The following is a 56,295-nucleotide window of genomic DNA, read 5'->3' as shown; positions in this document are numbered from 1 at the left end:
CCAATCTCGGCCAGTTGCAGGTTGATGGTCTCGGCGGTGGCGTGCAGATGCTCCTTGGCATAACCGATGGTGCCATCGCGATAGAGGGGATAGGTGGATTCGGGGCCGATGTAGGAGTAGGCCACGGTTTGCGCACCGGGGGCGAGACAACCGGCCTGCTGCAACGCCTGCATCCAGAGCTGCCAATCCTCGCCCCCCATCACGGTGACGGTGTCGCGGATCTCCTCCGGCGTGGCAGGTGCCAGCGACTGCTGCACCAAGGTATCGCGCTCCAGATCCAGCCCCCAACCGCTGAATGGCTGGCCGGTGGTCTTGAGCACCGAGCGCACTTGCGTGCCATCGGGCAGCACCCGGATGCCGCTTGCGAGCGAATAGATCACCAGATCCACCTGCCCCAGCTGCTGGCGGATGGTGTCGATGGCCTGCTGGCGCATGCCGTCGGAGAAGGCATCGCCAATCAGGTTGATGGCGATACGCCCCTCCTGCTCCGCCTCCTTGCGAAACCAGATGTTGTTGTACCAACCGGCGCTGCCGAGCCCTTTGTCGGAAGGGCCGCGCTCGAAGGAGATACCGATGGTGTCGGCACCGGCCCCAAAGGCGAGTGCAATGCGCGACGCCAGTCCAAACCCGGAGGAGGCACCCAGCACCAGCACCCGCTTGGGGCCGTTGAACGGGCCAGCGGCCTTGATACGTTCGATCTGCTGCTGCACGGCGGCGCGACAGCCGATGGGATGACAGTTGCGGGGAACACAACCTTGAATCTGGGGATGAATGATCATGGGAAGGCCTCCAAAGAAACTGGCTACAGCATAACCAAATCGAAGGAGATTAACTTGATGCCGGATCGCTATCAGTCAGAAAAGCCGCGAGAATTGAGGCAGAAAAACAAAAGGGAGCACGTGGCTCCCCAAAGCGGTATTCAGATGCTTTTTGTTGTTTTGTGTTCATTGCGAAGCACGGGCCCATCCTATGCCTCTCCCCCCTGATCGGCAAGCCGGGGGGTGTGACCGGCGTCAAACTATTGTTTAATTTATAGGCAAATAGTGGTTAATAACTGAGTGGCTGACCCTGTGTCACACGTCATTAAACTCATTTAAATCCCAAAACTGTGCCTGAGGCACCATTTTAGTTTCAGCAGAGATTGGTATAGTGGGCTGAAAGATCGGTAAGGAGAACCCCCATGAGTGGAACAACCTATTACAAGCATATTCTGGCTGCGATCGACCTCTCTGAAGACAACCGCAAGGTGATCGACAAGGCGGTGGACAGAGCCCGCTCCAACGGCGCCAAGCTGTCGGTTATCCATGTCGATGTGGACCTCAAGGATCTCTACACCGAGATGATCGATATCGACATCGACAACGTGCAGGATCAGGTGATCGCCGAAGCGAAAGAGAAGCTGGAGGCATTTCTGGCCTCGGTGGACTATCCCATCGAGAAGAAGCTGGTGATCTGCGGCGATCTGAGCGAACGGGTCAATCAGGCGGTCAAGGAGTACGAGATCGACCTGCTGGTGTGCGGCCATCGCCAGAGCTTCTGGAGCCTGCTCACCTCGAGTGCCCGTCAGCTGATGAATACGGTACCCTGCGATCTGCTGGTCGTCCCCTTGCAGAAGTAATGAAACCGGCGTAGTTTGATTTGCTATGAACATGACCGCATTCAATCACAACTACTGGTGGTGCTGCTCCTAAACAGGCGGCACCGCGTTTCTATTCAAGATTTCCCAAAGAAAACACCGTGACCGCCGAGAGGCGGTCAACTGTTTTTATCCCTTTGTCGCCTCCCGGCTCACCCAACTGGAGAGAGTGACATGCACAACCCCGTAATCCTGACTGGCGATCGTCCCACCGGCAAACTGCACATCGGCCACTATGTCGGCTCCCTGCGCCAGCGTGTCGAAGCCCAGCACCACTATCGTCAATTCGTGATGATCGCCGACCTGCAGGCGCTGACCGACAACGGCCACAATCCGGCCAAGGTGACCGACAACGTGCTGGAGGTGATGGCTGACTATCTGGCGGTCGGTCTCGACCCGGCCAAGACCACCTTCTGCCTGCAGAGCGCCCTGCCCGCCCTCGCCGAGCTCACCTGCTACTACCTCAATCTGGTCAGCGTCGCCCGGCTGGAGCGCAATCCCACCGTCAAGGCAGAGATCCAGCAGAAAGGGTTCGAACGCACGCTGCCGGCCGGTTTTCTGGTCTATCCGGTCAGTCAGGCCGCCGACATCACCGCCTTTCGCGCCAGCCATGTGCCGGTCGGGGAAGATCAGCTGCCGATGCTGGAGCAGACCAACGAGATCGTCCGCCGCTTCAACTCTCTGGTAGGCAAAGAGGTGCTGACCGAATGCCAGCCGATCCTGAGCGACACCGGCCGCCTACCCGGCATCGATGGCAAGGCCAAGATGTCCAAATCCCTCGGCAACACCATAGAACTCGGCATGTCGGCGGAAGAGGTCAAACAGGCGGTGTTCGCCATGTATACCGACCCCAACCACCTCAAGGTGAGCGATCCGGGTCAGGTGGAGGGAAATACGGTGTTCGCCTATCTCGATGCCTTCCATCCGGACAAGGAGCTGGTTGCCGAGATGAAGGCCCACTACCGGCGCGGCGGGCTGGGGGACATGCGCTGCAAACAGGTGCTCAATGACTGCCTGCAGACCCTGCTCGCCCCGATGCGGGAGCGCCGTGCCGCGGCCATTGCCGACAAGAAGATGCTGCTGGAACTGCTCTATCAGGGCACCGAGCAGGCCCGCATCATCACCGATGAGGTATTGGCGGAGGTGAAAAGCGCCATGGGGCTGGATTACTTCGCCAGCATCCGCTGAGCGGGGGTCCCGAGCGCATCGTCGCCATAGAGGTCGAACACCAGCTGGTGCAGCAGGCTCTTGAACCAGCCTATCGCCTCGTCATGGGCGGTGAGCGGGTGCCCCGCCATCAGGTAGACGATGGGGATGGCGGGATCGAGTTGATGCATCCGCAGCGGGTAGTAGCGGCAGAAGTGGCGCCCGATCATCTCGGGCACCACCACCAGATAGCGGCCAGTCGCCATCAGCGGCGGCACAGCCATAAAGCTCGGTAACCTGACCCCCAGCTCCCGCTCCACCCCGAAGCGGGCCAGCCAGAGCTCCACCATCGCCTGACTGTGACCCCAACTGGAGGTGTGGATGTGGGGACGGCTCACCAGCTCGACCGGAGTCAGCACATCGGGCAATTCGCTGCCGAGCGGCGACAGGCAGACCAGCGGGTTGTTGAACCACTCCTCCCGCCACAAGCGGGGTGAGAGGTGATTCGCCCCGGCGAAACCGATCACCAGATCCAGCTCCCCCTTCTCCAGCTCCCGCTCGTAGTCGCTGTCCGCCAGCTCGCACACCTCAAGCCGACAGTGAGGGGCCTGCCGATGGAGCCTATCCACCAGCACCGGCACCAACCCGTGCTCCACCGAGCCCGGGGTGGCGATGCGGAAAATCCGCCGCGCGCTGGCGGGATCAAACCCCTTGGCCTGCCGTAATCCCTGCTCCAGCATCGCCAGCGCCTGGCGCACCGGCCCGGCCAGCGCCTTGGCCCGCTCGGTCGGCATCATCTCGCGCCGACTCATCACAAACAGCGGGTCATCCAGCGCCACCCGCAGCCGCCCCAAGGCGTGACTGACGGTGGATTGGGAGAGATGCAGCCGTTCGGCGGCACGGGTGACATTGCGCTCCTGCATCAGCATGTCGAATACAGCGAGCAGGTTGAGGTCGAGACGGGCGAGCGAGCTATCCATCGATATTAGCCATAGTTAAATGCCAACAATTCATTTTTACCATAGTAACAGATTGCCTAGAATGCGCTGGCTTAATACATCGGAGATTCAAATGCGTAGCTATCTGTTATTGCTGGCCATTGGCCTGCTGTGGGGTTCCCAGTTCATTTTCATGCACCAGGCCGTTGCCGAGTTGCCCCCCATTCTGGTGGCTGCCGGTCGTGCTCTGTGCGGCAGCCTGACCCTGGGTCTGCTCTGCCTGTTCATGCGGCTCAAGAGTGAGCACACCCCGTGGCGCACCTATATGCTGATCGCCCTGCTGGATGCCACCATCCCCTTCATCATGGTCGCCTGGGGCCAACAGTATGTGGATAGCGCCATCGCCGCCGTGGTCATGGGTTGTATCCCGTTTGTGACCATTCTGGCTGCACCGCTGTTTATTTCTGGTGAAAGAATCACCAAAACCGGTCTGCTTTCCGTGATCATCGGCTTTGCCGGTGTGCTCACCCTGTTCTGGCCGAAACTCTCCCAGGGCATGAACGCCGGCCTGCTCGGTGCCATGGCCATCCTGCTGGGTGCCAGCTGCTTCGCCATCGGCCTGCTGATGATCAAGCGCTTCGCCAAGGATCATCCGGTCGTGGTCGCCCGCAATATCCTGATCTCCTCGGCAATCCAGTTGCTGCTGGTCGCCCCCTTCATGGTTGACCTCAGCAGCCTGACCCTGCCGAGCACCCAGGCCCTGAGCGCGATTACCGTGCTGGGTACCCTCTGTACCGGTCTGGTCTACTTCCTCTACATGGCGCTGATCCAGAAGGCCGGCCCGACGTTCGCCTCCTTCAGCAACTATCTGGTGCCGCTGTTCGGCGTGATGCTGGGTGCCCTGTTCCTCGGCGAGCAGATCCACCCCACCACCGGCGTGGCCCTGGCCCTGATCCTCGGCTCGGTCGCCATGAACCAGTGGGCGCAACAGCGTCGCATGCAGCGCGAGGTCTCCCTATGTCAGGCATCCTGACCACCCTGTGCGGTGGTCTGGTACTGATTGCCGGCTGGCAATATCGCCAGCGGCTGGCAGGGATCCTGGGCCTGCTGATGGTACTGCTGCCCTGGTTCTTCGATAGCAGGCTGCAAGCCATGCTGAGCTATGCCCTGAATGCCTGAAGTCCATCTCTGAATGTGTGACGAGAGTCTATCTCTCCTGTTTTTGGGACTGTTTTAAAAAACCTCCGATTTGTCCCCCGCTACCGGCGCTCTGCGCCGGTTTTTTTATGCCAGCCAGCCGGCGTCAGACCAGATAGCGATAGCTGAGTCGCTCGTTCTTGCGCGGCCCGGTGATCTGCCAGCTCAGCAGAAAACCGCCGTCTATCTCGGTCAACTCGGCGCTGTAGTGATCCGCCCCGCACAGATGGGGTTCGGCGGTCAGCCAGCGGCCATCCCCCTGCGGCAGCAGCTCAAACAGCTCGACCGGCACTTCATAACGCAGGTGAGAAAGGCGGATCCCCCGCTCGCTGCGCTGCCACCAGAAACGGTTGTGCATGGCGAGCTCCCTGCCATGAGGCGTGATGTAACGGCCCTGCTCGTTAAACAGCCAACCCCCCTGATGATCGGTCACCTGCACACGCCCCTCGCCCCGACCATTCCAGTCGGTCGCCGACCCCTCGCCATTGCTGGCGGTAAAGGAAAATGCTCCGACCTGTGGCAATCGCGCCCATAAACGCTGGATTGCCGCTTCAATCTCGGCCATCATAGCCCCCTTAAAATTGACAACTGATGATAAATCAAACACATGAACTACTTGATAGGGGTCACCCTGCTCTGGTCATTCTCCTTCAGCCTGATCGGGGTCTACCTCGCTGGCCAGGTCGATGCCTACTTCTCGGTGCTGACCCGCATCGCCCTCGCCAGTCTGGTGTTTCTCCCCTTCCTGCGCCGCCGCTGGCTGCGCCCCGATCTGGCGGCCAAGCTGATGGCGCTGGGCGCCATCCAGCTCGGCATCATGTATCTCTTCTACTACCACTCCTTTCTGCTGCTGACGGTGCCGGAAGTGCTGGTCTTTACCATCTTCACCCCCATCTACGTCACCCTGCTCCACGACCTGCTGGAAGGGCGCTTCAAGCCCACCTATCTGTGGGGCGCCCTGCTGGCGGTGCTCGGGGCTGCCGTCATCCGCTTCGACGGCCTGACCGAAAGCTATGTGCTGGGATTTATGGTGGTGCAGGGGGCCAACCTCTGTTTCGCCCTGGGTCAAGTGGGCTACAAGGTACTGCTGGCACGGGAGGCGGAGCAACCGCCGCAACTGGCGGTGTTCGGCTGCTTCTATCTGGGAGCGCTGGTGATCGCACTGCCCGCCTGGTGGCTGCTGGGCAAGCCGCAATATCCGACGTCAGGGTTGCAGTGGGGCATTCTGCTCTGGCTGGGGGTGGGTGCCTCCGGCCTCGGCTACTTCCTCTGGAACAAGGGGGCGACGCGGGTCACCAGCGGAGTGCTGGCCATTATGAACAATGCGCTCATTCCGGCCGGCTTGCTGGTCAATCTGCTGCTCTGGGGCAAGGATACCGACCTGACCCGACTGACCATCGGCGGCCTGCTGATGCTGGCCTCGCTCTGGGTCTGCCAGCGTGACAAAAGCGGCCAGCCCTGACCTCACTCAGCCGACGACGGTGTTGTGCTGCCGTCTGGCCTGACTGTGACAGCTGGCCAGCCGGGCCAGCAGATGATCGAGCTGCTCGCCAGCCTGACTCTGCACCAGCCCGATGCTGACGGTGACCGGCCGCTGTGACAGCAGGCTGGCATCGGCAATCTCGAGGCGCAGCCGCTCGGCGATCTCCAGCGCACTCATCCGCTCGGTCTGGGAGAGCATCAGGATAAAACCGTCCTCATCCCAGCGGGCGAAGGGATCTTCCCGCCGCAGTTCGTGACGTACGATACGCGCCAGCTTGGCCAGCATGGCGTCGCAAGCCGCTTCACCAAACAACTGCTGGATTTTGGCCAGGTGATCGACCGAAAACTGCAGCAGACTGAAAGTGCCGCTCTCGGTCGCCAGCCGCTCTTCAAGCAGTTGCTCGAAACGGCCACGGCTCTCCAGTCCGGTCAGCGGATCGGTGCCATGTCGCTCCTCCACCAGCACGGCAGCGGGATCGAGGTGACGGACAACCCCCAGCAGATAGCCCCGCTCATCGCGACGCATCCGCTCTTCCAGCCGGATGTAGTGACCGTGATGATGCAGAATGCGGTATTCGAGGCGCAGACCGCTGCTGCGGCCGCTCTGGCAGGCGAGCAGGGCATCTTCCAGCCGGGCAACATCGTCGGGATGAACCCGATCCAGCCAGCCGAGATCATCCGGCCAGCACTCTCCCAATCCCAACAGGCGCAGGCAGGAGGGATCACGCTGCAGTCCATGTTGGGCTGACCAGCTCCAGATCCCCGCCTCCAGCAGCGCCATGGCATCAGACAGCAGACCCGGATCAAGCCGGGCAGTCACATCGACCAAAGGTGTCTTGAGCATTTCCATGGGGCGCCTCGAAACAGGATCTGAATACCTGCTCAATAAGTAACATTGGCGTTCACGCCGAGCAACAGGGTCAGAGCGCTTTTCCCTGATACCCGTTCATCAAGGTCTGCCAGTTCTCCGGTACGAAGTGGAAACTGGTATGCAGTTGAGACTCTTTATTGAATGAACGGAGCAAGCGTTCCAGATTGGCCTTCTGCCATTCGCCGGGGGAGCGGATCGCCCCCTTGTCAAAATCGATCACCCACACCTTGCCCTCTTTATCGAGCAGCAGGTTGTGGCTGTTGAGATCGGCGTGGTAGACGCCGGCATCGTGCAGCTGGCGCACCGTCTGGCCAATCTTGTGCCACACCTCGCTGGCAACCGGCCCCTGCTTGAGCAGGGCGACCATGTCCTTGGCACCGCGAATACGCTCGATCAGGATGTCGGCGCGATAAAATGGGCCCTGTTTGGCCATCCGCGCACCGAACGGACGCGGCACCGGTAACCCCAGTTCGCACAACTTGGCCAGCAGGGTGTATTCCGCCATGGCGCGGCTCGATTCGACCCCTTCGAACCAGAAGCGATCCCGCACCACCTTGCCCACCATGCCGCCACGATAGTAGTGGCGCAGCACCAGATGGCGGGACTCATCCTTGACGAACCAGGTCACGCCGCGACCGATGGAGGTTCCCACCACCTGACGGTTGTTCTGCCACCAGGCCGGTTCGAATAACTGGGAAGTGGGGTCGCGAAAGGCCCCTTCGGCGAACCAGCAAACCTGGTTGTGTTCGGTCTGTATCAGCATCATGAAGATCCCGCTCGGTGGGTCGTTGATCGCCCCTATGTATGGGCGATGAGGCTGCGACTGTGGCATGCCCGCAACATGTGCCAGCCATGGCGGCTATTCGGGTGGCAAAGCCCGGCTGACGATTGCGCGCAATTTTACAATCCACAGGGGAGTTTGCATAATGCCATCCACCCTTTTTGCCAGCCGTGCGCCACATCATGCCGCTATTTCAAACGCCTCCCTCCTCCATCTGCATTCTGCGGCTCTCCGCCATCGGGGATTGCTGCCACGCACTGGCGCTGGTGCGCGTCATCCAGCGGGAGTGGCCACAGACCCGTATCACCTGGATCACCGGCAAAATCGAGGCAACCCTGTTTGCCGATCTGCCCGGCGTCGAGGTGATCCCCTTCGACAAGAGCAAGGGGTGGCGCGGCTATCGCGACCTGTGGCAGACCCTCAGGGGACGTCAGTTTGATGCCCTGCTGCATCTGCAGGCAGCCATGCGCGCCAGCATCGCCACCCTCGGCATCAGCGCCAAGGTCAAACTCGGGTTTGATCGGGAACGGGCCAACGACGGCCAGTGGCTGTTCACCAACCACAAAGTGCCTTCGCCTGCCTCCCCCCACGTGCTGGACGGTTTCCTCGCTTTCGCCAAAGAGCTCGGCATCAAGGATCTGACCCCGGACTGGCAACTGCCCATCAGCTCCGAACATCAGGCGTGGGCAAAAGAGAAGATTGGCGGCAAACCGACCCTGCTGATCTGCGCCGCCGCCAGCAAGGCCTTCAAGAACTGGACGGCCGCAGGCTATGCCGCGCTGGCAGATCACGCCGCCAACAAGGGCTTTCAGGTCTATCTCTGTGGCGGGCCGGCCAAGCTGGAGCGGGATCTGGCTGCCGATATCCGGCAACTCAGCCAAAGCAAACCAGTCGATCTGGTTGGCCAGACCAACCTCAAGCAGCTGCTGGCGCTGATTGGTGAGGCGAGTCTGGTGCTGGCCCCCGACACAGGCCCCACCCATATGGCCACCATTGTCGGCACGCCGGTGATCGGCCTCTATGCCCACCACAATCCGGCGCGTACCGGCCCATATCTCTGCCGCGACTACGTGGTCAGCGTCTATCGGGAGCTGGTCGAGCAGGAGACCGGCAAGCCGCTGGCCGAATTGAGCTGGCGCACCCGTCTCAAAGACCCGGAGGCCATGCGAAAAATCACCAGCGAGCAGGTGATCGCCGTGTTCGAGCGGCTCTGTGCAGATCGCCAGCTGCCGCAGTGACAGGGCACCTCGGGAATTCCGAGCCATCAGGCAGGGATAACCTGATAGCCTCTGCCCTCAGCCAAAGGCACAATGCAGGCTGATGTGGGTTACGCTCCCGCAGCAAGCTACGAATACTTTGATCGGCTGGAATATGATTCCGGCCGTTTTTTTATTCGCCACCTTCTGTTAAAATTCGCCGCCTTTACATCCCCCTGATCCAAGAATTTATCCGCATCATGCGTTTGGCTGTCTCCCTTTCGGGCACAAGACGGCGGCCTCTGCTACAACCAAAATGCGGGTTCCGATTAAAGGTAATAACATGGCGCAACAAGGCACTCTCTATATCATCTCCTCCCCGAGCGGCGCAGGTAAATCCAGTCTGCTCAACGCCTTGCTGACCAACCACAATCAAGCTGGCAAGATGCAGCTGTCGGTCTCCCACACCACGCGCGCCACCCGTCCCGGCGAAGAACACGGCGTCCACTACCACTTCGTCAAGGTGGAAGAGTTCAAGGAGCTGATCGAGCGCGGCGATTTTCTGGAGTGGGCCGAGGTATTCGGCAACTACTACGGTACCTCCCGCGCAGCCATCGAAGCCTGTCTGGCGCAGGGTATCGACGTATTCCTCGACATCGACTGGCAGGGTGCCCGCCAGATCCGCGAGCAGATGCCGACCAAATCCATTTTCATCCTGCCCCCTAGCCGCGAAGAGCTGGAGCGCCGCCTGATTGGGCGCGGTCAGGACAGCGCCGAAGTGATTGCCGGCCGGATGGCGAAAGCCATTGCCGAAATGGTGCACTACGACGAGTATGACTATGTCATTATCAATGAAGACTTCGAGCAGGCGCTGTTCCAGCTCAGGTCCATTATTGAGTGCCAACGGCTGGAGATGCGTCATCAGCAACAGGCACAACAAAACTTGCTGCAACAGTTACTGGCAGAATAAGCCAAAAACGAGTAAACTTTTGCGTCATTTTTAAACACCGCTTTTCTAAACACAGAAAGCCCACATAACTGGAGTCCTGCATGGCACGCGTTACTGTAGAAGATGCTGTAAAACAGGTTGGTAACCGTTTTGACCTGGTGCTGGTCGCCGCACGCCGCGCCCGTCAAATCGCGGTTCAAGGCAAAGATCCGCTGGTTGAAGAAGAGAACGACAAGCCGACCGTGATCGCCCTGCGTGAGATCGAACTGGGTCTGGTCAACAACCAGGTAATGGACACCCAGGACCGCTACGAGCAGCAAGAGCAGGAAGCCGCCGAGCTGGCTGCCGTTGCTGCCATCGCCGAAGGCCGCGGTTAAGTTATTCCTCCGGTTGGCACCCGCCCGGGTGCCGACTGTTCATCCCCATTTCAACCGCTCGAAAACCTCGCAAACTCAGGGCTATACCCTCAATTCCACGAATTGCCGTTTCACCGCTGCGGGGACTGTCTTGTATTTATTTGAAAACCTTAAAGAAATAGCCAGTTCCTACCTGCCGCCAGAGCAGGTTGAGAAGCTCAAGCAAGCCTATGTGGTGGCCCGTGATGCCCACCAGGGCCAGATGCGTTCCAGTGGCGAACCCTATATCACCCACCCCGTTGCCGTTGCCCGAATCCTGGGTGATATGCGCCTCGATCATGAAACCCTGATGGCCGCCGTGCTGCACGACGTCATCGAAGACACCTCTGTCACCAAGGCCGATCTGGCCGAACAGTTTGGCAATGCGGTTGCAGAACTGGTGGCCGGGGTCTCCAAGCTCGACAAGCTGAAATTTCGCGATCGCAAAGAGGCGCAGGCCGAGAACTTCCGCAAGATGGTGATGGCAATGACCCAGGATATCCGGGTCATTCTGATCAAGCTGGCCGACCGCACTCACAACATGCGCACGCTAGGCTCGCTGCGCCCTGACAAGCGCCGCCGCATCGCCCGGGAAACCCTCGAAATCTTCGCCCCCATCGCCAACCGCCTCGGTATTCACACCATGAAGAACGAGCTGGAAGAGCTGGGTTTCGAGGCGCTCTATCCCATGCGATCCCGCGTGTTGCGCGAATCGGTGCGCCGCGCCCGTGGCAATCGCCGCGAGATCATCGACTCCATCCAGAGCGAAATCAGCGGTCGTCTGAAAGAGGCGGGGATTGAGCATCAGGTCAGTGGCCGCGAGAAGAACCTGTTCTCCATCTACAACAAGATGGAGAAAAAAGAGCTGCAATTTCATGAGGTAATGGATATCTACGCCTTTCGGGTCAAGGTGAAGGACATAGATACCTGTTACCGGGTGCTGGGGCAGATGCACAGCCTCTACAAGCCGCGCCCCGGCCGCTTCAAGGATTACATCGCCATCCCCAAGACCAACGGCTACCAGTCGCTGCACACCTCGCTGGTGGGGCCGCACGGAGTGCCGGTCGAGGTACAGATCCGCACCGAGTTCATGGATCAGATGGCCGACAAAGGGGTTGCCGCCCACTGGGCCTACAAGCAGGATGGCGACAGCTCGGGCACCACTGCCCAGATCCGCGCCCAGCGCTGGATGCAGAGCCTGCTGGAATTGCAGCAGAGCGCCGGCAGCTCGTTTGAATTTATCGAAGGGGTCAAAACCGACCTCTTCCCCGACGAGATCTACGTGTTCACGCCGGAAGGACGCATCATGGAGCTGCCCGCTGGCGCCACGCCGGTGGACTTCGCCTACACGGTGCACACCGACATCGGCCACGCCTGCGTCGGTTCGCGGGTCGACCGCCACCCCTACCCGCTCAGCAGCCCGCTGCACTCGGGTCAGACGGTGGAGATCATCACGGCGCCGGGCGCTCGCCCCAACGCGGCCTGGCTCAACTTCGTGGTGACCACCAAGGCCCGTTCCAAGATCCGCCAGTTCCTCAAGAACCTGCGCACCGAAGAGTCGGTGGTGCTGGGTCGCCGCCTGCTCAACCATGCGCTGGGCGCCAAGAATATCGAAGACATTCCCGAGCCGCGCATCAAACAGGTGCTGGCCGACACCAAGCATGAGAACCTGCAGGGCCTGCTGGCCGATGTGGGTCTTGGCAACGCCATGAGTGTTATGGTGGCGCGCCGCATGCTAGGGGATGAACTGCCGCCGGAAGAACAGCCCAAAACCAGCAGCAAGAAGATGCCGATCAAGGGTGCCGACGGCATGCTGGTCACCTTCGCCAACTGCTGCCGTCCGATCCCCGGGGATGCCATTATCGCCCATATCAGCCCGGGCAAGGGTCTGGTGATCCACCAGGAAGCCTGCCGCAACATCAAGGGCTACAGCAAGGAGCCGGACAAGTACCTGCCAGTGCAGTGGGAAGTGGACAAGGAGCAGGAACAGGAGTTCCGCACCGGCATCAGCATCGAGATCGTCAACCATCAGGGTGCGCTGGCCGAGCTGGCCAACGTGATTGCCGCCACCGGTGCCAACATTCACGCCATCAGCACCGAAGAGAAGGATGGCCGGGTCTATCAGGTCAGCCTGCTCATCACCACCAAGAGCCGCATCCACCTGGCCAACATCATGCGCAAGATCCGCGTGATGCCCAACGTGCTCAAGGTGAGCCGACAGAAGAACTGAACACAGGCGGCGTAAGCCGCCTGCTGCTTTTATAGAGACAAGCCATGACCCCCGAACGCTTCAAGCGCATCACCGATATGCTGGCCCAGCGTCAGCTCGATTTGACCGTCTGTATGGAAGAGGTCCACAAACCTCACAATCTGGCCGCTATCGTGCGTACCGCCGATGCCATCGGCATCCACCGGGTACACGCCGTCTGGCCCAAAACCTGGATCCACAAGCGCAAGGGCACCGCCCGCGGCAGCCAGAACTGGGTGGATGTAAAACTGCACCCGGATATCGGCACAGCCGTTGCCGAGCTGAAAGCCTCCGGCATGCAGATCCTGGCGACTCACCTCTCCGACAGCTCGGTCGATTTTCGCGCCATTGACTACACCAAGCCGACCGCCATTCTGGTGGGTCAGGAGAAGCATGGCATCGGTGAAGAGGCGCTGGCGCTGGCCGACCACCATATTGTCATTCCCATGGTCGGCATGGTGCAGTCCCTCAACGTTTCGGTGGCTGCCGCCGCCATCCTCTACGAGGCACAACGCCAGCGCGAGCTGGCCGGCTGCTATCAACGCGGCTGCCCGCTCACGCTGGAGGAGCAGAACAGCATCCTGTTCGAGGGGGGTTATCCTATCTATGCCCAGCTCTGCAAAGAGAAAGAGATGCCCTACCCCCAGCTCGGCCCGGCCGGTGAAATTCTGGCGGACGAAGAGTGGTGGCAACGGATGCAGCTGACCCGCAAAGGGTGGGCGCAGCAGAGCGAACAGGACGATCCGCAGGAGGAGTGATGGAGAACCCTTTTGGCAGCTGGCTGGAATCGCAAATCATCCGGGATCACCTGACCAACCCGAACATAGAGGCCGGTGACTACAGCTACTACTCCGGCTATTACCACGGCAAGCCGTTCGAGGATCACTGCGTCCGCTACCTGCTCGGCGATGGCTCGACCCGCGACACCTGGGAGAGCGGCCTCTGGGGCGAGGTGGATCGGCTGATCATCGGCAAGTTCTGCTCCATCGGCTCGGGCGCCACCTTCATGTTGGCGGGCAATCAGGGCCACCGGCTGGATTGGGTCTCAACCTTCCCGTTCAACCCCGACACCTTTGGCGAAGGGGCCCGCAGCGGCTTCCAGCGCAAGGGGGACACCCGGATTGGCAACGATGTCTGGATCGGCTCGGAAGCGATGATCATGCCCGGCATCACCATAGGTGATGGCGCCGTCATCGCCACCCGCGCCGTGGTGACCAAGGATGTGGCCCCTTACACCATAGTCGGCGGCAACCCGGCCCAGCCGATCCGCCGTCGCTTCAGTGATGAGCAGATCCTCATGCTGCAAGAGATGCAGTGGTGGGACTGGCCCTTGCCCCGCTTGCAAGCCAGCATGGCGCTACTCTGCTCGTGGGATATCGCCGCCCTTTATCACCATTGGCAACAGGAGTGTGCCTGATGAAACCCCTCTCTCTTTCCCTGTTGGCCCTGACCCTGTTTTCTGCCGGAGCCCTTGCCGTGACCAATACCTATCAGCTCACCAGCGAAGCCGATGTACCCAGCCTCTACCAGCAAACCCTGCCCGACTTCTGGCGCCAGCATGCGGTGGAAGGAGAGTTTAAGGGCAAGGATGGGGTGACCATCCGCTATGCTGCGCTACGGCAAGCCAAGGTCGATCGCGCCATCCTGATCGTCAATGGCAGGGTCGAGAGCTACCTCAAGTATCAGGAGCTGGCGTGGGATCTCTGGCGTCAGGGCTACAGCCTCTACCTTATCGACCATCGCGGTCAGGGGATGTCCGACCGGATGCTGAATGACCCGCAGAAGGGATATGTCGAGCAGTTCGACGATTATGTGGTCGATCTCAAGCAGTTTCACGACCAGATCATCATGGCGGACCAGCCTGCCAAGCTGTTCCTGCTGGCCCACTCCATGGGCGGCGCCATCTCGGCCCGCTATCTGGAACGCTGGCCCGATGATATCAAGGCAGCCGTGCTCTCCTCCCCCATGCTGGGCATCAATCTCGGCGGTCTGCCCAAGTGGCTGGCCAAGGGATTGGCGAGCACCATAGGCACGGTCGGCGGTTGGATTGGTGAGCCTCCCTACGGCCCCGGTCAGGGCGCCTATCAGGATCACGGCTTTGCCGACAACGAGCTGACTCACAGCCAGCCCCGCTATCAGGCGTTCCGCCAGCTCTACGAACAGTACCCACAGATCAAGCTGGGTGGCGCCACCGCCCACTGGATTTATCAGGGGATCACAGGTGCCGATGCTGCCATCGCCGATGCGGGCGCCATCAAAACCCCGCTGCTGGTGCTGCAAGCTGGCAACGACAGCGTGGTGGACAATGCCGCGCAGGATCGCTTCTGCACCATTGCCAAGTGTGAAGGGGGCAAACCGCTGCGCATCGAGGGAGCCTGGCACGAACTGTTTATCGAATCCGATGACAAACGCCAGCCCGCCCTGACCGCGATGGTCGACTTTTTCGCCCGCTTCTGAGCTGGCTATTTTTTGTAACCCTAAATAAATGGGGTGATAGTGCGGGCTAAGGTAAACTGCCCCTGTTTTCAATCGATGCCGAGGTAATGATGTTCAAGGTAGTTGTATCCGATCTCGATGGCACTCTGCTCAACAAGCAGCACCAGATCTCTCCCCGTACCCGGGATACCCTGCACCGCCTGGTAGAACAAGGTGTGAAATTCGTGGTCGCCACCGGCCGTCATCACGTTGACGTACGCAGCTTCCGCGATGCGCTGGGGATGGACATCTACCTCATTACTTCCAATGGCGCCGTGGTCCATGACAAACAGGATCAGCTGATTTTCAACCAGCCGCTGCCGACCGAGATCGCCGCCGAACTGATTGCCCTGGAGCGCGACCCCTCTATCCACCTCAATGTCTATCAGGGTGATGACTGGGTGGTGGAAGAGGAGCTGCCCTGGCTGCTGCAGTTCCACGACGAGTCCGGGTTCACCTACCGTCTGGTCGATGACCTGAAGCAGGAACCGAAAGAGCAGATCAACAAGGTGTTCTACATCGGCGACCACGAGAAACTGCTGAAGATCGAGGCGCACCTCAACCAGCGCTACGGCGACCAGCTCAACGTCACCTTCTCCCTGCCGGACTGCCTCGAAGTGATGCACGCCGGGGTGCATAAGGGCAATGCGGTGCGTGCCGTGCTGGAGCAGAACGGGTTCGATATGTCGGAGGCGATCGCCTTCGGCGATGGCATGAACGACTTCGAGATGCTGACCATGGTGGGACGCGGCATCGTGATGGGCAACGCCCATGACCGTCTGAAAATGGCGCTGCCGGAGTATGAGCAGACCCTCACCTCCGATGAAGATGGCGTCGCCGTCTATCTGGAGAAGCTGTTCGAGCTGGAGAGCATCAGCGCAGCCTGATCCTCTTCAGCCCGCCATCCGATTCAGCAAAGCCTCACCATGTGAGGCTTTGTTTTTTCAGAGTCTCCAGCCAGGGATTGGGCCGCTGCCAGCTGAAGCTCTGGTTCGCTCCGCCGTAGCATTCAGCCAGTCGCAGCGGCGTGCCGGGGGTATGGCGTCGCCCGGCCACATCGAGGCAGCGAGAGACCTTGCTGTTGAAAAGCCTGTCTTTCTGCCACTCCCACTGCGCCTGACCGTCACAGGGTGCCAGCATCACTTCGCTGTCGTTTTTTGCTTGCAAACAGAGATCCTGCAGGCGCAACTCACCCAGATCCCACTCGAACAGTTGATCGTCTTTTCCGCTGCAAGGTTGTGCCAACACCTTCTGTTGGGACACCGCAACACAAAAATCACCGCTGGTCAGCAAGGGGGAGAGAGAACGTTCCTCCTGCGGTTGTGATGCAATAGAGCCCATCATCACATCGGTGGATGGCGGCTTGATGGTACAGCCACCCAGCAGCAAGGCAGCCAGCAGGGCGGGAGAGCAAGCAAAGGAAATTTTGTCATTCATGGAAAAATGCCTGAAATGGGCCGATGACATCCGGTTGTCAGTGACTCGAGGCTGAAGCATAACCGAAAGGCGGGGCGCGCTGCCCAAATAGAGTGTAAACAGACGTAACAGGGAGAGAGTACTGGCCCAGCGGAGGCCAGAAAGCAAAAAACCCCGCCGAAGCGAGGTTTTTCTAAATGTGGTCGGTGATAAAGGATTCGAACCTTTGACCCTCTGGTCCCAAACCAGATGCGCTACCGGACTGCGCTAATCACCGAGGCTATTTCTTTCAAAATAGTTTACTTCAAAAAAACAAAGACGACCTGATGGTCATCCTCGTCATACAGCAAGTATGGTGCGAAGAGAGGGACTCGAACCCTCACACCCGGGGGGCACTAACACCTGAAGCTAGCGCGTCTACCAATTCCGCCACCTTCGCGTACCTGACAAGCTGTAAAATGGGGTGGCTGATGGGGCTCGAACCCACGACAACCGGAATCACAATCCGGGACTCTACCAACTGAGCTACAGCCACCACAGCTGTTTTCGTTCCACAACAACGCCCGTTTAACCGACGCACTTTTGATGGTGCGCCCGACAGGATTCGAACCTGTGACCTCTGCCTCCGGAGGGCAGCGCTCTATCCAGCTGAGCTACGGGCGCTACGCTGTCGAACGGGGCGCATTATTAATGATGGTTGCTGGTTTGTCTACACTTTTCTGTCACCGAAACACTGTTCGTTGTTTTTTCAAGCACATTGCGCACTTTTCTTCCACTATTCCCCAGCTGACAGCCGAAAAGGGGCAGATCGCAGTCGCAAATCGTCTTGCTGCCTTGACTTGATTTGATGCCCATCTAGAATGAATGAACGTTCATTCAATCGAAAGTCACACTGATGATTCTGGATAAAAAAGAGAGCATCTTCAACGCGGCCCATGAGGTGCTGGGTGAACGGGGTTTTCATGGTCTGTCGATTGCAGAAGTCGCCAAGAAGGCCAATGTTGCCACCGGCACCATCTATCGCTACTTCGGCGACAAGGATGATCTGATCCGGCAACTGCACCAGCACACTATCTTGCAGTGTGTGCCCATGGTCATGGCCGATGTAGCAATCGATAAAGTTTCATTTCAACAATTTCGCCAATTATGGCTCAATATTCATGCCATTTTTGTTAACGAACCCAACGCTATCCGGTGCAAATTGCAGTACGAGAGCTCTCCGCTAGGGGCAGAATTGGAGACCAATCCTGTCATTCTGGCCGCTTGGGAGCCTCTGGACCGATTTTTTGAACAGGGCGTTGAACAAGGATTGTTTATTGATTTACCGATACGGGCACTCCAGGTGTTGAGTCTGGACAGTGTCATGCATCTGGCCCTGCAGTGCAGGGTGCACAACATCACGCTGACCGAATCGCAGTTGGAAACCGCGATCCGGGCCAGCTGGAATGCCATTTTATCCCCCAATCTTTCCACCTCAGGAGCCTGTTCATGAAAAAGTGGATGGCCATTATGTTGCTGATAGCGATCGCCTTGTTTGGCAGCGTCATCGGCTTCAATTTGTTCAAACAGAAGATGATTGCCCAATATATGGCCAACCGGCCGGAACCCGAGTTCCCCGTCACCGCCATGGTGACCAAGGCGCAGGATTGGGTACCGACCATCGAAGCCATCGGCTTCATCGAACCGAATCAGGGGGTGACCCTCTCCACCGAACTGGCTGGCACCATTGATGCTATCACCTTCGAGTCGGGCAAACCGGTCAAGGCAGACCAGCTGCTGCTGAGCCTGGACTCCACCGTGGAGCGGGCCAATCTGCGCGCCTCCCAGGCCAAGCTGCCGGCGGCAAAAGCCAAGTTCGATCGTTTCCAGAACCTCTACAAGACCAGCTCCATCTCCAAAGAGCAGCTGGATGAGGCGGAAGCGGCCTATCGCTCGCTGGAAGCGGATATCGAGAGTCTGAAGGCGACCATTGCCCGTCGTGAAGTCCGTGCGCCCTTTAGCGGCGTGGTCGGCCTGCGCAATGTGTTCCTCGGTCAGTATCTGCAGCCGGGCACAGATATCGTGCGCCTGGAAGATACCAGCGTGATGCGCCTGCGCTTTACCGTGCCCCAGACCGATATCTCCAAAATTAAGCTGGGCCAGACCATCAAGATCAATGTGGATGCTTATCCGCAAACCCAGTTTGACGGCCATATCACCGCCATCGAACCTGCGGTCAACTTCCAGAGCGGCCTGATCCAGGTACAAGCAGACATTCCGAACAACGACGGTCAGCTTCGTTCCGGTATGTTCGCCCGCGCCAGCATCATTCTGCCGACGGTGAAAGATCAGATCGTGATCCCGCAGACCGCTATCTCCTTCACCCTTTACGGTCAGAATGTCTACGTGCTCAAAGGGCGAAGAGACCGACAAAGAGGGTAACAAGGTGAAAGTGCTGCGAGCCAAGCAGGTTGTGGTCAAGGCGGGTGAGCGCCGTGGCAACGATGTGCATGTGCTCTCCGGCATCCAGGCCGGTGACCAGATCGTACTGTCGGGTCAGGTTCGCCTGAGCAACGACACCAAGGTGCATGTGGTCGAGAACGATGCCCTGGCCGTTCCGGCACAAACCCCGATGCTGTAAGCGCGGAGATCTGCGATGCGATTTACTGACATATTTATAAAACGGCCTGTGCTGGCGATCTCGCTCAGCTTCCTGATCGCCTTGCTGGGCTTTCAGGCCATCTTCAAGATGCAGGTACGGGAATACCCCGAGGTGACCAACACGGTGATCACCGTCAGCACTGGCTACTATGGCGCCAGTTCTGATCTGATCCAGGGGTTCATCACCCAGCCGCTGGAACAGGCGGTCGCGCAAGCCGACAACATCGACTTCATGACCTCCTCCAGCCAGCTGGGTAGCTCAACCATCACTGCGTACATGAAGCTCAACACCGACCCCAACGCCGCGCTGTCCGACATCCTGGCGAAGGTGAACTCGGTGCGCTCCCAGTTGCCGAAAGAGGCGGAAGACCCGTCGGTCACCTCCTCCACCGGTTCAACCACGGCGGTGCTCTACCTCGGTTTTACCAGCCCGGAGCTCAACTCCAGCCAGATCACCGACTATCTGGAGCGGGTTATCAAGCCGCAGCTCTTTACTGTCGGCGGGGTCTCCAAGGTTGACCTCTACGGCGGTGTCGAGTTTGCCCTGCGGGTATGGCTGGATCCGGCCAAGATGGCGGCCTTCAACCTGACTGCCAGTGACGTGATGACGGTGCTCAACAGCAACAACTATCAGTCCGCGACAGGTCAGGCGACCGGTTACTTCACCCTGTTCAACGGCAACGCCGAGACCCAGGTCAAGGATGTCGACGAGCTGAAGCGTCTGGTCGTTGCTACCCGGGACGGCAAGGTGATCCGCCTTTCCGACATTGCCAAGGTGACCCTCGAGAAGAGCCACGACATCTATCGCGCCAGCGCCAATGGCCGCGAAGCAGTGGTCATGGCGGTCAACGCCGCGCCGACAGCCAACCCCATCAACATCGCCCACGATGTGCTGGCGTTGCTGCCGAGCCTTGAGCGCAATATGCCGAGCACCATGCGTCTCAACGTGATGTATGACTCCACCGTGGCGATCAACGAGTCCATCCACGAGGTTATCAAAACCATCCTGGAGGCAGCCGCCATCGTTCTGGTGGTCATCACCCTGTTCCTTGGTTCGTTCCGCGCGGTCATCATCCCGATCATCACCATTCCGCTCAGTCTCATCGGCGTGGTGATGATGATGGATATGTTCGGCTTCTCGATAAACCTGATGACCCTGCTGGCGATGGTGCTGGCTATCGGTCTGGTGGTGGATGACGCCATCGTGGTGCTGGAGAACGTCGACCGCCATATCAAGGAGGGGGAAGAACCCTTCCGGGCCGCCATTATCGGTACCCGTGAAATTGCGGTGCCGGTTATCGCCATGACGGTTACTCTGGCGGCGGTATACGCCCCTATCGCCCTGATGGGTGGTATCACAGGCTCCCTGTTCAAGGAGTTTGCCCTGACCCTGGCTGGCGCCGTGTTCGTCTCGGGCATCATCGCCCTGACTCTGTCCCCGATGATGTGTTCCAAGATGCTCAAGGCCAACGAGCAGCCAGGCAAGTTCGAGAGCACTGTCCATCACCTGCTGGAGCGGATGACCGATCGCTACGACAGCATGCTGCACGCCGTGATGAAAAAGCGCCCCGTCATCGTGGTGTTCGCCGTCATCGTGTTCGCCAGCCTGCCGCTGCTGTTCAAGTTCATCCCGAGCGAACTGGCACCATCAGAGGACAAGGGGGTAATGGCCGTGCTGGGTACCGCACCGTCCAACGCCAACCTGGACTACATCGAAAACACCATGGCGGATGTGAACAAGATCCTGGACGACCAGCCCGAGATCGCCTTCTCCCAGGTCTTCTCAGGGGTGTTCAACGCCAACCAGGCGTTCGGTATCGCCTCCATGGTGCCCTGGAGCCAGCGTGAAGCGAGCCAGAAAGAGGTGCTGGACCGAGTCGCCAATCTGGTGAAAGACATCCCGGGTATGGCCATCACCACCTTCCAGTTCCCGGAACTGCCGGGTGCATCGAGTGGTCTGCCGATCCAGTTCGTCATCACCACCCCGAACAGCTTCGAAAGCCTGTTCCTGGTGGCCGGGGAAATTCTGGCAGCGGCGCAGAGTAACGGTCAGTTCGTCTATTCGGATCTCGATCTGAACTACGACTCCGCCACCATGAAGATCCGCATCGACAAGGACAAGGCGGGTGCCTACGGCATCACCATGCAGGATATCGGTATCACCATGGGCACCATGATGGCGGACGGTTACGTCAACCGTATCGACCTGGATGGCCGCTCCTACGAGGTGATCCCGCAGGTCGAGCGCAAGTACCGTCTCAATCCGGAGTCCATCAAGGGCTATTACGTGCGGGCCGCAGACGGTAAGTCGATCCCGCTCGGCAGTCTGATCAGCATTGAAGTGGTTGGCGAGCCCCGTGCCCTGCCCCACTTCAACCAGCTGAACTCCGCCACCATTGGCGCCGTTCCGGCTCCGGGCGTGGCCATGGGTGATGCGATCAACTGGTTCCAGACCACCGCCGACGAGAAGCTGCCACAAGGCTATCGTTACGACTTCATGGGTGAAGCCCGTCAGTTCGTCACCGAAGGCAATGCACTCTATGCCACCTTCGCGCTGGCACTGGCCATCATCTTCCTGGTGCTGGCGATCCAGTTCGAGTCGGTGCGTGACCCGCTGGTCATCATGGTCTCTGTACCGCTCGCCATCAGCGGGGCCTTGATTGCCCTGGCATGGGGACTGGCGACCATGAACATCTACTCCCAGGTGGGCCTCATCACCCTGGTGGGTCTGATTACCAAGCACGGTATTCTGATCTGCGAGGTAGCCAAGGAGGAGCAACTGCTGCGCGGCATGAACCGGATGGAAGCCGTGATGCAAGCCGCCAAGGTGCGTCTGCGTCCGATCCTGATGACCACTGCCGCAATGATTGCCGGTCTGATCCCGCTGCTCTATGCCGCTGGCGCCGGTGCGGCACAGCGTTTCAGCATCGGTATCGTCATCGTGGCAGGTCTTGCCATCGGTACCCTGTTCACCCTGTTCGTGCTGCCGGTGATCTACACCTATCTGGCTTCCGAGCACAAACCCTTGCCGGTATTCGATGAAACCATTCCGCCCAAAGCAAACGGCGGACATTAATCATCAATCACATGCAAAGGCCCCGATACGGGGCCTTTTTTATACTTCGCAGGAAAGACGACATAAGTGCATGAAGCAGTTAAACTAAAAAACACCACATCCAGACCGCAAGGACGCCATGTCAGGACTCTTCTCCAAGACCGCCAGGGCCGTAGGCCGCAACGGACTCTCATATCGCCTGCTCTCCTACATTCTGGTCTGCAGTACCGTATTGGCGATGATCATTACGGCGCTGCAACTCGCGTGGGATTACCGCAAGGATGTCGCCGTCATAGAAGACAGCATCGGCCAGATCGAGGCCTCGTTCCTGCAACCCATCGCAGCCAGCTTGTGGAACCTGGATGAAGAGCAGGTCAAAGTGCAAATTGAAGGGATCATGAACCTGCCCAACATGCAGTTCGTGATGGTCAAGGAGATGCTCGGCAACTCCGAAGTCCCGCTGCTGACCCAGGGGGTCGAGCGGGAAAGCTATGATATCTCCCGCGAATTCAACCTCACCTATCAGGGTGAAATCGTCGGCAAGCTGTTCGTTGCCGCCTCTCTCGAGCAGATCTACCAGCGCCTCATCGAAAAATCGGTGCTGATCATGGTCAGCCAAACCATCAAGACTCTGGTGGTCTCATTTTGCATTCTGATCATCATTTACTATCTGGTGGTCAGGCACATCAACCGCATCGCCAACTACGCCCAGAAGTTCAACCTCGATCGGCTCGACATGGAGCTGGAGCTGGAAGGCCGCCCGCAACCACGCAAGAAACCCGACGAACTGGATACCTTGGTCTCCACCCTCAACCAGATGCGTACCCGACTGCGTGACGAGCTGGTTGCTCGCCATCAGGCGGTCGAACAACTGCAAAAGGAGCGGGACTTCTCTGCCACCCTGATCAACTCCGCCAACATGGTCATCTGCTGCATGGAACCGGATTTGACCATCGCCAGCATCAACCCGGCAGCCATCTTGCTGACCGGCTACCACCAGCAGGAGCTGTTGCAACACAACTGGCTGGATCTCTTTGTCAGCCCGGCGCAACGGGAAGAGCTGAACGATATTCTGGCGGCGGAAGGTTCACTATCAGACAAAGAGGTCATCATGCATGACCAGCAGGCCCATGAGCTGGTACTGCAATGGACCTTCGTACCCTTCTACGATGGTCCCAACCTCAAGTACCAGATCGGCTTCGGCTACGACATCACCCAGCTGAAAAAGGTCGAGCGGGAGATTATCCAGCTCAACGAACAGCTGGAAGGCAAGGTGGTAGAGCGTACCCGCAGCCTGAGTGAAGCCAACAACCAGCTCGGCAAGGCGTACGACGACCTGAAACAAGCCCAGCAGACCCTTGTGGAGTCGGAGAAGATGGCCTCCCTCGGCTCGCTGGTAGCCGGGGTGGCACACGAGATCAACACTCCGATCGGCATCAGCGTGACCGCCTCCTCCTACCTGCAAGAGCGGGTCGCCGACTTCAAGTCCCATATCGACTCCAAGCAGCTGTCGCGCTCCTATCTCAACGAGTTCACCGTCAACCTCGACGAGTCGATGCAGCTGCTGCAGAGCAACCTGCGGCGCGCCTCCGAGCTGATCGCCAGCTTCAAACAGGTGGCTGTCGACCAGTCATCGGAAGCACGCTACAACTTCAGCCTCGCCGACAACCTCCATCAGGTGGTGGTCTCGCTTGGCCACAAACTGAAGAAGAGCCAGTGCGAAGTGGATATCCAGTGCGATCCCAAGCTGTCGATCTTCTCCTTCCCGGGCAGCTTTACCCAGATCTACTCGAACCTGATCCTCAACTCCATCAACCACGGGTTCGACAGCTGGGACAAACCGAAGAAGATCACCATCAAGGTGGAACAGCAGGGAGAGGAGCTGTTTATCGACTATTCGGACAACGGCCGCGGCATCCCGCCCGAAATCTTGCCTCGCATCTTCGATCCCTTCGTCACCTCCAAGCGGGGTCAGGGTGGCAGCGGCCTGGGCACACACATCATCTACAACCTGGTGGTGCAACTGCTGAAAGGCCGTATCAGCTGTGCCAGCGAACCGGGCCAGGGCGCCCAGTTCCATATTCGCCTGCCGATCCAACATAACTGAGCGCTGGCTCTTGTGAGCCAGCCGCTTTATCCCCATCATGCTGTGATTGCATTCTTAATGAGCGGAGAACCTCGCAATGGCACAGCATTTTGACTATATCGCCATCGGCGGCGGCAGCGGCGGTATTGCTTCTGCCAACCGGGCTGCCATGTACGGTAAGAAAGTTGCCCTGATTGAAGCCAAAGAGTTGGGTGGAACCTGCGTCAACGTAGGCTGCGTACCGAAGAAGGCCATGTGGTATGCCGGCCAGATCGCCGATGCCCTGAAATATGGCGCCGACTACGGCTTTGACACCACCCTCAACCACTTCAACTGGGCCAAGCTGGTCGAGTCCCGCCAGGCCTACATCGGCCGCATCCACCAGTCCTATCAGAACGTGCTGGGCAAGAACCAGATCACCGTCATCAAGGGCTTCGCCCGCTTCGTCAGCAGCAACACCATCGAGGTTAATGGCGAGCACTACACGGCTGATCACATCCTGATCGCCACCGGTGGCCGCCCGGAAATTCCGGCGATCCCGGGAGCCGAGCTGGGTATCGACTCCGACGGTTTCTTTGACCTGCAAAGCCAGCCCAAGCGGGTTGCCGTAGTTGGCGCGGGCTACATCGCAGTCGAGATCGCTGGCGTGATGCAGGCACTCGGCTCAGAGACCCATCTGGTGGTGCGCAAGCACGCGCCGCTGCGCAACTTCGACCCCATGATCCACGAGACACTGGTGGAAATCATGGCGCAAGAAGGGCCCAAGCTGCACACCCACGCCATTCCCAAGGCCGTGCTCAAGAACGCTGACAACAGCCTGACCCTGCAACTGGAAGATGGTCGCCACCTCACCGTTGACTGCCTGATCTGGGCCATCGGCCGGGTACCGGCTACCAACAACCTCAATCTGGCTGCCGCAGGCATCGCGCTGGACGAGAAGGGCTTTATCCCGACCGACAAGTTCCAGAACACCGCCGTCGCCAACATCTATGCAGTGGGTGACAACACGGGTCGCATCCAGCTCACCCCGGTGGCCGTCGCTGCGGGCCGTCGCCTCTCCGAACGGCTGTTCAACAACAAGCCGAACGAACACCTCAACTACGATCTGGTGCCGACCGTGGTGTTCAGCCACCCGCCCATCGGCACCATCGGCCTGACCGAACCGGAAGCCATCGCCGAATACGGCGAGGACCAGGTGAAGGTCTACCGCAGCCAGTTCACCGCCATGTACTCGGCACTGACCCAGCATCGCCAGCCCACCCGGATGAAGCTGGTCTGTGTCGGCTCGGAAGAGAAGGTGGTCGGTCTGCATGGCATCGGCTTTGCGATGGACGAGATCCTGCAAGGTTTCGGCGTCGCCATGAAGATGGGTGCCACCAAGGCAGATTTCGACAACTGCGTCGCAATCCACCCCACCAGTGCGGAAGAGTTCGTCACTATGCGTTAAGGGCAGATGAAGTTGGCCTGTCACGAGCAGCCGGCTTCTACTGCCATGTAACCCCTTCACCCAAACCCGGCTCAGGCCGGGTTTTTTGATCTCTCCTCGCTATTTCTCTCGCAAATCCGTCGTTCTTTACGCCGATTTTACGCCTGCCACATGGCGCTTTATGGCGCCTTTACGCCTGTTTTACATACCCTTTTCAGCGTCAATGACACCAACAGAGTCGATATGGTCTTACATCGGCTCTCGCAGCTAATTATCTCAATGGAGTCGATATGAATTGGCTATATCTGCTGCTCGTCCTCGCCTTGATGGCCTATCTGATGCGCGCACTCACGCGCAGTCACGAGTGAGGGACTATCTATATGCAGCAAGAATTTATCTACCCGGTGGCCAGCAAACTGCCGAGCCTCGTGAGCAATCCAATGCGTGCCATGACGCACCGTGACCACGAGTGAGGAACTAGAACATGTGGCAAGAAATAATCTATCCGGTGGCCTTCGTGCTGCTGGTTCTGCTGCCGGCACCGCTGCTGGGCAACTACATCTACCGGGTATTTGAAGGCAAAATCCACTGGCTGGCACCGGTCGAGCGCGCCACGCTGGCTTGCTGTGGCACCGATGGACGGGAGCAGGACTGGAAGTCCTACGCCCTCAGCCTGCTGGCCTTCAATGGCGCCGGTTTCGGTCTGCTGTTCCTGATCCTGATGGCGCAGGGGTTGCTGCCCCTCAACCCGCAACAACTGCCGGGTCTGAGCTGGCAACTCGCCTTCAACACCGCAGTCAGCTTTATGACCAACACCAACTGGCAAGCCTATTCCGGTGAGGCCAGCCTCTCCTACTTCAGCCAGATGGTAGGCCTGACCACCCAGAACTTCGTCTCCGCAGGGACGGGCGCCGCCGTCGCCATTGCCCTGTTCCGCGGTATCGCTCGTCAGCAGACCATCAACCTTGGCAACTTCTGGCAGGATCTGGTGCGTTTCTGCCTCTATGTGCTGCTGCCCATCGCGCTGATCATGGCGCTGGTGCTGGTATGGCAAGGGGTGCCGCAAAGCCTGTCAGCCTATCTGCCGTTCCACGGTGTGGAAGGTCAGGAGCAGCTGCTGCCCCTCGGCCCGGCGGCCTCGCAGATCGCCATCAAGCAGCTTGGCTCCAACGGCGGTGGCTTCTTCGGCATCAACTCCGCCCACCCGTTCGAGAACCCGACAGCCCTCTCCAACTGGCTGGAGATGGTCGCCCTGCTCACCATCGCCGCCGCCATGGTCTTTACTCTGGGCCGCTATGTGAAAAACATGGCCCACAGCCGCGCCATTCTCGGTGCCATGACCCTCATGCTGGTGCTGGGGCTCTTCGTCTCCCTCTCCCAGGAGCTGAAACCGGATCCCGCCCTCGCCCAGCTCACCACTGACGCCAGCAACATGGCTGGCAACTGGGAAGGCAAGGAAAGCCGCTTCGGCCCAGTGCTCTCCAGCATCTGGGAAGTGGCGACTACTGCCGCCTCCAACGGTGCCGTCAACGCCATGCACGACAGCTTTACTCCGCTCGGCGGCATGGTGGGCATGATCAACATGCTGCTGGGTGAGGTCATCTTCGGCGGGGTCGGCTCCGGTATCTACGGCATGATGCTGTTCGTACTGCTGACCGTGTTCCTGTGCGGCCTGATGGTGGGACGTACCCCGACCTATCTGGGCAAACGGCTCGGTATCACCGAGATGAAGTGGGTGGTCGCCAGCATGCTGGTCATGCCGGTGGGGGTTTTGGTGATCGGAGGTGTCACTCTGTTGATGCCAGATGCCAGCACCATCATCGGCCATGATGGCCCGCACGGTCTGTCACGCCTCATCTATGCCTACACCTCGGCTGCCGGCAACAACGGCTCCGCCTTCGCCGGCTTTGCCGCCGGTGACAACTGGCAGTGCATCGCCATCGGTCTGGCCATGCTGCTCGGCCGCTTCGGCTACATCATTCCGGTACTGGCCATCGCCGGTCAGTTGGCCCGTGCGCCCCGTCAGGAGGCGAGCGAAGGGGACTTCCCCATCAGCGGCCCGCTGTTCGTTACCCTGCTGATCATCACCGTCCTGCTGATAGGTGGCCTCTCCTTCCTGCCGGTGCTGGCACTGGGTCCGGTGGCCGAACATCTGAGCCTGATCGGAGGGGCATTCTGATGAACCTGACCCTGTCGATCACCATCCGGATGCCAATGGCCAACTATCTGATGCTGGGAGCTTTCCAATGAGCAAGTCCACTGCAATGAGCACCGACACCATGTTGGTGAAGGGCAAAAAACAGAAATCACAGATCATCCAGGCAATGGTTGAGGCCCTCTATCGCTTCAATCCCAAGGCGCTGTTTGGCAGTCCCATCCTGTTCACCCTCTGGCTGGCCGCAGTCATGGCGACCGTGGAGTCCCTGCTGGGGCAGCCTTTCTCCGGCGTTGCTCCCTCACTGGCCTGGCAGCTGACCGCCTGGCTCTGGCTGACCCTCTGGTTTGCCAACTTCGCGGAAACCCTGGCCGAGGGGCGCGGCAAGGCTCGCGCCGACAGCCTGAAAGCGGGCATGAGCCAGCTCAAGGCCCGTCGGGTGGCGAATGCCAAAGATGGTCAGGGCGAGTGGGTACCCGCCACCAGCCTGATGAAGGGGGATCTGGTGCTGGTACGCAGCGGCGAGATGATCCCGGCCGACGGCGAAGTGGTCGCCGGCATCGCCTCGGTCAACGAGGCCGCCATCACTGGCGAATCCGCCCCCGTCATCCGCGAGTCGGGCACCGACCGCAGCGGCGTGACCGGCAACACGACGGTCGTCTCCGACGAGATCTGGGTGCGCGTCAGCAACAATCCGGGCGAAAGTACGCTGGATCGGATGATTGCACTGGTGGAAGGGGCCAAGCGCCAGAAGACTCCCAACGAGATGGCGCTCGACGCCCTGCTGGTGGGTCTGACCCTGATCTTCCTGCTGGTGGTCGCCACCCTGCCCTGGTTCCTCGACTACAACGGCACCCAGGTCCCGCGCCTCTATCTGATCGCGCTCTTTATCACCCTGATCCCGACCACCATTGGCGGCCTGCTCTCCGCCATCGGCATTGCCGGTATGGATCGACTGGTGAAGCTGAACGTCATCGCCAAGTCTGGCCGTGCCGTGGAAGCGGCTGGTGACGTGCGTACCCTGCTGCTGGACAAGACCGGCACCATCACCTTCGGCAACCGGATGGCCGACGAGTTGATCCCGGCCCCCGGAGTCGACCCCGCCCTGCTGGCACAAGCCGCCATGCTGGCCTCGCTGGGTGACAATACCCCGGAGGGCAAATCCATCCTGACTCTGGCCAGCAAGAGCATGGCCAAGCCGAGCCAGCTGGAGAGCGACAAGGTGATCCCCTTCAGCGCCGAGACCCGGCTGAGCGGACTGGATCGCAACGGTCATCAATATCGCAAGGGTGCGGTGGATGCCGTGTTGAACTACCTCAGCCTCGACCGCAAGGCGGTGCCGGAGCTGGTGCTCAAGTCAGTCGACAGCATCGCCCGTCAGGGTGGGACTCCGCTGCTGGTCTGCACTCAGGAGAAACTGTTGGGGGTGGTCTACCTCAAGGACATCATCAAGCCCGGTATCAAGGCTCGCTTCCAGATCCTGCGCCATATGGGGATCCGCACCGTGATGATCACCGGCGACAACCCGAAAACCGCCGCCGCCATCGCCGCCGAAGCCGGGGTGGATGACTTCATCGCCGAAGCGACGCCGGAGAAGAAGCTGGCCTATATCCGTCAGGAGCAGGCCGATGGTCGTCTGGTTGCCATGTGCGGCGACGGTGCCAACGATGCACCGGCACTGGCACAGGCTGATGTGGGTCTGGCCATGAACGAGGGCACCCAGGCCGCCAAGGAGGCGGGCAATCTGGTGGATCTCGACTCCAACCCCACCAAGCTGCTGGATGTGGTGCTGGTCGGCAAGCAGTTGCTGGTAACCCGTGGCGCCCTGACCACCTTCTCCATCGCCAACGACGTGGCCAAGTACTTTGCCATCCTGCCAGCCCTGTTCATCGCCGCCTACCCGCAACTGGGGGCACTGAACCTGATGCAGCTGGGCAGCCCGCAGAGCGCCATCCTGTCGGCCATCATCTTCAACGCCCTGATCATTGTGGCGCTGGTGCCGCTGGCACTGCGTGGTGTCGATCTGAAAGGCTCAGCCACCAGCCTGCTGCGCCGCAACCTGCTGATCTACGGTGTCGGTGGCCTGCTGGTGCCTTTCATTGGCATCAAGCTGATCGATCTGGTCATTACCGGCCTGGGTCTGGTGTAACGACATAACCGGGATGCGGGTCAGATCCGCATCCCCAGCCATCCTTTTGGAGCAAGAGAATCATGATAGCAATCAGAACCCTGTTGACCCTGACCCTGCTGCTGGGCGTGGGTTATCCGCTGGCGGTGACCGGGCTGGCCCAACTGCTGTTCCCCTGGCAGGCCAACGGCAGCCAGCTGACCGACAGCAAGCAGCAACTGATCGGCAGCGCCCTGCTGGGGCAGAAATTCGAGCGGGCTGACTACTTCCATCCCCGCCCCTCCGCCAGCGATTTCAACACCATAGGCGGCAGCGCCAGCAATCTGGGGATGAGCTCACCGCTGCGGGCAGAGTTTGCCGAACAGGCCGCCAAGGCACAGCCGGGAACCAGCACCCCCGCCATGCTGACCCGCTCCGCCTCCGGCCTCGATCCCCACCTGCCGCTGGATGCGGTGCTGGCTCAGGTGGACCGCGTCGCCAAAGAACGTGGACTGGATCCCGCCCAACTGACGGAGCAGGTCAAGTCGGCCACACAAGCTGGTATCCTTGGCCCGCAGGTGGTCAACATTCTCCAGCTGAATCTGCAACTGGATCATAAAAAGGGCGCCTGATGGCGCCCATTCCGGTTTGGTGATGACCTCGATTTTCGAAACGGGCGGTTGACTCGATAGGGATAACAATGGCTGATGTAGCAAGCGCCGACGCCCTGCTGGCGATTCTGATGCAGGAGCATGGGGATGCGTGATGAGGTAAGGGCCGACGCCCTGCTGGCGAGCCTGGAACAGGAGCACAAGGGCAAGCTGAAGGTGTTTCTCGGCGCAGCTCCCGGCGTGGGCAAGACCTACGCCATGCTGCAGGCGGTGCGGGAACAGGCCAAAGAGGGGGTAGACATCCTGATCGGCGTGGTGGAGACCCACGGCCGTCAGGAGACTCTGGCCCTGCTCGACAAGCTCGCCATCATGCCGCGCAAAATCCACATGCACCGCCAGCAGCGACTGGAGGAGATGGATCTCGACGGCCTGCTCGCCCGCAAACCGACCATCGCCGTGGTGGACGAGCTGGCCCACAGCAACGCCCCCGGCAGCCGCCACGAGAAGCGCTGGCAGGATGTGGAGGAGCTGCTCAACGCCGGGATCGACGTCTACACCACCCTCAACGTGCAGCATCTGGAGAGTCTCAACGATCTGGTGTGGCAGCTCACCGGGGTCAGGGTGAAGGAGACTCTGCCCGATCAGGTGCTGCTGGAAGCCGACAGTCTGGTGCTGATCGACCTGCCCCCCAAGGAGCTGCTCGGCCGCCTCAAGGAGGGCAAGGTCTATGTGCCCCATCAGGCCAAGGCGGCGCTGCAATCCTTCTTCTCCCTCAACAACCTCACCGCATTGCGGGAGCTGGCGATGCAGACTGCCGCCAGCCATGTGGAGGGAGACCTGCAACTGCAGTGGCAGGCAGCAGGCAAGAGCACCTTGCCGCTGCGGGGCAAGCTGATGGTTTGCCTCGGTGACCTGCACGGCTCGGCGCTGGTGCGCTACGGCCACCGCTTTGCCCAGCGCCGTCAGCTCCCGTGGCTGGTGGTGCATGTCGACAGCAATGGCCGCCGCTCTGCCGATGTGGAGCAGGCGCTGGCGCTCGCCTCTCACCTCGGCGCCAAGGTGCTGACGCTATCCAGCCCGGCGGTCGCCAACACCCTGCTGGAGACCGCCGAACAACAGCAGGTCTCCCAGCTGCTGCTCGGCAAACCTCACAAAGCGCCATGGCGCCGCTCGCTGGTGCAGCACTTGCTCAAGCAGGCGCAGGGGCTCGAAATCACGCTGGTCGATACCGAGAAGCAGAAGCCCGAAGTGGGAATGCGCGTCCCGACCCCGAAGGATATTCACCACAGCCTGCTGGCAGTGGTGATCATGGGGATCACCTCGGCCGCCGCCTGGGGGCTCTCCTACTGGCTGCCGCCCGCAGCGTTACCGCTCATCTTCGTGCTGGGGGTGCTGGCGACCGCCCTCACCACCAGTCTGGTGCCCGCCACGCTGGCGGCTGTGCTGGGCTTTATCGCCCACAATCTGCTCTTCACCGCCCCCTACTTCTCCCTGAGCGTCGCCAACCACAGCGACCTGCTCACCCTGTTTGTGCTGCTTATCGTCGGCATGACCGCGGGGCGCCTTGCCTCCCGCCAGCGCCAGCAGCTGATCGGTCTGCGCGAGACCCAGCAGCTGGGCAATGCCCTGCTCTCCCTCAGTCAGGGGCTGGCCACTGCCAGCAGCCCGGAGGAGGTGCTCAGACAAGGTGCCCAGGCCATTTCACTGGCGCTCGGCCAGCCGACCGTGGTGATCGACAAAGAGTTCAACGATCGGCTCGGCAACGAGAAGCACAGGCCCGGCCAGACCGACAAGGCGGCCATCGACTGGTGTCTGGCCCAGAAGCAGAGTGCCGGGGCCCACACCGCCACCCTCAATGCCGCTGAGGCCCAGTATCACCACCTCAGCGACGATCTGGTGATCGGCATAACGCTGGCCAATCCGCTCTCCTCCTCTGCCGAACACCAGCTGCAGGCGCTGCTCACCGATATTCGCGCCGCGCTGGCGCGGATCGACCTCAACGAGCGGCTGGCCGACAGCCAGCTGCAGGCGGAGACCGACCGGATGCGGGCCGCCCTGCTCTCCTCGGTCTCCCACGATTTGAAGACGCCGCTAGCCACCATCATGGGGGCTGGCAGCACCCTGCTGGAATATGGTGACCGGATCCCCGCCGAAGACCGCGACGAACTGCTCCACTCGGTGCAGGAGGAGGCGCGCCGCCTGCACAGCTATGTGCAGAATCTGCTGGATATGACCCGCATCGGCTCCCCCGACTTCCAGCTGAAACGGGACTGGGTCGATCTGGCGGATCTGGTGGAGAGCGCCCGCAAGCGGCTCGACTCCTCCTGGCGCCAGCACAAGCTGCTGGTCCATTTCGATCAGCATGTGCCCCAGCTCTATGTGCACGGCGCCCTGATCGAGCAGGTGCTGGTCAACATCCTCGACAACGCCTCCCGCTACTCGCCGGCAGGCACCCCCATCGAGTTCAAGGTGATGGTGGCCGAACCCGACCTCATCATCGACATCATAGATATCGGGGTCGGTATCGCCGAGTCGGATCGGGAGAAGATCTTCAACCTCTTCTACACCCAGCCGGTGGGCGATTGCGGCAGCCGTGGCACCGGGCTTGGCCTCGCCATTTCCCGCGCTATGATAGAGGCCCACGGCGGCAAGATTTGGGCCTTCTCCGGTCCCAATGGCAACGGAACCTGCATGCGCATCTCCCTGCCGCTCGTTCTCAATTCACCGGAGGTCTGATGGTTGACCGCCAGATCGGGTCACTCAGCCCCTCCCACCATTCGCCTCTGGAGGTTCGATGGCGCACATTCTGGTCATAGATGATGAAGCGGCGATCCGTCGCTTTCTGCGGATCAGCCTGATTGCCGAGGGCCATCAGGTGAGTGAGGCGGTGGGGGTCAATGAAGGGCTGGAGCAGTATCGCCACCTCAACCCCGATCTGGTGATCCTCGATCTCGGTCTGCCGGATGGCGATGGCATTCAGGTGTTGCAGGCCATTCGCGAACACCACCCCAATCCAGTGCTGGTGCTGTCGGCCCGCGATTCGGAGCAGGAGAAGGTGCGGCTGCTGGATGCCGGCGCCAACGACTACATGAGCAAACCGTTCGGCATCGGCGAGATGATGGCCCGCATCCGTGTGCTGTTGCGCCAGCGGGCTGGCGTCAGCAGCGGCGAGCGGCGCCACTTCCCCCAGTGCGGCCTGACTCTTGATGTCAGCAGCCACAAGGTGACCATGAAGGAGGAGGAGATCCCCCTCTCCCGCAAGGAGTTCGCCCTGTTGCAGGCGCTGGTGTGCCACCCCGGCAAGCTGGTGATGCAGACCCAGCTGCTCAACGACATTTGGGGGCCGAGCCACAAGGAGGACACCCACTACCTGCGCATCGTTATCGCCAGCCTGCGCAAGAAGCTGGGGGATAACCCCCAGCAACCAACGCTTATCGAGACCGAATCCGGTATCGGCTACCGCTTTATCGGCAACTGACGTTTCACGTGGAACGACGCCCGCTGCAAAGCAGCGCCAGCAAGCCACAGCCACTCAGCAACAGGCCGAGATCCTGCAATCCGGCCGCCACCGCCAATCCCAGACTGAGCAGCAGGTAGTAACCAAGCCCGAACAGGGCGCCAGCGCTGCCTGCTACCTCGCGATAGGCCAACAGTGCCGGACTCAGCACGTTGGGGATCGCCAGTCCGAAGGCCACCACGATTCCCATCATGGGCAGCAGGAACCAGAGGCTGGCCTGAGTCGCCCAGACCAGCAGCCCGGCGACCAGCGCCATAGCGCAAGCCAGTCGGATCAGAGAGGACGATTGCCACCCTCTCCCCAGCAGATGCTTGTTGAGCAGGCTGCCGAGCAGGGTCGCCAGCGCCAGCAAGATCCCCGAGTAACCAAACTCGCCGACGCTCAATCCCAATCCGGCAAACAGGAACGGCGCCAGACTGTAGTAACCAAACAGCATGGTGTTGAACAGGGCGACCAGCATGGCACTGCGCCAGAGCCCGCCATCTTTCATCATCCGACACGCCAGCGGCCAGAGCGCGACTCGCTGGCTGGTGGCCGGACGGGTTTCCGGCAGCTGCCAGCAGGCAACCAGCAGCAAACCTACCGCCAGTACCAGCAGACCGCTGAACACCCCGAGATAGCCAAACCATCTCGCCAGCTGACCACCACTGAGCAACCCCAGCACCGGGCTCAGGGAGAGCGCTATGCCCATCACCGAGAAGACCCGTGCCAGATCGCTCCCCTGATAGCTATCGCGCAGCATGGTCTGGGTCACCACGGATCCCACGGCGGCACCAAAGGCCGAGATGATCCGGGCCAGCAGCAGGGTTTCAAACTGATTGGCCAGCAGCGCCAGCAAGGTGCCGACGCCATAGGTAAGCAGACCCGCCAGCATGGCGGGACGGCGCCCGACCAGATCGCAGAGCCGCCCCCAGCAGACCACGCCCACCGCAAACGCCAGAAAATAGACCGACAGGGTCTGGGATGCCTGCCCCTCGCTCACCTGAAACTGGCTGGCGATGTGGGTCAGGACCGGGCTGTAGATGGTCTCCACAATCTGGGGAAACATCATCAATCCCACCACCAGCCAGAGCGGTGGCAACTTGTTGTTCATGACAAACCTCCTTCACAAAAGGTCGCCATTCTAGAGAGATGCCGATTGTCTGATTACAATAAGCAGGACTATAAACATCAAAAATCGGACATATGGCCTTTATTCTTCCCGATCACCCTTTTGACCCCGACCAGCTGACGGGCAGCGTGATCAGCATTGCCTCCGCCCTCGGTTGGCACGACTCGGGCATGCATCAACATCAACGCCACCAGCTGTTGTTCGCCCAATCCGGCTGCATGACCATGGAGCTGGAAGGTCGGGTCTGCCTGCTGCCGCCCACCCGCGCCGCCTGGCTGCCAGCGGGCACTGCCCACCGGGTATTGATGCGTGGTGTGGTGGCCTACCGCTCACTCTACTTCCAGCCGCACCCCGAGTTGCCCGGCACGGTGGAAGTGCTGGCGGTCAATCCGCTGCTGCACGAACTGATTGAACGGATGGCGCTCTGGCCGTGGGACAAGCCGCAAGAGCAGCAGCAGCGAACGGTGGCGCTGTTTATGGAGGAGTTGGAGCAGGCACCGCGGGAGTCGTGGCAGTTGCCGCTGCCGACCGATCCCAGACTGGGCGACTGGCTACAGCAGTTGAAACGGGGGGATGCCCTGCCCGATCGGCTCAACCGGCTGGCCAAGCGGGTGGGTGCCAGTGACAAGACCATTGGCCGCATCTTCATGCGGGAGACCGGCATGAGCTATCAGGCGTGGCGTCAGCAGTGGCGGCTGTTGCGCGCCATGGAGCTGCTGGCAGAAAGCGAGTCCATCAGCCGGATTGCCGCTGCGCTGGAGTTCTCCAGCGACAGCGCCTTCATCAGCTTCTTCAAACAACATACAGGACAGACCCCCCTGCGCTACCTCAACTCTCGGGGTGAGTCGCCACAGCCTGGCTCGCTTCCACCACCAGGGTATCCAGCGCCAGCGGCTTGAGATTGTGCAGCGCATCCTGCACCACTGCATGGGATGCCTGTTGCAACTCGCTCTGCACATCCTGCTCCAGCTGGACACTCTCCAGCTCGGGCCGCGGGTTTTCGTTGGCCATCACGTTCAGGCTCAGGGCACTCACAATCAGGGTAGCGATCAGGCTTTTCATCTGGTTTGCTCCGGTATGGTTGAGATGACCAGATAGCTATTCCAATAGTTGTGCCAATCCTCACGAAATTCATAACATTATGATTTTGTTTAAATTAACTATATCTCGATACCAAATTGAGTCGCAAAATGCATCCCGCTCGGTCATTTTTAAACCAACAGTTGGTGCTTTTAACCACGCTTGATTTTTGCACCATGTTCCACGTGGAACGTCCCATCTTTTTGATCGACACCCACTTTTAAACTGAGCTATGGTGCTACATCCCCGTAACTCAAATCTGGATCTGTCACTGAATGGAATTTTCCTTGTTCGGCGAGAAGTTCACTCGCCACGCCGGCATTACCCAACTCATGGATGACCTCAATCAGGGGCTGACCAATCCGGACGCCATCATGCTGGGTGGCGGCAATCCGGCCCCCATCCCCGCCATGCTGGAACGCTTTCAGGCCGAGGCCAAGAGCCTGCTCGACAACGGCGAGCTGGTCAAAGCGATGGCCAACTACGACGGCCCGCAAGGCAAGGACAGGTTCACCAAGGCGCTAGCCGGACTGCTCAGCAAGGAGCTGGGCTGGGATATCTCGGCCCGCAATATCGCCCTGACCAACGGCAGCCAGAATGCCTTCTTCTACCTGTTCAACCTGCTGGCCGGTGAATTTGCCGATGGCCGCAAGAAGAAGGTGCTGTTCCCGCTCGCCCCCGAGTACATCGGCTATGCCGACTCGGCGCTGGCCGACCACTACTTCGTGGCCTACAAGCCCACCATTGAGAAGCTACCCGATGGCCAGTTCAAATACCATGTGGACTTCGAGAGCCTGCAGGTGGGTGACGATATTGGGGTGATCTGCGTCTCCCGCCCGACCAACCCCACCGGCAACGTACTGACCGACGAAGAGATCGAACACCTCGACCAGATTGCCCGCGACAAGGGGATTCCGCTGCTGATCGACAACGCTTACGGCGTCCCCTTCCCGGGCATCATCTTCAGCGAGGCCAAGCCGTTCTGGAACGCCAACACCATCCTCTGCATGAGCCTCTCCAAACTCGGCCTGCCGGGCACTCGCTGCGGCATCGTCATCGCCGACGAGAAGATCATTCAGGCCATCACCAACCTGAGCGGCATCATCAATCTGGCGCCGGGCAGTCTGGGCCCCGCCATCACCATCCCGATGATCGAGAGCGGCGAGATCATCGCCCTCAGCGAACAGGTGGTGAAGCCCTTCTATCAGCAGAAGGCTGAGCTGGCGGTGCAGCTGTTGCGCGAAGCGATCCCCGATCCGCGCTTCCACATCCACAAGCCGGAAGGCGCCCTCTTCCTCTGGCTCTGGTTCGAGGGTTTACCGATCCACTGTCAGGAGCTGTACGAGCGATTGAAGGCGAAGAACCTGCTGATCGTGCCGGGGCACTACTTCTTCCCCGGCATTGATGACCCCGAGTGGCGCCACAGCCAGGAGTGCATCCGCCTCAACTACTCCCAAAGCGAGGAGCTGGTTCGCCGCGGCATCGCCATTCTGGCCGATGAAATAAACGCCCTCTACGCCGGCTAAGTCAGTCCGGCCAGCCAAAAACAGAAAGGCCTGCATCTGCAGGCCTTTATTGTTTATCGCGATCCGGTTTGCTTAGCCGGGCAGCGCCAGCTGCTCGGGTTTACCGATGGGGATGGCACGGGGCTTGAGTGCCTCCGGCAGTTCGCGAGCCAAGTCGATGGTCAACAGACCATGCTCCAGCTTGGCGCCCTGCACTTCCACGTGCTGGCTCAGCTTGAAGGCGAGCTCGAAGTCGCGCTCGGCAATCCCCTGATGGAGGAACTGACGCTCACCGGCCGCAGCCCCTTTGCGCCCCTTCACCTTGAGGGTGCCGTTTTCGGTCTCCAGCTCCAGCTCTTCGCGCTCGAAGCCAGCCACGGCGACCGTGATGCGATAGCCATCCTGATCGCGCTTCTCAATGTTGTACGGGGGGTAAGCGGCGGTCTTCTGCTCAAACAGACCTTCCAGCTCACGGGCCATCCGCTCGAAGCCGACGGCGTTGGAATAGAGATGAGAAAAATCGAGGTTACGCATAATCCTATCCTTCTAATAAGCAACAGGTTCAACTCTCCACAGGCCCGTCATCGGCACCCGGGAAATTTTAAAATTTCAGTGAATTCAGGCTATCAGCCGTTGATCTCGATCTTGCGCGGCTTCATCGCCTCAGGCACTTCACGTACCAGCTCGATGTGCAGCAAGCCGTTTTTCAGGTCGGCCCCTTTCACCCGCACATAGTCGGCCAGCTGGAAGCGGCGCTCGAAACCACGTTCGGCAATCCCCTGATAGAGATAGTTGCGCTCGGTATCGGCCTGCTTGTTGCCCTTCACCGTCAGCAGATTTTCCTGGAAGCTCAGCTCCAGCTCTTCCTGGGTAAAGCCCGCCACCGCCATGCTGATGCGGTAGTCGTTATCACCCAACTGCTCGATGTTGTAGGGGGGATAACCGGCATTGCCATTGCTGGCCGCAGATTCGATAAGATTGGCCAGACGATCGAAACCGATGGCAGAACGATAGAGCGGAGAAAAGTCGATAGAACGCATAGTATTACCCTCTTGTGAGCGATAACGGATTGTTTGCCCTCCTTATGGACGGGCACCTGGTCGAAACCTCTGTCGAGCGTTCCGGCCTTGTTACCTATATAGGGGCTCACTTTTTCCTTTCAAGGGGATTTTTTCAAATTTTTTAAATGGCCGCGCCGACCTGTAGAACATCAACCTGTTGGCCCGATTGTGATGATAATCGACCCGTGGGCCACTGATGGCAACTCGCTCCGCCCCCCATAATTGGTTGCATATCCACCAGCCAACATGGAGCCATCCCATGAAGATTACCCAGGTTCGCAACGCCACCTTGCTGCTCGACTATGCCGGCACCCGCTTTCTGATCGACCCCATGCTCTCGGCCAAAGGGGCTTTCCCCGGTTTTGAAGGCACCGCCAACAGCCAGCTGCGCAATCCGCTGGTCGAGCTGCCGCTGCCGATCGATGAGCTGGTCGATGTGGATGCCGTTATCGTCACCCACGACCATCCCGACCACTGGGATGACGCCGCCAGAGCGCTAATCCCCAAACATCTGCCGCTCTTGGTACAACATCAGAAAGATGCCGATGCCATTCGTGCCAGTGGCTTTGAGGATGTGCGCCTGCTGAGCGACCAGCCCGAGTTTGCCGGCATTCGCCTGCAGCAGACCGGTGGTCAGCACGGCAGCGACCAGTTGATGGCGGTACTGGGCGAGCGCATGGGAGAGGTATGCGGCGTGGTCTTCTCCCACCCCGATGAGCAGTGCCTCTATCTGGTCGGTGATACCATCTGGCATCCCTGGGTCGAGCAAGCCCTGCAACAGCATCAGCCCGAGGTCATCATCCTCAACTGCGGCGATGCACAGGTGCCCGGACTCGGTTCCATCATCATGGGCAAGGAGGATGTCGCCGCCGTTTATCAGGCTGCACCGCAAGCCACGCTGATCGCCAGCCATATGGAGGCGGTCAACCACGCCGTGCTGTCACGCCAGGAGCTGCGCGACTATCTGGCGAAGCGGGGCATGACGGATCGGGTACGGGTGCCAGAAGATGGCGAGGCGATATCACTGTGACCCGCAGGGGGCCATGCCAGAGATGGCCCTTCGGCTTTCACTGCCGAACGCTTATGATGAGAGGTCTGCGCGCAGAGAGGAGTCAACATAATGCCCACCCCGATCGTTGCCGTGGTGACCTTCGATCACTTCAGCCCTTTTCACTGCGCCGTCCCCTGCCTCATCTTCGGCGACATCCTGCCGGGCCAGCCACTGTTCGAGCTCAAGATCTGCTGCGGCGATGGCAACCGCCACGCACACTCGGCACAAGGCTTCACCATTCAGGCGCCCCATGGGCTGGAGGTGCTGGCCGAGGCGGAGATCATCGTCATTCCCTTCTGGCACGACCCGGCAGCCCGACCACCCGCACCGCTGCTCGATGCCCTGATTGCCGCCAGAGCCAGAGGTGCCAGGCTGGTCGGGCTCTGTCTTGGCACCTATGTGCTCGCCTACGCCGGACTACTTAATGGTCGCAAAGCATCGACCCACTGGGAGTACGAACAGGATTTCTGCCGCCGCTTTCCCGTGCAGCTCGATACCAACGCCCTCTATGTGGATGACGATGGGCTGGTCACCTCGGCAGGCACTGCCGCCGGGTTGGACTGCTGCCTCTATCTGGTACGCCAGTACCACGGCTCGGCCATCGCCAACAAGGTGGCGCGGCGGCTGGTGATCCCGCCTCACCGGGAAGGGGGCCAAGCCCAGTTTATCGAACAGCCGGTGCCCGCCTCCACTCGCGATGTCAGGATGAACCAGTTGCTCGATCACCTGCGTGCCCATCTGGCCGAGCCTCATACCCTGGACTCTCTGGCGGCCCATACCCTGATGAGCCGACGCACCTTTACCCGCCGTTTTCATCAGGCAACCGGCCTTTCAGTGGGTGGATGGCTGCTGGCGGAGCGGCTCAGGCGCAGTCAGGAGTTACTGGAAGTGAGCGGTCATTCCATCGATCGCATCGCCGAGCTGGTCGGCTTCAAGAGTGCCACCTCTCTGCGCAACCACTTCCGCGCCCGCTTTGCCATCTCCCCCAGCGAGTGGCGACGATCTTTTCGTGGCAACAATGTCTGATGACATCCTCTATACCCGCTCACTCCGCTATGGCAGGCTAACCAGAGATCCCGAGGAGTCATCCCATGTCCCGTTCCGAACGCCTGCTGGCCCTGCTCCAGCTGCTGCGCGGCCACCGCTACGCCATCACAGGTGCGGAACTGGCCAGCCAGCTTGGCATCAGCCTGCGCACCCTCTATCGGGATATCGCCACTCTGCAGGCGCAAGGCGCCCATATCGAGGGTGAACCGGGGATCGGCTATGTGCTGCGCCCCGGCTTCATGTTGCCGCCATTGATGTTCAGTGAAGAGGAGCTGGATGCGCTGGTGCTGGGTTCGCGTTGGGTGGTCGCCCACGGTGACGGAGCCTTGAGTGCATCGGCTAGTAGTGCGCTGGCCAAGATAGAAGCCGTGTTGCCCGCCGACTATCGCCAGCAGCTCCAGAGCAATGCCCTGCTGATCGGCACCTCCCGCAGCGACAGCCTCACCGATGAAGCCCCGTTGCGCAGCGCCATCCGCCAGCAGCGCAAGGTGACCCTGAGTTATCGTGATCTCAAGGAAGATACCTCCGATCGCACCGTCTGGCCCTTTGCCCTCGGCTACTTCGAACAGGTGCGGGTACTGGTAGCCTGGTGCGAACTGCGTCAGGGCTTTCGCCACTTTCGGGTAGATCGCATCACCCGGATGCAACCGCAAGATTGCCACTATCCCAAAAGCCGGGAGAGCCTGCTGAAGGAGTGGCGCACCACCCAGCAGATCCCGCAGCCGAAATTCATTGCTGACAGAAACTGACAGCAGGTAGCGACATCCTGAGTGGGTCGGCGCAGATGTGCTATTTCATCTGTTAGGTCATATACATCGAAACGAGGTTGCTCAAAAACATGAACAATAAAAGTGGTTATATCGGCGTCAACGGTGGTGAGTTGTATTACGAACTTTCGGGTAATCCTGATGGTGAGCCTTTATTGATGCTTCATGGTGGCCTTGGTTCCCTTAATGAACTAATACCCATTCAAAGATATGTTGCCATGGATTATCAGTTGATCAGTGTAGATTTCCGTGGCCATGGAAAATCCCCTCTAGGTAGTAAGCCACTGAGTTACTTGCAGTATCAGCAAGATATCCAAACACTCCTCGACTATCTGGGCGTTGATAAATATTCAATATTTGGCTTTAGTGATGGTGGTATCGTAGGTTATCGACTAGCCGTACAAGAACCCGATAGCGTTTCTTGTTTGGTTACACTTGGTGCAACGTGGCGATTAGAGCCTGATGATCCATCACTCGGGTTGCTAAGCGGCTTAACAGCTGACTTTTGGATTTCAAAGTTTGCCGATGATGTCGCTCTATATAAGGTGTCAAATCCCGAGCCTGATTTCCCAAAACTGGTCGATGCTGTAAAGGCTGTTTGGCTTGATACAACACCATCTGGCTACCCGAGTAACCTAGTTGAAAAAATTCGTTGTCCGACATTAATCATGAGGGGTGATAACGATGTCATATTTTCGCTTGAGGAGTCTGTGGTTTTAAAAGCAAAAATCGCAGATTCCAGTTTTGCCAATATTCCACTCGCGGCTCACTCAGCTCATCAAGAATCGCCGGAACTGGTAGGTAAAATGCTTCAACAGTTCATGTCACAGCATAAAAACTATTAACTCTTCCATAGCCACACTGCATATAAAGAATCAGCTCTGTGCAAGTGAACTCATCATCAAAATGCCGAACATCAAATTCGGCATTTTCTTTATCTCAGCCCGATCGCCCATCCTTTCAACTGCCAGTGTTTCACGTGGAACGTCGGGCGGCATCCGGCTGGGCCGTCTGTGCTATCATCCCCGCTCCTTACTCTCTGGAGAAACAATGACCACTCGACATAATCCGCTCGAACTGTACCAGCCGGACAACAGCTCCCCCGATAAACTGAGCGAACGACAGCTGATGCTATTTGCCCTACTACAACAGCGTGAGCAGGAGTTGGCTTCAACCAGAACGTAATCGTCCACTACCCGGAAACCCGTTTTCTCAATGCACCGCTCGATTATCTGGCGCAACTAATCGCGGCGCAGCAGCAACAGGGTAATCTCATCAGTGAGGTGGTGATACTCACCACTTATCCTCAGGTACAGGCCCCGCTTGTCGATCACGGTTATCGGCATGAAGCGGTTCATATGCCCGCAGGCCCCGACCATACGGCGATCTTCAGGATGCATTCCGGTTCCTACCCGACAGGTAAAACCCTCTATATCGAGGCCGTCAACGAGCAGGATCCCAAGATCCGGCCCACCTTTGTGTTGATGCTGCGCGATGAAAATGGTGAATTACAGGGTGGTATGTCGGGATCAATCTGGAACCAGGATGAGCGACGTTACGCCTATATCGGCACAGTAGTGGTGAGACCGGAACAACCCGCGGGAAGCGGCACCCGGCTCGCTAATGCTGTGCTGGAGTACCTGACCCGGCAAGGGGTTTGCGAGGTCAATCTCGGAACCCAGACCGCCGAGTCCTTCTATACCAAGCTGGGCTTCCAGACCATTCACCACATAGTGCCAGCCTTGCGTCACCGCATGGCTAGCGATGGCACCCAATTGCCACACAATCTGGTCATCATGAGCAAACTGCTCTGATCGGGCAGATTGCAGATGTAAAAAAGCCGCTCACAAGGAGCGGCTTTTTGCTGTCTGACTACGTCGATTAGACGTCGAGGTTGGCTACGCGCAGGGCGTTGGTCTCGATAAAGTCACGACGTGGCTCAACGGCATCACCCATCAGGGTGGAGAAGAGCTGGTCAGCACCGACGGCGTCGTCGATGGTGACGCGCAGCATGCGGCGGGCTTCCGGATCCATGGTGGTTTCCCACAGCTGGTCCGGGTTCATCTCACCCAGCCCTTTATAGCGCTGGATGTAGATGCCACGTTTGCCTTCGCCCATCAGCCACTCGACGGCTTCCACGAAGTTGGCAACCGGCTTCACCTTCTCGCCACGCTTGATGAAACCACCTTCCTCGATCAGGTTGGCGATCTCCTTGCCCAGCGAGACCAGTTGACGGTACTCACCGGATTGCAGGAAGTCGTAGCTGAGCGGATATTCGCGGTCGACACCGTGCTGACGTACCACGGCGTGCGGCACGTACAGGCTGCGCTCTTCGTCACGACGAACCTGGATCTGATACTGGATACCGTGGTTGCTCTCGTTGAGCACGGCTTCCATACCCTGACACCAGGCCAGCAGATCGCTCTCGCTGTTCAGCAGCGCTTCGTTCAGCTCCGGCTGATAGATCAGCTGGGTCAGCACGGCTTCCGGCGCACGACGAGACATACGGGTGATCAGGTGAGTCACCGAGCGATGCTGGTTGACCAGACGCTCCAGCGCCTCGCCACCGATAGCCGGGGCAGACTCGTTAACGTGCAGGGTCGCACCATCCAGCGCCATGGCGGTCTGGTACTGCAGCAGCGCGTCTTCGTCTTTCAGATACTGCTCCTGCTTGCCCTTTTTCACTTTGTAGAGCGGCGGCTGGGCGATGTAGACGTAGCCACGTTCGATGATTTCCGGCATCTGACGATAGAAGAAGGTCAGCAGCAGAGTTCGGATGTGCGCACCATCGACGTCCGCATCGGTCATGATGATGATGTTGTGATAACGCAGCTTGTCCGGGTTGTACTCGTCACGACCGATACCGCAACCCAGTGCGGTGATCAGGGTGCCCACCTCTTGCGAGGAGATCATCTTGTCGAAACGGGCCTTCTCTACGTTCAGGATTTTACCCTTGAGCGGCAGGATGGCCTGGTTTTTACGGTTGCGACCCTGCTTGGCGGAACCGCCAGCAGAGTCCCCTTCCACTATGTAGAGTTCGGAGAGAGCCGGGTCTTTTTCCTGACAGTCAGCCAGCTTGCCGGGCAGACCGGCGATATCCAGCGCGCCTTTGCGGCGGGTCAGTTCGCGGGCTTTGCGGGCCGCTTCACGGGCACGGGCCGCATCGATGATCTTGTTGACCACGATCTTGGCATCGCCCGGGTTTTCCAGCAGGAAGTCAGCCAGCTTCTCACCCATCGCCTGTTCAACGGCGGTCTTCACTTCGGAAGAGACCAGCTTGTCTTTGGTCTGGGATGAGAACTTGGGATCCGGCACCTTGACGGAGATAACGGCAATCAGACCTTCACGTACGTCGTCGCCACTGGCGGCAGACTTGGCCTTCTTGCTGTAGTCCTCTTTGTCCATATAGGAGTTCAGAGTACGGGTCAGCGCGGTACGGAAACCAACGAGGTGAGTACCACCATCCCGCTGTGGGATGTTGTTGGTGAAGCAGTAGACCCCTTCCTGATAGGCGTCGTTCCACTGCATCGCCACTTCAACGCCGATACCATCCTGCTCGGTGGTGAAGTGGAACACCTTCGGGTGGATCGGGGTCTTGTTCTGGTTCAGGTATTCAACGAACGCCTTGATGCCACCCTCGTAGCAGAAATGCGCCTCGCGGCCATCACGCTCGTCTTGCAGACGGATGGAGACACCGGAGTTGAGGAAGGAGAGCTCGCGCAGGCGCTTGGCCAGGATCTCGTAATGGAACAGGGTATCGCTGAAAATGGCAGGGCTCGGCCAGAAGCGAACTTCGGTACCGGTGCCGGTGCTGTCGCCAATCTGCTTGAGCGGCGCCTGCGGCTCACCCAGATGATAGGTCTGCTCGTAGACGTGGCCGTTACGACGAATGGTCAGCAACAGCTTGTCAGAGAGGGCGTTAACTACCGAGACACCCACGCCGTGCAGGCCGCCGGATACCTTGTAGGAGTTGTCATCGAACTTACCGCCAGCGTGCAGCACGGTCATGATGACCTCTGCGGCGGAGCGGCCCTCCTCCTCGTGCATGTCTACCGGGATACCCCGGCCATTGTCACGCACAGAGACAGAACCGTCGGAATGGATCTTGACCAGAATATCGGAGCAGTAGCCAGCGAGCGCCTCGTCAATGGAGTTATCGACGACCTCGAACACCATGTGGTGCAGACCCGAGCCATCATCCGTATCGCCGATATACATCCCCGGGCGCTTGCGGACCGCATCCAGGCCCTTCAGCACCTTGATATTCGAGGAGTCGTAAGTATTTTCACTCATAGCTTACTCTCTGCCTTCTCTAACGTTTCGGAGATTTTACCCTGTTCCACGTGGAACAACTTGCAGTCATTCGCATCCATCATGTCTGCGAGCTGACCGGTGTCGATGGCGGTGATAAACACCTGGGACGCACACTGCTTCAGCCTTGCGGCCAGCAAGCGGCGCTTGTCGACATCCAGTTCAGAGGCAAAATCGTCAATTAAAAAAATACAGCCACGGCTGCTATGTTGATTCAAATAGAGCCCTTGGGCCAGTCGCATGGCGCAGACCAGCAACTTCAGCTGACCCCGGGACAAAATATCCTGAGCGGGCACCCCGTTCGCCTTGAGGCGCACATCGGCTTTTTGTGGACCGACACCGGTATAGCCCAGCGCCCGATCCCGCTCAAACCCCGCCTCCAGCAGATCGCCGAGGGGAGTGTCTTTCTCCCAGCCCCGGTAAAAGCCGAGACTGATATCGAATTCCGGCAGAAAATCCGCCGTCATCTCCTTGATCAGGGGCGTAATGGCCCGACAATAACTGGCGCGAAACTCGGCCAGCTCACCCCCCAGCCGCACCAGCTCCTGATCCCAGAACGCCAGCTGGCGGTACTGGGTGCTCTGGCGCAACAGCGCATTGCGCTGTTTCAGCAGCCGCCGCACTCGCCCCCACAGGGCAAAGAAGGTCGGCTCCTGATGGAAAACGCCCCAATCGAGCCAGGCGCGGCGAGCCTGAGGCCCGCCCGTCAGCAGGTTGAAGCCATCGGGATGGATCAACTGCACCGGCAACAGCTCCGCCAAATCGGCCAGCCGCTGGGCCTGCGCCCCGGCAATCTTGAGCTGGCTCTCGCCACTCTTGTCTTTGGCAAGACCTATCGGTACCTGACGCCCCTCCAGCTCGCACTGGGCAAACAGGGTAAAGGCCCTCTCCCCCTGGCGGATGACCCGCCCGGTCAAATGAGTGCGAAAGGAGCGCCCCAGACCAAGGTAGTGAATGGCTTCCAGCACACTGGTCTTGCCGCTGCCATTGCACCCGACCAGAATGTTGAGGCCGGGCGACAGCTTGAGACTGGCTTGCTGGATATTGCGAAAGTCGCTGAGCTGGAGTTTGACCAGGGACACGACTAGATCCGCATCGGCATCACCACGTACTGAGCATCCTGATGTTCAAAATCCTCAATAATGGCACTGCTGATGGAATCGCTCAGGCTAATCCGAATTTGGTCACATTTTAACGTATTCAGCACGTCGAGCACATAAGAGACGTTAAAGCCGATCTCCATCTCGCCAGCGGCATATTGTACGTCAAGCAGCTCTTCGGCTTCTTCCTGTTCCGGGTTGTTGGCGGTGATGCGCAGCAGGTTTTCCTGCAGATTGAGACGCACCCCACGGAATTTCTCGTTGGAGAGGATAGCGGCGCGGGCAAACGCCTGACGCAGATCCTCACGGCCGGCGATGAGCGCCTTGTCGCTGTTGCGCGGAATGACGCGGCGCCAGTCCGGGAAGCGGCCATCCACCAGCTTGGAGGTGAAGATGAAGCCGTCCAGCGCAGCACGCAGGTTGCTGCGACCGATCTGCAGACGTACCGGCTTGTCTTCCGCCTCCAGCAGACGCACCAGCTCCAGTACCCCTTTACGCGGCAGGATAACCTGATGATCGGGCAGCGATTCCCCAACTACCTCGCGGCGGCAGGTAGCCAGACGGTGACCGTCGGTCGCCACGGTGCGCAGACCGTGACCTTCGCTCTCGAACAGCATGCCGTTCAGGTAGTAACGCACATCCTGGCTGGCCATGGAGAACTGGGTCGCATCGATCAGCTTCTTCAGCTCCAGCTGGCTGATATCGAACTCGAGCACGGATTCCCAATCCTCGATGTTCGGATACTCGGTCGCCGGCAGGGTCGAGAGGTTGAAGCGGGAGCGACCGGACCGGATGATCAGGCGCTCCCCTTCGGTATTGAGACGGATCTCGGCGCCTTCCGGCAGACCACGGCAGATATCCAGCAGCTTGCGCGCCGGTACTGTGGTGCGGCCATCTTCGCTGGCCCCGTTCAGATAGACCTGACCGATCATCTCTACTTCGAGATCGGTACCGGTCAGTGACAGCAGACCGTTGCTGACATCAAGCAGCACGTTGCCGAGGATCGGCAGGGTCGGTCGGCCGCCGAGGGCGCCGGACACCAGTTGCAGAGGACGTAACAGGGCCTCACGGCTAATTTCGAGCTGCATCTGTGCTCTCCGTTGTGATTAGGAGGAAAAGATTCGGATCAGGTTGGAATATTCGCGCTGCATCTGTCCACTCGATTCCGTTATCAGGAAGAAAGGGTACGGATCAGGTTGGAATAGTCCTCCTTGATGTCGTGACTCTCCTCCTTCAGCTGCTCGATCTTGCGGCAGGCATGAAGAACGGTAGTGTGGTCACGGCCACCAAAGGCATCACCTATCTCCGGCAAACTGTGGTTGGTCAGCTCCTTGGCCAGTGCCATCGCCAGCTGGCGCGGACGGGCAACGGAGCGGGAACGACGCTTGGAGAGCAGATCCGCCAGCTTGATCTTGTAGTACTCCGCCACCGTCTTCTGGATATTGTCGATGGTGACCAGCTTCTCCTGCAGTGCCAACAGGTCGCGCAGCGCTTCGCGCACGAAATCGATGTTGATGGCACGGCCGGTAAAGTTGGCGTTGGCTATCACCCGGTTGAGGGCGCCTTCCAGTTCACGGACGTTGGATCGCAGACGTTTGGCAATGAAGAAGGCCACTTCGTCCGGCAGATGGATCTGGTTCTCGTCAGCCTTGCGCATCAAGATCGCGACGCGGGTCTCCAGCTCCGGCGGTTCGATCGCCACGGTCAGGCCCCAGCCGAAGCGGGACTTGAGGCGATCCTCGACACCGTTGATCTCCTTCGGATAGCGATCCGAGGTCAGGATGATCTGCTGGTTACCTTCCAGCAAGGCATTGAAGGTATGGAAGAACTCCTCCTGGGAGCGCTCCTTGTTGGCGAAAAACTGGATGTCATCGATGAGCAGGGCATCGACGCTGCGGTAGTAACGCTTGAACTCTTCAATGGCGTTGTTTTGCAGCGCTTTCACCATGTCCTGAACAAACCGCTCGGAGTGCATATAGATGACTTTGGCATCTTTTTTACTCTCCTTGATGGCATTGCCAACGGCGTGCAACAGGTGGGTTTTACCCAGGCCGGTGCCACCATAGAGGAACAGCGGGTTGTAAGCACCACCCGGATTGTCCGCTACCTGACGGGCAGCCGCACGCGCCAACTGGTTGGACTTACCCTCGACGAAATTCTCGAAGGTATAGTTCACGTTGGTGTTGCTCTTGTGGTTCGGCTCGGGCTTGGCTTCAGCCTTGCTTTCCCAGCTCTTCTGCAAGTTATTCACAGGCGCGGCACCCTGTACCGGCGCTCTGGCGACAGCAACAGGATGGGGACGATTGCCTATATCAAAACGCAGGGCGGGGCCGTCGACCCCGCAGAGTTCGTTGATGATGCCGTTAACCCGGATGAGATACTTGTCTCGTACCCAGTCCAGAACAAAGCGATTCGGTGCATACAGGGTCAGAGTATTGTCACTCAACTCCGCTTGAAGCGGCCGGATCCACATGCTGAATTCTGCCGAGGGCAACTCATCTTGCAGCCGGTTAAGGCACTGCTGCCATAGCGAAGCAGTCACTCTAAACTCCTGTCGATTGATTAACTAAAGACCGGCTATTCTACGTTTTTAGCCGCCGGATCTCCAGCCATCGCCCGGTGGATCCAGCAAATAAGATCCTTGACTTTCAAGGATCCAGCGCCTTTGGATCGGATTTCATCCCCAAAGTTACCCACAGCTTGATCCACCGTCCGGATTGGTCGATCCCGTGCTTCTCTCCTGTTATTTCATATAACCAAATGTCATTTATTTTTTAAATTTTATTCCAATAACATCAGGGCCAAACCAGTTATTACAACTACAAATACAAGACATTGAGAGAGAGAAACACCATGAAAACATCCATCAAACTGATTTCCGGCGCAGCCATCCTGCTCGCCACCCTGTCCGGTCAGGCCATCGCCCAGGAGACCATCAAGGTCGGCATGTCTGGCAAATATTTCCCGTTCACCTTCGTCAAGCAGGACAAGCTGCAGGGCTTTGAAGTGGATATGTGGAACCAGATCGGAGAGCGCACCGGCTACAAGGTCGAATTCGTGACCGCCAGCTTCTCCGGCCTGTTTGGCATGCTGGAAACCGGCCGCATCGACACCATCTCCAACCAGATCACCATCACCGACGAGCGCAAGTCGAAGTACGACTTCTCCCAGCCTTACGTCTATGACGGCGCCCAGATCGTGGTACGCAAGGGCAACAGCACCATCCACGGCATCAAGGATCTGGAAGGCAAGAAGGTGGCCGTGAACCTGGGTTCCAACTTCGAAGAGCTGCTGCGCAAGAACGACCCGAACAAGAAGATCGACATCCGCACCTATGACTCCGCCTTCGAGCAGGATGTCGCCCTGGGTCGCATCGATGCCTTCGTGATGGACCGCGTCTCCACCGCCCAGCTGATCAAAGAGTCCAAGCTGCCGCTGCAACAGGCTGGCGCACCGTTCGAGACTATCGAGAACGCCCTGCCCTTCCTGAAGACCCCGGAGAAACAGGCGCTGCTGAAGAAGGTCGACGAGGCTCTGACCGCCATGCGCAAGGATGGCTCCCTGCGTCAGATCTCCGAGAAATGGTTCGCTTCCGACATCACCGACAAATAAATGATGGAATTTGACCTCGAATACACGCTGGGGCTGTTTCCCATCCTGCTCAAATACCTGGGCACCACGATGGAAATGGCCCTGTGGGGATTCGTGCTGGCACTCGTACTCTCGCTGGCCCTGGCGATAGTACGGGTGTTTCGCGTCCCCGCGATTCACTGGCTGGCGATGCTCTATATCTCGTTCTTTCGGGGTACACCGCTACTCGTTCAGCTGTTCCTGCTCTACTACGGATTGCCGCAACTGTTCCCGATCTTCGTGGGGATGGATGCCTTTACCGCCGCCATCGTCGGTCTGACCCTGCACTTCGCCGCCTATATGGCTGAGTCGATCCGCGCAGCCATCCTCGGCATTCACAAAAGCCAGATGGAAGCGGCGCTCAGTATCGGCATGAGCCGTTATCAGGCGATGCAGCGGATCATCCTGCCGCAGGCGGCCCGCATCGCCACCCCGTCGCTGATGAACTACTTCATCGACATAATCAAGAGCACCTCGCTGGCCTTCACGCTGGGAGTGGCCGAGATAATGGGCAAGGCGCAAATGGAAGCCTCCTCCTCCTTCAAGTTCTTCGAGAGCTTTATGGCGGTGGCGCTGATCTACTGGGTAGTGGTGATCTTCTTTACCCGCTTGCAACATCTGCTGGAAATTCGTCTCAACCGTGCCTATTAAAGGAGGGCTCTCATGATCAAGCTAACCGGCCTCTCCAAGGCATATCACGGCAATCAGGTGCTCAACGGCATCGATCTGGAGGTCAAAAAGGGGGAAATTGTCGTCATCATCGGTCCCTCCGGCACCGGAAAATCGACCCTGTTGCGCTGCCTGAACCTGCTGGAGACCCCGGATGCGGGCACCCTTGCCATCGACGATCTTGAGCTGAATCTGGCCAAGGCCAGCGAACAGCAGGCGATCGAGCTGCGCAAGCGGGCCTCCTTCGTGTTCCAGAACTACGCCCTGTTTGCCAACAAAACAGCGCTCGACAACATCGCCGAAGGGCTGATCACCGTCTGGAAGCAGCCAAAAGCCGAGGCCCGTGCCACAGCGCTCGGCATCCTCAAGGACATTGGTCTTGCCGACAAGCAGGATGCCTATCCGGCGTCCCTCTCCGGCGGCCAGCAGCAGCGGGTCGGCATTGGTCGCGCCATGGCGGCACACTCCAAGGTGATCCTGTTTGACGAGCCCACCTCGGCTCTCGATCCCGAGTGGGTCGACGAGGTTTTGGGACTAATGAAAGAGTTGGCCCGCCAGCACCAGACCATGGTGGTGGTGACCCATGAGATTGAATTTGCTCGTGATGTTGCCGATCGGGTGATCTTCATGGAAGGTGGGCGGATCGTCGAGCAGGGCCCGCCGGATCAGATATTGGTCGATCCCAAGGATCCCCGTACCCGGGAGTTCTTGCGGAAAGTCCTTAAATAGCTCTCTCTTTGGCGGCCTGGCCGCCTTTTTTATTGAGGGATCCCTTGTTTAACCCCGGGTTGCCAGTATAATCCGGAGCCCTTGATCCTCTGGATCCTCACGCTCGGCAGTGGCCTTTTCAAGACCATGGCAGGATGAGAGGGAACGGCGGATTGACTAAAAGCCGAACTCTGTTTAGAATTCGGCCTCTTTTGCTAGTCGTCACACGCTATAGCTGGCGCGTCGGCTAAGTGTGACAATCAAAACTGTACAGAAATACGGAATCGAATCATGAAACGTACTTTTCAACCGTCCAACCTGAAGCGCAAGCGCTCTCACGGTTTCCGCGCCCGCATGGCAACTGCCAACGGTCGTAAAGTTCTGGCCGCTCGTCGTGCCAAGGGTCGTGCCCGTCTGGTAGTTTAATGCCTACCCAGCACACCTTCTCTCGGGAGTTACGTCTGTTAACTCCCGAACACTTCAAACGCGTTTTCGCCGAGCCTGTCCGGGCTGCTTCCCCGCAAATTACGCTTCTCGCCTGCCCCAATTCACTCGAACACTCTCGTCTTGGTCTCGCTGTGCCCAAAAAAGCACTCAAGCGTGCCGTCTGGCGTAACCGTGTCAAACGGGTGGTCCGGGAAAGTTTCCGCCTCAAACAACATCAGCTGCCCGCTATCGACATCGTGGTGATCGCCAAAGCCGGTGTGAAAGAGATGGATAACGAGGAACTGTTCAAGTTACTGGAAAAGCTATGGCGCACTCTGTCACGCCGTTGCAATGGGTAGCTATCAAACTGATACGCCTGTATCAGCTAATCATTAGCCCTCTGCTCGGGCCGCGCTGCCGTTTTACTCCAACTTGTTCCCAATTTGCGATAGAAGCCATCCGACTTCACGGTTTCATAAAAGGCGTTTGGTTAGCTAGCAAACGTCTATTAAAATGCCATCCCTTATCCGAGGGTGGTTATGACCCGGTTCCGCAACCAAAGCGAAGAAACTGAAGACTATGGAATCACAACGCAATCTACTCCTGATCGGTTTGCTGTTCGTGAGCTTTCTGCTCTGGCAACAGTGGGAGTCCGACAAGGCTCCGAAGCCGGCCCCGACTACCGTGGCCCAAACCGAACATTTCGTACCTGAAGCCGGTCAGACCGGTGATATTCCTCAGGTTTCCGAGCAAGCCAACGCGACTGCCGCACGCAAGCTGATCACCGTCTCCTCTGACGTGCTCAAGCTGACCCTGGATACCCAGGGTGGTGACGTCGTGTCTGCCGAACTGCTGTCTCACAAACTGGAAGAGGGCAAGGACCAACCGTTCGTGCTGCTGACCAGCAAGCCTGAGCACCTCTATATCGCCCAGAGCGGTCTGGTGGGTCGCAACGGTCCGGACAGTCAGGCCGAAGGTCGTCCTACCTATGAAGCCGCCCAGACCAGCTATCAACTGGCCGATGGTCAGGATCAAGTCGTCGTTCCGATGACCTGGACCGACAGCAAAGGCGTGGTCTTCACCAAGGAGTTCATCCTCAAGCGTGGCGACTATGCCGTTGGCGTTGATTACAAGATCGACAACAAATCTGCCGAGCCGGTTCAGGTGCAGTTCTATGGTCAGCTGAAGCAAACCGTAGCAACGCCGAAGGATCAGGAAGGTCATGCCATGGTAGCCAGCGCTTACCGTGGTGGTGCCTTCTCCACTGAAGATACCCGCTACAAGAAGTACACCTTCGACGAGATGAAGGATGCCGACCTGAACAAGACCACCAAGGGTGGTTGGGTCGCCATGCTGCAACACTACTTCGTCTCTGCCTGGGCACCGAATGCCGACGATACCAACAGCTTCTACAGCCGCGTGATCCCGGGCAAAGGCCAGGCCATCATCGGTTACAAAGCGCCGCTGGTTGACGTGGCAGCCGGCCAACAGGCCGAAGTGACCAGCAAGCTGTGGGTCGGTCCCAAGCTGCAAGACCAGATGGCCAAGGTGGCTAACCACCTCGACCTGACCGTCGACTACGGCTGGCTGTGGTTCATCGCCCAACCGCTGCACTGGCTGCTGACCGTGTTCCACGGTTTCGTCCAGAACTGGGGTCTGGCCATCATCATGCTGACCCTGCTGGTGCGCGGCATCATGTTCCCGCTGACCAAGGCCCAGTACACCTCCATGGCCAAGATGCGCATGCTGCAACCCAAGATTGCGGCCCTGCGCGAGCGCTTCGGCGACGACCGCCAGAAGATGTCTCAGGGCATGATGGAGCTGTACAAGAAGGAGAAGGTCAACCCGCTGGGTGGCTGCCTGCCGATCCTGGTTCAGATGCCGATCTTCATCGCCCTCTACTGGGCACTGATGGAGTCCGTTGAACTGCGTCACGCGCCGTTTGCCCTGTGGATCACTGACCTGTCAGTGAAGGACCCCTTCTTCGTGCTGCCAATCCTCATGGGTGCCTCCATGTGGTATCTGCAGAAGATGAGCCCGACCACCGTAACCGACCCGATGCAGCAGAAAGTGATGCAGTTCATGCCGATCATCTTCACTTTCATGTTCCTCTGGTTCCCGGCTGGCCTGACTCTCTACTGGCTGGTGAGCAACGTCATCTCCATCATCCAGCAGACCATCATCTATCGTCAGCTGGAGAAGAAAGGACTGCATTCACGCAGCTAATCTTCCCGTGATGACAAAAGAGGCGGCCTTCGGGCCGCCTTTTTTATTACAATGTCTCCCACTACGTTTTCCTATCAGCGAACAAACGAGCCAAGCAAGATGACAACAGATACGATCGTGGCCCAGGCCACCGCGCCAGGCCGTGGTGGCGTCGGCATAGTCCGGGTCTCCGGCCCCGCCGCCGAACAGGTCGCCGGGATAGTGCTAGGCAAGCTCCCGCGGGTGCGCTACGCCGAATATCTGCCGTTCAAGGATGAGCAAGGCCAGGTACTGGATCAGGGCATCGCCCTGCTGTTCAAAGCTCCCAACAGCTTCACCGGTGAGGATGTGCTGGAGCTGCAGGGCCACGGCGGCCCCGTCATCATGGACATGCTGATCCGCCGCATTCTGAAAATCGATGGCATCCGCCCTGCCCGCCCCGGCGAGTTCAGCGAGCGCGCCTTCATCAACGACAAACTGGATCTGGCCCAGGCCGAAGCTATCGCTGACCTTATTGAAGCCTCCAGCGAACAGGCCGCCCGCAGCGCCATGCACTCCCTGCAGGGGCAGTTCTCCAGCAAAATTCAGCAACTGGTGGAGAGCCTGATCCGGCTGCGCATCTACGTGGAAGCGGCCATCGACTTCCCGGACGAGGAGATCGACTTCCTCTCCGACGGCAAGGTGGCGGGCGACCTCTACAGCATCATGTCCGAGCTGGACGACGTGCGCGGGGAAGCCAAACAGGGCGCCCTGCTACGGGAAGGGATGAAGGTGGTGATCGCCGGTCGTCCCAACGCCGGTAAATCGAGCCTGCTCAACGCTTTGGCAGGGCGCGAGTCAGCCATCGTCACCGAGATCGCCGGCACCACCCGCGATGTGCTGCGCGAGCATATCCATCTCGATGGCATGCCGCTGCACATCATCGACACCGCCGGTCTGCGCGACACCCAGGACAAGGTGGAGCAGATCGGTATCGAGCGCGCCTGGGCCGAGATCGAACAGGCCGATCGGGTGCTGTTTATGGTGGATGGCACCACCACCGACGCGGTTGACCCGCGAGAGATCTGGCCGGAATTTGTTGATCGGTTGCCAAAAAACATCGGCCTCACCGTGATTCGCAACAAGGCCGACCTGACCGGCGAGGATCTGGCACCGAGTCAGGAGCAGGGCCACGCCGTCTACCGCATCTCCGCCAAGACCGAGCTGGGGCTGCCAGCCCTGCGTGAGCACCTGAAAGCCTGCATGGGTTTCCAGGGCAACACCGAAGGGGGCTTTATGGCTCGCCGCCGCCATCTGG

At 59.2% G+C, this 56,295-nt stretch carries 53 protein-coding genes, 4 tRNA genes and 1 pseudogene (2 of these 58 cut by a window edge); 39 read left to right on the top strand and 19 right to left on the bottom strand.

Going from position 1 to position 56,295, the window contains the following annotated elements; genetic code table 11:
* Positions 1–779, bottom strand: partial view of an enoyl-ACP reductase FabV gene (gene fabV / locus ACTG27_RS17100; RefSeq protein WP_439980024.1) — the 5' portion only. It extends 409 nt beyond the left edge of the window; the window shows 779 of its 1,188 coding nt (coding positions 1–779); the start codon lies at positions 777–779; the stop codon falls past the left edge of the window.
* Between the two features lie 401 nt (positions 780–1,180).
* Between fabV and ACTG27_RS17095 the strand changes: the two genes are divergently transcribed.
* A complete protein-coding gene (locus ACTG27_RS17095; RefSeq protein ID WP_005339229.1) occupies positions 1,181–1,618 on the top strand; it encodes a universal stress protein in 438 nt (145 codons plus the stop codon).
* 192 nt (positions 1,619–1,810) lie between these two features.
* On the top strand, positions 1,811–2,824 hold the full coding sequence (gene trpS / locus ACTG27_RS17090; protein ID WP_019446260.1) for a tryptophan--tRNA ligase: 1,014 nt from the start codon (positions 1,811–1,813) through the stop codon (positions 2,822–2,824).
* On the opposite strand, the gene ACTG27_RS17085 is transcribed toward trpS, so the two are convergent.
* On the bottom strand, positions 2,803–3,762 hold the full coding sequence (locus ACTG27_RS17085; RefSeq protein WP_429147087.1) for a LysR substrate-binding domain-containing protein: 960 nt from the start codon (positions 3,760–3,762) through the stop codon (positions 2,803–2,805). The genes trpS and ACTG27_RS17085 overlap by 22 nt on opposite strands.
* Before the next feature lie 91 nt (positions 3,763–3,853).
* Here ACTG27_RS17085 and ACTG27_RS17080 point away from each other — a divergent pair, with 91 nt between their 5' ends.
* Positions 3,854–4,753 (top strand): DMT family transporter, encoded by a 900-nt coding sequence (locus ACTG27_RS17080; RefSeq protein WP_005355734.1) that lies wholly within the window; start codon positions 3,854–3,856, stop codon positions 4,751–4,753.
* Positions 4,738–4,899 carry a hypothetical protein gene (locus ACTG27_RS17075; RefSeq protein WP_279506390.1) on the top strand — a complete coding sequence of 54 codons (162 nt, stop codon included), beginning with the start codon at positions 4,738–4,740 and terminating at the stop codon, positions 4,897–4,899. The genes ACTG27_RS17080 and ACTG27_RS17075 overlap by 16 nt, the downstream gene beginning before the upstream one ends.
* Positions 4,900–5,023: 124 nt before the next feature.
* On the opposite strand, the gene ACTG27_RS17070 is transcribed toward ACTG27_RS17075, so the two are convergent.
* Positions 5,024–5,482: a DUF6314 family protein gene (locus ACTG27_RS17070; protein ID WP_439980531.1), complete on the bottom strand. Its 459-nt coding sequence runs from the start codon at positions 5,480–5,482 to the stop codon at positions 5,024–5,026.
* 42 nt (positions 5,483–5,524) lie between these two features.
* Between ACTG27_RS17070 and ACTG27_RS17065 the strand changes: the two genes are divergently transcribed.
* The gene (locus ACTG27_RS17065; protein WP_439980023.1) at positions 5,525–6,379 is read left to right on the top strand and encodes a carboxylate/amino acid/amine transporter; all 855 of its coding nucleotides are present in this window, start codon (positions 5,525–5,527) and stop codon (positions 6,377–6,379) included.
* Between the two features lie 6 nt (positions 6,380–6,385).
* Here ACTG27_RS17065 and ACTG27_RS17060 read toward each other — a convergent pair whose 3' ends face one another.
* Positions 6,386–7,249, bottom strand: coding sequence for a sensor domain-containing diguanylate cyclase (locus ACTG27_RS17060; protein ID WP_439980022.1), 864 nt, complete (start codon positions 7,247–7,249; stop codon positions 6,386–6,388).
* Positions 7,250–7,319: 70 nt separating this feature from the next.
* The gene (locus ACTG27_RS17055) at positions 7,320–8,033 is read right to left on the bottom strand and encodes a 3-deoxy-D-manno-octulosonic acid kinase (RefSeq protein ID WP_439980530.1); all 714 of its coding nucleotides are present in this window, start codon (positions 8,031–8,033) and stop codon (positions 7,320–7,322) included.
* Positions 8,034–8,233: 200 nt separating this feature from the next.
* Between ACTG27_RS17055 and ACTG27_RS17050 the strand changes: the two genes are divergently transcribed.
* The 8 genes from ACTG27_RS17050 to ACTG27_RS17015 all read left to right on the top strand — a co-directional run bounded on the left by ACTG27_RS17050 (position 8,234) and on the right by ACTG27_RS17015 (position 16,201).
* Positions 8,234–9,289, top strand: coding sequence for a glycosyltransferase family 9 protein (locus ACTG27_RS17050; protein WP_439980021.1), 1,056 nt, complete (start codon positions 8,234–8,236; stop codon positions 9,287–9,289).
* Positions 9,290–9,590: 301 nt separating this feature from the next.
* Positions 9,591–10,217, top strand: a complete 627-nt coding sequence (gene gmk / locus ACTG27_RS17045; protein WP_439980019.1) for a guanylate kinase — start codon at positions 9,591–9,593, stop codon at positions 10,215–10,217.
* A gap of 80 nt (positions 10,218–10,297) precedes the next feature.
* Complete coding sequence (gene rpoZ, locus ACTG27_RS17040) at positions 10,298–10,573, top strand: DNA-directed RNA polymerase subunit omega (RefSeq protein WP_026456240.1); 276 nt, start codon at positions 10,298–10,300, stop codon at positions 10,571–10,573.
* 130 nt (positions 10,574–10,703) lie between these two features.
* On the top strand, positions 10,704–12,821 hold the full coding sequence (gene spoT, locus ACTG27_RS17035; RefSeq protein ID WP_005339255.1) for a bifunctional GTP diphosphokinase/guanosine-3',5'-bis pyrophosphate 3'-pyrophosphohydrolase: 2,118 nt from the start codon (positions 10,704–10,706) through the stop codon (positions 12,819–12,821).
* A gap of 44 nt (positions 12,822–12,865) precedes the next feature.
* Positions 12,866–13,597 carry a tRNA (guanosine(18)-2'-O)-methyltransferase TrmH gene (trmH, locus tag ACTG27_RS17030; RefSeq protein ID WP_021230464.1) on the top strand — a complete coding sequence of 244 codons (732 nt, stop codon included), beginning with the start codon at positions 12,866–12,868 and terminating at the stop codon, positions 13,595–13,597.
* A complete protein-coding gene (locus ACTG27_RS17025; protein WP_236302656.1) occupies positions 13,597–14,256 on the top strand; it encodes a CatB-related O-acetyltransferase in 660 nt (219 codons plus the stop codon). The genes trmH and ACTG27_RS17025 overlap by 1 nt, the downstream gene beginning before the upstream one ends.
* Positions 14,256–15,296 carry an alpha/beta fold hydrolase gene (locus tag ACTG27_RS17020; RefSeq protein ID WP_439980018.1) on the top strand — a complete coding sequence of 347 codons (1,041 nt, stop codon included), beginning with the start codon at positions 14,256–14,258 and terminating at the stop codon, positions 15,294–15,296. The genes ACTG27_RS17025 and ACTG27_RS17020 overlap by 1 nt, the downstream gene beginning before the upstream one ends.
* A gap of 89 nt (positions 15,297–15,385) precedes the next feature.
* The gene (locus ACTG27_RS17015) at positions 15,386–16,201 is read left to right on the top strand and encodes a Cof-type HAD-IIB family hydrolase (protein WP_031227636.1); all 816 of its coding nucleotides are present in this window, start codon (positions 15,386–15,388) and stop codon (positions 16,199–16,201) included.
* Positions 16,202–16,235: 34 nt separating this feature from the next.
* Here the strand turns inward: ACTG27_RS17015 and ACTG27_RS17010 are convergent, their stop codons facing one another.
* The 5 genes from ACTG27_RS17010 to ACTG27_RS16990 all read right to left on the bottom strand — a co-directional run bounded on the left by ACTG27_RS17010 (position 16,236) and on the right by ACTG27_RS16990 (position 17,393).
* Positions 16,236–16,751 carry a ricin-type beta-trefoil lectin domain protein gene (locus ACTG27_RS17010; RefSeq protein WP_064339092.1) on the bottom strand — a complete coding sequence of 172 codons (516 nt, stop codon included), beginning with the start codon at positions 16,749–16,751 and terminating at the stop codon, positions 16,236–16,238.
* Positions 16,752–16,930: 179 nt separating this feature from the next.
* A tRNA-Pro gene (locus ACTG27_RS17005) sits at positions 16,931–17,007 on the bottom strand.
* 76 nt (positions 17,008–17,083) lie between these two features.
* A tRNA-Leu gene (locus ACTG27_RS17000) sits at positions 17,084–17,169 on the bottom strand.
* A 20-nt stretch (positions 17,170–17,189) separates the two neighbouring features.
* Positions 17,190–17,265: transfer RNA gene (locus ACTG27_RS16995), tRNA-His, on the bottom strand.
* 51 nt (positions 17,266–17,316) lie between these two features.
* Positions 17,317–17,393: transfer RNA gene (locus ACTG27_RS16990), tRNA-Arg, on the bottom strand.
* Positions 17,394–17,625: 232 nt separating this feature from the next.
* On the opposite strand from ACTG27_RS16990, the gene ACTG27_RS16985 reads away from it, so the two are divergent.
* From ACTG27_RS16985 to ACTG27_RS16940, 10 genes and pseudogenes are all read left to right on the top strand, one after another.
* A complete protein-coding gene (locus ACTG27_RS16985; protein ID WP_005339267.1) occupies positions 17,626–18,222 on the top strand; it encodes a TetR/AcrR family transcriptional regulator in 597 nt (198 codons plus the stop codon).
* Positions 18,219–19,350: pseudogene (locus ACTG27_RS16980) on the top strand (efflux RND transporter periplasmic adaptor subunit). Before ACTG27_RS16985 ends, ACTG27_RS16980 begins: the two are co-directional and overlap by 4 nt.
* A 15-nt stretch (positions 19,351–19,365) precedes the next feature.
* The gene (locus tag ACTG27_RS16975; RefSeq protein ID WP_128815628.1) at positions 19,366–22,446 is read left to right on the top strand and encodes a multidrug efflux RND transporter permease subunit; all 3,081 of its coding nucleotides are present in this window, start codon (positions 19,366–19,368) and stop codon (positions 22,444–22,446) included.
* Positions 22,447–22,564: 118 nt separating this feature from the next.
* Entirely contained in the window at positions 22,565–24,532 is a 1,968-nt protein-coding gene (locus ACTG27_RS16970) for an ATP-binding protein (RefSeq protein WP_069555100.1), read from the top strand.
* 76 nt (positions 24,533–24,608) lie between these two features.
* Positions 24,609–25,958 (top strand): glutathione-disulfide reductase, encoded by a 1,350-nt coding sequence (gorA, locus tag ACTG27_RS16965; protein WP_179902877.1) that lies wholly within the window; start codon positions 24,609–24,611, stop codon positions 25,956–25,958.
* A 463-nt stretch (positions 25,959–26,421) separates the two neighbouring features.
* A complete protein-coding gene (gene kdpA / locus ACTG27_RS16960) occupies positions 26,422–28,116 on the top strand; it encodes a potassium-transporting ATPase subunit KdpA (protein WP_439980017.1) in 1,695 nt (564 codons plus the stop codon).
* Between the two features lie 67 nt (positions 28,117–28,183).
* Positions 28,184–30,241 carry a potassium-transporting ATPase subunit KdpB gene (gene kdpB / locus ACTG27_RS16955; protein WP_439980015.1) on the top strand — a complete coding sequence of 686 codons (2,058 nt, stop codon included), beginning with the start codon at positions 28,184–28,186 and terminating at the stop codon, positions 30,239–30,241.
* Positions 30,242–30,303: 62 nt separating this feature from the next.
* A complete protein-coding gene (locus ACTG27_RS16950) occupies positions 30,304–30,831 on the top strand; it encodes a potassium-transporting ATPase subunit C (RefSeq protein ID WP_236381910.1) in 528 nt (175 codons plus the stop codon).
* A 126-nt stretch (positions 30,832–30,957) separates the two neighbouring features.
* Complete coding sequence (locus ACTG27_RS16945) at positions 30,958–33,546, top strand: DUF4118 domain-containing protein (protein WP_439980014.1); 2,589 nt, start codon at positions 30,958–30,960, stop codon at positions 33,544–33,546.
* A gap of 58 nt (positions 33,547–33,604) precedes the next feature.
* The gene (locus ACTG27_RS16940) at positions 33,605–34,288 is read left to right on the top strand and encodes a response regulator (protein ID WP_047439862.1); all 684 of its coding nucleotides are present in this window, start codon (positions 33,605–33,607) and stop codon (positions 34,286–34,288) included.
* 4 nt (positions 34,289–34,292) lie between these two features.
* Here ACTG27_RS16940 and ACTG27_RS16935 read toward each other — a convergent pair whose 3' ends face one another.
* On the bottom strand, positions 34,293–35,420 hold the full coding sequence (locus ACTG27_RS16935) for a multidrug effflux MFS transporter (protein WP_439980013.1): 1,128 nt from the start codon (positions 35,418–35,420) through the stop codon (positions 34,293–34,295).
* A gap of 92 nt (positions 35,421–35,512) precedes the next feature.
* On the opposite strand from ACTG27_RS16935, the gene ACTG27_RS16930 reads away from it, so the two are divergent.
* Positions 35,513–36,337 carry an AraC family transcriptional regulator gene (locus ACTG27_RS16930; RefSeq protein WP_439980011.1) on the top strand — a complete coding sequence of 275 codons (825 nt, stop codon included), beginning with the start codon at positions 35,513–35,515 and terminating at the stop codon, positions 36,335–36,337.
* Here ACTG27_RS16930 and ACTG27_RS16925 read toward each other — a convergent pair.
* Positions 36,267–36,500 (bottom strand): hypothetical protein, encoded by a 234-nt coding sequence (locus ACTG27_RS16925; protein ID WP_005355777.1) that lies wholly within the window; start codon positions 36,498–36,500, stop codon positions 36,267–36,269. The genes ACTG27_RS16930 and ACTG27_RS16925 overlap by 71 nt on opposite strands.
* A 293-nt stretch (positions 36,501–36,793) precedes the next feature.
* On the opposite strand from ACTG27_RS16925, the gene ACTG27_RS16920 reads away from it, so the two are divergent.
* Positions 36,794–38,044 (top strand): valine--pyruvate transaminase, encoded by a 1,251-nt coding sequence (locus tag ACTG27_RS16920; RefSeq protein ID WP_439980010.1) that lies wholly within the window; start codon positions 36,794–36,796, stop codon positions 38,042–38,044.
* Between the two features lie 72 nt (positions 38,045–38,116).
* Here ACTG27_RS16920 and ACTG27_RS16915 read toward each other — a convergent pair whose 3' ends face one another.
* Entirely contained in the window at positions 38,117–38,557 is a 441-nt protein-coding gene (locus ACTG27_RS16915) for an Hsp20 family protein (protein ID WP_005339297.1), read from the bottom strand.
* Positions 38,558–38,649: 92 nt separating this feature from the next.
* Positions 38,650–39,063, bottom strand: a complete 414-nt coding sequence (locus ACTG27_RS16910) for an Hsp20 family protein (protein WP_041210487.1) — start codon at positions 39,061–39,063, stop codon at positions 38,650–38,652.
* Positions 39,064–39,343: 280 nt separating this feature from the next.
* Between ACTG27_RS16910 and ACTG27_RS16905 the strand changes: the two genes are divergently transcribed.
* From ACTG27_RS16905 to ACTG27_RS16885, 5 genes are all read left to right on the top strand, one after another.
* Positions 39,344–40,114 carry an MBL fold metallo-hydrolase gene (locus ACTG27_RS16905; RefSeq protein ID WP_439980009.1) on the top strand — a complete coding sequence of 257 codons (771 nt, stop codon included), beginning with the start codon at positions 39,344–39,346 and terminating at the stop codon, positions 40,112–40,114.
* A gap of 90 nt (positions 40,115–40,204) precedes the next feature.
* Complete coding sequence (locus ACTG27_RS16900) at positions 40,205–41,161, top strand: helix-turn-helix domain-containing protein (RefSeq protein WP_439980007.1); 957 nt, start codon at positions 40,205–40,207, stop codon at positions 41,159–41,161.
* 65 nt (positions 41,162–41,226) lie between these two features.
* Positions 41,227–41,931 carry a helix-turn-helix transcriptional regulator gene (locus tag ACTG27_RS16895; RefSeq protein ID WP_439980006.1) on the top strand — a complete coding sequence of 235 codons (705 nt, stop codon included), beginning with the start codon at positions 41,227–41,229 and terminating at the stop codon, positions 41,929–41,931.
* Positions 41,932–42,020: 89 nt separating this feature from the next.
* Positions 42,021–42,794, top strand: a complete 774-nt coding sequence (locus ACTG27_RS16890) for an alpha/beta fold hydrolase (RefSeq protein WP_439980005.1) — start codon at positions 42,021–42,023, stop codon at positions 42,792–42,794.
* 205 nt (positions 42,795–42,999) lie between these two features.
* Positions 43,000–43,134: a hypothetical protein gene (locus tag ACTG27_RS16885; protein ID WP_439980004.1), complete on the top strand. Its 135-nt coding sequence runs from the start codon at positions 43,000–43,002 to the stop codon at positions 43,132–43,134.
* Between the two features lie 56 nt (positions 43,135–43,190).
* On the opposite strand, the gene ACTG27_RS16880 is transcribed toward ACTG27_RS16885, so the two are convergent.
* The gene (locus tag ACTG27_RS16880) at positions 43,191–43,349 is read right to left on the bottom strand and encodes a hypothetical protein (protein ID WP_439980003.1); all 159 of its coding nucleotides are present in this window, start codon (positions 43,347–43,349) and stop codon (positions 43,191–43,193) included.
* On the opposite strand from ACTG27_RS16880, the gene ACTG27_RS16875 reads away from it, so the two are divergent.
* Positions 43,344–43,763, top strand: coding sequence for a GNAT family N-acetyltransferase (locus ACTG27_RS16875; RefSeq protein ID WP_439980002.1), 420 nt, complete (start codon positions 43,344–43,346; stop codon positions 43,761–43,763). The two genes, ACTG27_RS16880 and ACTG27_RS16875, sit on opposite strands and share 6 nt — an antisense overlap.
* A 67-nt stretch (positions 43,764–43,830) precedes the next feature.
* Here ACTG27_RS16875 and gyrB read toward each other — a convergent pair whose 3' ends face one another.
* From gyrB to dnaA, 4 genes are all read right to left on the bottom strand, one after another.
* A complete protein-coding gene (gene gyrB, locus ACTG27_RS16870; RefSeq protein WP_005357188.1) occupies positions 43,831–46,242 on the bottom strand; it encodes a DNA topoisomerase (ATP-hydrolyzing) subunit B in 2,412 nt (803 codons plus the stop codon).
* Positions 46,239–47,342, bottom strand: a complete 1,104-nt coding sequence (gene recF, locus ACTG27_RS16865; RefSeq protein WP_439980000.1) for a DNA replication/repair protein RecF — start codon at positions 47,340–47,342, stop codon at positions 46,239–46,241. The genes gyrB and recF overlap by 4 nt, the downstream gene beginning before the upstream one ends.
* Before the next feature lie 2 nt (positions 47,343–47,344).
* Positions 47,345–48,448: a DNA polymerase III subunit beta gene (gene dnaN, locus ACTG27_RS16860; RefSeq protein ID WP_005339306.1), complete on the bottom strand. Its 1,104-nt coding sequence runs from the start codon at positions 48,446–48,448 to the stop codon at positions 47,345–47,347.
* 83 nt (positions 48,449–48,531) lie between these two features.
* Positions 48,532–49,902, bottom strand: a complete 1,371-nt coding sequence (gene dnaA, locus ACTG27_RS16855) for a chromosomal replication initiator protein DnaA (RefSeq protein WP_005339307.1) — start codon at positions 49,900–49,902, stop codon at positions 48,532–48,534.
* Between the two features lie 311 nt (positions 49,903–50,213).
* Here dnaA and ACTG27_RS16850 point away from each other — a divergent pair, with 311 nt between their 5' ends.
* From ACTG27_RS16850 to mnmE, 8 genes are all read left to right on the top strand, one after another.
* Positions 50,214–50,972: an amino acid ABC transporter substrate-binding protein gene (locus ACTG27_RS16850; RefSeq protein ID WP_439979999.1), complete on the top strand. Its 759-nt coding sequence runs from the start codon at positions 50,214–50,216 to the stop codon at positions 50,970–50,972.
* Positions 50,973–51,641 carry an amino acid ABC transporter permease gene (locus ACTG27_RS16845; RefSeq protein WP_439979998.1) on the top strand — a complete coding sequence of 223 codons (669 nt, stop codon included), beginning with the start codon at positions 50,973–50,975 and terminating at the stop codon, positions 51,639–51,641.
* Between the two features lie 12 nt (positions 51,642–51,653).
* Positions 51,654–52,388: an amino acid ABC transporter ATP-binding protein gene (locus ACTG27_RS16840; RefSeq protein ID WP_005339311.1), complete on the top strand. Its 735-nt coding sequence runs from the start codon at positions 51,654–51,656 to the stop codon at positions 52,386–52,388.
* A gap of 270 nt (positions 52,389–52,658) precedes the next feature.
* Positions 52,659–52,793, top strand: a complete 135-nt coding sequence (gene rpmH, locus ACTG27_RS16835) for a 50S ribosomal protein L34 (protein ID WP_005307156.1) — start codon at positions 52,659–52,661, stop codon at positions 52,791–52,793.
* Positions 52,793–53,152 carry a ribonuclease P protein component gene (rnpA, locus tag ACTG27_RS16830; protein WP_005339313.1) on the top strand — a complete coding sequence of 120 codons (360 nt, stop codon included), beginning with the start codon at positions 52,793–52,795 and terminating at the stop codon, positions 53,150–53,152. The genes rpmH and rnpA overlap by 1 nt, the downstream gene beginning before the upstream one ends.
* Entirely contained in the window at positions 53,119–53,367 is a 249-nt protein-coding gene (gene yidD / locus ACTG27_RS16825) for a membrane protein insertion efficiency factor YidD (protein ID WP_010672280.1), read from the top strand. Before rnpA ends, yidD begins: the two co-directional genes overlap by 34 nt.
* A 5-nt stretch (positions 53,368–53,372) precedes the next feature.
* Positions 53,373–55,019, top strand: a complete 1,647-nt coding sequence (gene yidC / locus ACTG27_RS16820; protein ID WP_005355794.1) for a membrane protein insertase YidC — start codon at positions 53,373–53,375, stop codon at positions 55,017–55,019.
* A gap of 99 nt (positions 55,020–55,118) precedes the next feature.
* Positions 55,119–56,295 carry the 5' portion of a tRNA uridine-5-carboxymethylaminomethyl(34) synthesis GTPase MnmE gene (mnmE, locus tag ACTG27_RS16815; RefSeq protein ID WP_106844446.1) on the top strand. 185 nt of this gene lie beyond the right edge of the window, so the window shows 1,177 of its 1,362 coding nt (coding positions 1–1,177); the start codon lies at positions 55,119–55,121; its stop codon lies off the right edge, out of view.

Source organism: Aeromonas sp. 97A, from assembly GCF_051919185.1.
Classification (GTDB): Bacteria; Pseudomonadota; Gammaproteobacteria; order Enterobacterales; family Aeromonadaceae; genus Aeromonas; species Aeromonas veronii.
This window is presented reverse-complemented; position numbering and strand designations above follow the sequence as displayed.

What these genes read in the sequence shown, in the direction of transcription:
- ACTG27_RS17095 (WP_005339229.1), top strand. Translation starts at nt 1,181, where the DNA reads ATGAGTGGAACAACCTATTACAAGCATATTCTGGCTGCGATCGACCTC.
- trpS (WP_019446260.1), top strand. Translation starts at nt 1,811, where the DNA reads ATGCACAACCCCGTAATCCTGACTGGCGATCGTCCCACCGGCAAACTG.
- ACTG27_RS17085 (WP_429147087.1), bottom strand. Translation starts at nt 3,762, where the DNA reads ATGGATAGCTCGCTCGCCCGTCTCGACCTCAACCTGCTCGCTGTATTC.
- ACTG27_RS17080 (WP_005355734.1), top strand. Translation starts at nt 3,854, where the DNA reads ATGCGTAGCTATCTGTTATTGCTGGCCATTGGCCTGCTGTGGGGTTCC.
- ACTG27_RS17075 (WP_279506390.1), top strand. Translation starts at nt 4,738, where the DNA reads ATGTCAGGCATCCTGACCACCCTGTGCGGTGGTCTGGTACTGATTGCC.
- ACTG27_RS17070 (WP_439980531.1), bottom strand. Translation starts at nt 5,482, where the DNA reads ATGGCCGAGATTGAAGCGGCAATCCAGCGTTTATGGGCGCGATTGCCA.
- ACTG27_RS17065 (WP_439980023.1), top strand. Translation starts at nt 5,525, where the DNA reads ATGAACTACTTGATAGGGGTCACCCTGCTCTGGTCATTCTCCTTCAGC.
- ACTG27_RS17060 (WP_439980022.1), bottom strand. Translation starts at nt 7,249, where the DNA reads ATGGAAATGCTCAAGACACCTTTGGTCGATGTGACTGCCCGGCTTGAT.
- ACTG27_RS17055 (WP_439980530.1), bottom strand. Translation starts at nt 8,033, where the DNA reads ATGCTGATACAGACCGAACACAACCAGGTTTGCTGGTTCGCCGAAGGG.
- ACTG27_RS17050 (WP_439980021.1), top strand. Translation starts at nt 8,234, where the DNA reads ATGCCGCTATTTCAAACGCCTCCCTCCTCCATCTGCATTCTGCGGCTC.
- gmk (WP_439980019.1), top strand. Translation starts at nt 9,591, where the DNA reads ATGGCGCAACAAGGCACTCTCTATATCATCTCCTCCCCGAGCGGCGCA.
- rpoZ (WP_026456240.1), top strand. Translation starts at nt 10,298, where the DNA reads ATGGCACGCGTTACTGTAGAAGATGCTGTAAAACAGGTTGGTAACCGT.
- trmH (WP_021230464.1), top strand. Translation starts at nt 12,866, where the DNA reads ATGACCCCCGAACGCTTCAAGCGCATCACCGATATGCTGGCCCAGCGT.
- ACTG27_RS17025 (WP_236302656.1), top strand. Translation starts at nt 13,597, where the DNA reads ATGGAGAACCCTTTTGGCAGCTGGCTGGAATCGCAAATCATCCGGGAT.
- ACTG27_RS17020 (WP_439980018.1), top strand. Translation starts at nt 14,256, where the DNA reads ATGAAACCCCTCTCTCTTTCCCTGTTGGCCCTGACCCTGTTTTCTGCC.
- ACTG27_RS17015 (WP_031227636.1), top strand. Translation starts at nt 15,386, where the DNA reads ATGTTCAAGGTAGTTGTATCCGATCTCGATGGCACTCTGCTCAACAAG.
- ACTG27_RS17010 (WP_064339092.1), bottom strand. Translation starts at nt 16,751, where the DNA reads ATGAATGACAAAATTTCCTTTGCTTGCTCTCCCGCCCTGCTGGCTGCC.
- ACTG27_RS16985 (WP_005339267.1), top strand. Translation starts at nt 17,626, where the DNA reads ATGATTCTGGATAAAAAAGAGAGCATCTTCAACGCGGCCCATGAGGTG.
- ACTG27_RS16975 (WP_128815628.1), top strand. Translation starts at nt 19,366, where the DNA reads ATGCGATTTACTGACATATTTATAAAACGGCCTGTGCTGGCGATCTCG.
- ACTG27_RS16970 (WP_069555100.1), top strand. Translation starts at nt 22,565, where the DNA reads ATGTCAGGACTCTTCTCCAAGACCGCCAGGGCCGTAGGCCGCAACGGA.
- gorA (WP_179902877.1), top strand. Translation starts at nt 24,609, where the DNA reads ATGGCACAGCATTTTGACTATATCGCCATCGGCGGCGGCAGCGGCGGT.
- kdpA (WP_439980017.1), top strand. Translation starts at nt 26,422, where the DNA reads ATGTGGCAAGAAATAATCTATCCGGTGGCCTTCGTGCTGCTGGTTCTG.
- kdpB (WP_439980015.1), top strand. Translation starts at nt 28,184, where the DNA reads ATGAGCAAGTCCACTGCAATGAGCACCGACACCATGTTGGTGAAGGGC.
- ACTG27_RS16950 (WP_236381910.1), top strand. Translation starts at nt 30,304, where the DNA reads ATGATAGCAATCAGAACCCTGTTGACCCTGACCCTGCTGCTGGGCGTG.
- ACTG27_RS16945 (WP_439980014.1), top strand. Translation starts at nt 30,958, where the DNA reads ATGCGTGATGAGGTAAGGGCCGACGCCCTGCTGGCGAGCCTGGAACAG.
- ACTG27_RS16940 (WP_047439862.1), top strand. Translation starts at nt 33,605, where the DNA reads ATGGCGCACATTCTGGTCATAGATGATGAAGCGGCGATCCGTCGCTTT.
- ACTG27_RS16935 (WP_439980013.1), bottom strand. Translation starts at nt 35,420, where the DNA reads ATGAACAACAAGTTGCCACCGCTCTGGCTGGTGGTGGGATTGATGATG.
- ACTG27_RS16930 (WP_439980011.1), top strand. Translation starts at nt 35,513, where the DNA reads ATGGCCTTTATTCTTCCCGATCACCCTTTTGACCCCGACCAGCTGACG.
- ACTG27_RS16925 (WP_005355777.1), bottom strand. Translation starts at nt 36,500, where the DNA reads ATGAAAAGCCTGATCGCTACCCTGATTGTGAGTGCCCTGAGCCTGAAC.
- ACTG27_RS16920 (WP_439980010.1), top strand. Translation starts at nt 36,794, where the DNA reads ATGGAATTTTCCTTGTTCGGCGAGAAGTTCACTCGCCACGCCGGCATT.
- ACTG27_RS16915 (WP_005339297.1), bottom strand. Translation starts at nt 38,557, where the DNA reads ATGCGTAACCTCGATTTTTCTCATCTCTATTCCAACGCCGTCGGCTTC.
- ACTG27_RS16910 (WP_041210487.1), bottom strand. Translation starts at nt 39,063, where the DNA reads ATGCGTTCTATCGACTTTTCTCCGCTCTATCGTTCTGCCATCGGTTTC.
- ACTG27_RS16905 (WP_439980009.1), top strand. Translation starts at nt 39,344, where the DNA reads ATGAAGATTACCCAGGTTCGCAACGCCACCTTGCTGCTCGACTATGCC.
- ACTG27_RS16900 (WP_439980007.1), top strand. Translation starts at nt 40,205, where the DNA reads ATGCCCACCCCGATCGTTGCCGTGGTGACCTTCGATCACTTCAGCCCT.
- ACTG27_RS16895 (WP_439980006.1), top strand. Translation starts at nt 41,227, where the DNA reads ATGTCCCGTTCCGAACGCCTGCTGGCCCTGCTCCAGCTGCTGCGCGGC.
- ACTG27_RS16890 (WP_439980005.1), top strand. Translation starts at nt 42,021, where the DNA reads ATGAACAATAAAAGTGGTTATATCGGCGTCAACGGTGGTGAGTTGTAT.
- ACTG27_RS16885 (WP_439980004.1), top strand. Translation starts at nt 43,000, where the DNA reads ATGACCACTCGACATAATCCGCTCGAACTGTACCAGCCGGACAACAGC.
- ACTG27_RS16875 (WP_439980002.1), top strand. Translation starts at nt 43,344, where the DNA reads ATGCATTCCGGTTCCTACCCGACAGGTAAAACCCTCTATATCGAGGCC.
- ACTG27_RS16880 (WP_439980003.1), bottom strand. Translation starts at nt 43,349, where the DNA reads ATGCATCCTGAAGATCGCCGTATGGTCGGGGCCTGCGGGCATATGAAC.
- gyrB (WP_005357188.1), bottom strand. Translation starts at nt 46,242, where the DNA reads ATGAGTGAAAATACTTACGACTCCTCGAATATCAAGGTGCTGAAGGGC.
- dnaN (WP_005339306.1), bottom strand. Translation starts at nt 48,448, where the DNA reads ATGCAGCTCGAAATTAGCCGTGAGGCCCTGTTACGTCCTCTGCAACTG.
- ACTG27_RS16850 (WP_439979999.1), top strand. Translation starts at nt 50,214, where the DNA reads ATGAAAACATCCATCAAACTGATTTCCGGCGCAGCCATCCTGCTCGCC.
- ACTG27_RS16845 (WP_439979998.1), top strand. Translation starts at nt 50,973, where the DNA reads ATGATGGAATTTGACCTCGAATACACGCTGGGGCTGTTTCCCATCCTG.
- ACTG27_RS16840 (WP_005339311.1), top strand. Translation starts at nt 51,654, where the DNA reads ATGATCAAGCTAACCGGCCTCTCCAAGGCATATCACGGCAATCAGGTG.
- rpmH (WP_005307156.1), top strand. Translation starts at nt 52,659, where the DNA reads ATGAAACGTACTTTTCAACCGTCCAACCTGAAGCGCAAGCGCTCTCAC.
- rnpA (WP_005339313.1), top strand. Translation starts at nt 52,793, where the DNA reads ATGCCTACCCAGCACACCTTCTCTCGGGAGTTACGTCTGTTAACTCCC.
- yidD (WP_010672280.1), top strand. Translation starts at nt 53,119, where the DNA reads ATGGCGCACTCTGTCACGCCGTTGCAATGGGTAGCTATCAAACTGATA.
- yidC (WP_005355794.1), top strand. Translation starts at nt 53,373, where the DNA reads ATGGAATCACAACGCAATCTACTCCTGATCGGTTTGCTGTTCGTGAGC.